General features: G+C 66.2%; 51 protein-coding genes (1 of these 51 cut by a window edge). 31 read left to right on the top strand and 20 right to left on the bottom strand.

Going from position 1 to position 56788, the window contains the following annotated elements; all coding sequences use genetic code 11:
- Together ilvN and ACYVHH_RS07725 are read right to left on the bottom strand one after the other, a co-directional pair.
- Positions 1-60, bottom strand: partial view of an acetolactate synthase small subunit gene (gene ilvN, locus ACYVHH_RS07730; protein WP_460564559.1) — the start only. It extends 432 nt beyond the left edge of the window; 60 of the gene's 492 nt are visible here — the first part of the coding sequence; it begins with the start codon at positions 58-60; its stop codon lies beyond the left edge, outside the window.
- A gap of 123 nt (positions 61-183) precedes the next feature.
- Positions 184-1959: an acetolactate synthase 3 catalytic subunit gene (locus ACYVHH_RS07725; protein WP_460564558.1), complete on the bottom strand. Its 1776-nt coding sequence runs from the start codon at positions 1957-1959 to the stop codon at positions 184-186.
- A 267-nt stretch (positions 1960-2226) separates the two neighbouring features.
- Here ACYVHH_RS07725 and ACYVHH_RS07720 point away from each other — a divergent pair, with 267 nt between their 5' ends.
- From ACYVHH_RS07720 to ACYVHH_RS07710, 3 genes are read left to right on the top strand one after another with little or no spacing between them, the layout of a single operon-like run.
- Positions 2227-2757 (top strand): RDD family protein, encoded by a 531-nt coding sequence (locus tag ACYVHH_RS07720; RefSeq protein WP_460564557.1) that lies wholly within the window; start codon positions 2227-2229, stop codon positions 2755-2757.
- Between the two features lies 1 nt (position 2758).
- Complete coding sequence (locus ACYVHH_RS07715; RefSeq protein ID WP_460564556.1) at positions 2759-3166, top strand: diacylglycerol kinase; 408 nt, start codon at positions 2759-2761, stop codon at positions 3164-3166.
- Complete coding sequence (locus tag ACYVHH_RS07710) at positions 3163-3759, top strand: LOG family protein (RefSeq protein WP_460564555.1); 597 nt, start codon at positions 3163-3165, stop codon at positions 3757-3759. The genes ACYVHH_RS07715 and ACYVHH_RS07710 overlap by 4 nt, the downstream gene beginning before the upstream one ends.
- Before the next feature lie 71 nt (positions 3760-3830).
- Here ACYVHH_RS07710 and ACYVHH_RS07705 read toward each other — a convergent pair whose 3' ends face one another.
- Positions 3831-4169 carry a P-II family nitrogen regulator gene (locus ACYVHH_RS07705; protein ID WP_460564554.1) on the bottom strand — a complete coding sequence of 113 codons (339 nt, stop codon included), beginning with the start codon at positions 4167-4169 and terminating at the stop codon, positions 3831-3833.
- A gap of 55 nt (positions 4170-4224) precedes the next feature.
- On the opposite strand from ACYVHH_RS07705, the gene ACYVHH_RS07700 reads away from it, so the two are divergent.
- The 3 genes from ACYVHH_RS07700 to ACYVHH_RS07690 are packed head-to-tail and all read left to right on the top strand — an operon-like array spanning position 4225 to position 8533.
- Positions 4225-4941: an ABC transporter ATP-binding protein gene (locus ACYVHH_RS07700; protein WP_460564553.1), complete on the top strand. Its 717-nt coding sequence runs from the start codon at positions 4225-4227 to the stop codon at positions 4939-4941.
- The gene (locus tag ACYVHH_RS07695; RefSeq protein WP_460564552.1) at positions 4938-7292 is read left to right on the top strand and encodes an ABC transporter permease; all 2355 of its coding nucleotides are present in this window, start codon (positions 4938-4940) and stop codon (positions 7290-7292) included. The genes ACYVHH_RS07700 and ACYVHH_RS07695 overlap by 4 nt, the downstream gene beginning before the upstream one ends.
- A gap of 2 nt (positions 7293-7294) precedes the next feature.
- Positions 7295-8533 carry an efflux RND transporter periplasmic adaptor subunit gene (locus ACYVHH_RS07690; RefSeq protein WP_460564551.1) on the top strand — a complete coding sequence of 413 codons (1239 nt, stop codon included), beginning with the start codon at positions 7295-7297 and terminating at the stop codon, positions 8531-8533.
- A 21-nt stretch (positions 8534-8554) separates the two neighbouring features.
- On the opposite strand, the gene ACYVHH_RS07685 is transcribed toward ACYVHH_RS07690, so the two are convergent.
- Positions 8555-10294 (bottom strand): NAD+ synthase, encoded by a 1740-nt coding sequence (locus ACYVHH_RS07685; protein ID WP_460565256.1) that lies wholly within the window; start codon positions 10292-10294, stop codon positions 8555-8557.
- Between the two features lie 4 nt (positions 10295-10298).
- On the opposite strand from ACYVHH_RS07685, the gene ACYVHH_RS07680 reads away from it, so the two are divergent.
- Positions 10299-11495, top strand: a complete 1197-nt coding sequence (locus ACYVHH_RS07680; protein ID WP_460565255.1) for a GNAT family N-acetyltransferase — start codon at positions 10299-10301, stop codon at positions 11493-11495.
- Between the two features lie 76 nt (positions 11496-11571).
- On the opposite strand, the gene ppa is transcribed toward ACYVHH_RS07680, so the two are convergent.
- Positions 11572-12111: an inorganic diphosphatase gene (ppa, locus tag ACYVHH_RS07675; RefSeq protein WP_460564550.1), complete on the bottom strand. Its 540-nt coding sequence runs from the start codon at positions 12109-12111 to the stop codon at positions 11572-11574.
- Positions 12112-12374: 263 nt separating this feature from the next.
- On the opposite strand from ppa, the gene ACYVHH_RS07670 reads away from it, so the two are divergent.
- From ACYVHH_RS07670 to ACYVHH_RS07615, 12 genes are all read left to right on the top strand, one after another.
- Positions 12375-14429 (top strand): sodium-translocating pyrophosphatase, encoded by a 2055-nt coding sequence (locus ACYVHH_RS07670; RefSeq protein ID WP_460564549.1) that lies wholly within the window; start codon positions 12375-12377, stop codon positions 14427-14429.
- 142 nt (positions 14430-14571) lie between these two features.
- On the top strand, positions 14572-15351 hold the full coding sequence (locus ACYVHH_RS07665) for a FadR/GntR family transcriptional regulator (protein WP_460564548.1): 780 nt from the start codon (positions 14572-14574) through the stop codon (positions 15349-15351).
- Between the two features lie 21 nt (positions 15352-15372).
- The gene (gene ltnD, locus ACYVHH_RS07660) at positions 15373-16293 is read left to right on the top strand and encodes an L-threonate dehydrogenase (RefSeq protein WP_460564547.1); all 921 of its coding nucleotides are present in this window, start codon (positions 15373-15375) and stop codon (positions 16291-16293) included.
- Complete coding sequence (gene otnK, locus ACYVHH_RS07655; RefSeq protein WP_460564546.1) at positions 16290-17543, top strand: 3-oxo-tetronate kinase; 1254 nt, start codon at positions 16290-16292, stop codon at positions 17541-17543. The genes ltnD and otnK overlap by 4 nt, the downstream gene beginning before the upstream one ends.
- Before the next feature lie 3 nt (positions 17544-17546).
- A complete protein-coding gene (locus ACYVHH_RS07650) occupies positions 17547-18209 on the top strand; it encodes a class II aldolase/adducin family protein (protein WP_460564545.1) in 663 nt (220 codons plus the stop codon).
- A gap of 24 nt (positions 18210-18233) precedes the next feature.
- Positions 18234-19022, top strand: a complete 789-nt coding sequence (otnI, locus tag ACYVHH_RS07645; RefSeq protein WP_460564544.1) for a 2-oxo-tetronate isomerase — start codon at positions 18234-18236, stop codon at positions 19020-19022.
- 2 nt (positions 19023-19024) lie between these two features.
- Complete coding sequence (denD, locus tag ACYVHH_RS07640; protein WP_460564543.1) at positions 19025-20041, top strand: D-erythronate dehydrogenase; 1017 nt, start codon at positions 19025-19027, stop codon at positions 20039-20041.
- A gap of 66 nt (positions 20042-20107) precedes the next feature.
- Entirely contained in the window at positions 20108-21091 is a 984-nt protein-coding gene (locus ACYVHH_RS07635) for a TRAP transporter substrate-binding protein (protein WP_460564542.1), read from the top strand.
- Between the two features lie 93 nt (positions 21092-21184).
- Complete coding sequence (locus tag ACYVHH_RS07630; protein ID WP_460564541.1) at positions 21185-21679, top strand: TRAP transporter small permease; 495 nt, start codon at positions 21185-21187, stop codon at positions 21677-21679.
- Positions 21676-22953: a TRAP transporter large permease gene (locus ACYVHH_RS07625; RefSeq protein WP_460564540.1), complete on the top strand. Its 1278-nt coding sequence runs from the start codon at positions 21676-21678 to the stop codon at positions 22951-22953. Before ACYVHH_RS07630 ends, ACYVHH_RS07625 begins: the two co-directional genes overlap by 4 nt.
- Positions 22954-22974: 21 nt before the next feature.
- Positions 22975-24408: an aldehyde dehydrogenase family protein gene (locus tag ACYVHH_RS07620; RefSeq protein ID WP_460564539.1), complete on the top strand. Its 1434-nt coding sequence runs from the start codon at positions 22975-22977 to the stop codon at positions 24406-24408.
- 20 nt (positions 24409-24428) lie between these two features.
- Entirely contained in the window at positions 24429-25190 is a 762-nt protein-coding gene (locus tag ACYVHH_RS07615) for an SDR family oxidoreductase (protein ID WP_460564538.1), read from the top strand.
- A 3-nt stretch (positions 25191-25193) separates the two neighbouring features.
- Here the strand turns inward: ACYVHH_RS07615 and ACYVHH_RS07610 are convergent, their stop codons facing one another.
- Positions 25194-25757, bottom strand: a complete 564-nt coding sequence (locus tag ACYVHH_RS07610; RefSeq protein WP_460564537.1) for a TlpA disulfide reductase family protein — start codon at positions 25755-25757, stop codon at positions 25194-25196.
- A 133-nt stretch (positions 25758-25890) separates the two neighbouring features.
- Here ACYVHH_RS07610 and moaA point away from each other — a divergent pair, with 133 nt between their 5' ends.
- The 4 genes from moaA to ACYVHH_RS07590 are packed head-to-tail and all read left to right on the top strand — an operon-like array spanning position 25891 to position 29608.
- A complete protein-coding gene (moaA, locus tag ACYVHH_RS07605) occupies positions 25891-27030 on the top strand; it encodes a GTP 3',8-cyclase MoaA (RefSeq protein WP_460564536.1) in 1140 nt (379 codons plus the stop codon).
- A gap of 4 nt (positions 27031-27034) precedes the next feature.
- Positions 27035-27673 (top strand): molybdenum cofactor guanylyltransferase MobA, encoded by a 639-nt coding sequence (gene mobA, locus ACYVHH_RS07600; RefSeq protein WP_460564535.1) that lies wholly within the window; start codon positions 27035-27037, stop codon positions 27671-27673.
- Positions 27674-27677: 4 nt separating this feature from the next.
- The gene (gene moeA, locus ACYVHH_RS07595; RefSeq protein WP_460564534.1) at positions 27678-28955 is read left to right on the top strand and encodes a molybdopterin molybdotransferase MoeA; all 1278 of its coding nucleotides are present in this window, start codon (positions 27678-27680) and stop codon (positions 28953-28955) included.
- Between the two features lie 32 nt (positions 28956-28987).
- On the top strand, positions 28988-29608 hold the full coding sequence (locus ACYVHH_RS07590; RefSeq protein ID WP_460564533.1) for a phosphoribosyltransferase: 621 nt from the start codon (positions 28988-28990) through the stop codon (positions 29606-29608).
- 361 nt (positions 29609-29969) lie between these two features.
- Here ACYVHH_RS07590 and ACYVHH_RS07585 read toward each other — a convergent pair whose 3' ends face one another.
- The 5 genes from ACYVHH_RS07585 to ACYVHH_RS07565 all read right to left on the bottom strand — a co-directional run bounded on the left by ACYVHH_RS07585 (position 29970) and on the right by ACYVHH_RS07565 (position 36737).
- Complete coding sequence (locus ACYVHH_RS07585; RefSeq protein ID WP_460564532.1) at positions 29970-33065, bottom strand: efflux RND transporter permease subunit; 3096 nt, start codon at positions 33063-33065, stop codon at positions 29970-29972.
- Positions 33066-33082: 17 nt separating this feature from the next.
- Entirely contained in the window at positions 33083-34360 is a 1278-nt protein-coding gene (locus tag ACYVHH_RS07580; protein ID WP_460564531.1) for an efflux RND transporter periplasmic adaptor subunit, read from the bottom strand.
- A 142-nt stretch (positions 34361-34502) separates the two neighbouring features.
- A complete protein-coding gene (gene rnhA / locus ACYVHH_RS07575) occupies positions 34503-34943 on the bottom strand; it encodes a ribonuclease HI (protein WP_460564530.1) in 441 nt (146 codons plus the stop codon).
- Positions 34940-35740 carry a class I SAM-dependent methyltransferase gene (locus tag ACYVHH_RS07570; protein WP_460565254.1) on the bottom strand — a complete coding sequence of 267 codons (801 nt, stop codon included), beginning with the start codon at positions 35738-35740 and terminating at the stop codon, positions 34940-34942. Before ACYVHH_RS07570 ends, rnhA begins: the two co-directional genes overlap by 4 nt.
- A gap of 52 nt (positions 35741-35792) precedes the next feature.
- A complete protein-coding gene (locus ACYVHH_RS07565; RefSeq protein WP_460564529.1) occupies positions 35793-36737 on the bottom strand; it encodes a hypothetical protein in 945 nt (314 codons plus the stop codon).
- Positions 36738-36888: 151 nt separating this feature from the next.
- Between ACYVHH_RS07565 and ACYVHH_RS07560 the strand changes: the two genes are divergently transcribed.
- Complete coding sequence (locus ACYVHH_RS07560; RefSeq protein ID WP_460564528.1) at positions 36889-37800, top strand: AEC family transporter; 912 nt, start codon at positions 36889-36891, stop codon at positions 37798-37800.
- Here the strand turns inward: ACYVHH_RS07560 and ACYVHH_RS07555 are convergent, their stop codons facing one another.
- Genes ACYVHH_RS07555 through queG form a run of 4 tightly spaced genes read right to left on the bottom strand, consistent with a single transcriptional unit; the run spans position 37801 to position 41366 of the window.
- Positions 37801-38466, bottom strand: coding sequence for a hypothetical protein (locus ACYVHH_RS07555; RefSeq protein ID WP_460564527.1), 666 nt, complete (start codon positions 38464-38466; stop codon positions 37801-37803).
- On the bottom strand, positions 38463-39452 hold the full coding sequence (locus ACYVHH_RS07550; RefSeq protein ID WP_460564526.1) for an MlaD family protein: 990 nt from the start codon (positions 39450-39452) through the stop codon (positions 38463-38465). The genes ACYVHH_RS07555 and ACYVHH_RS07550 overlap by 4 nt, the downstream gene beginning before the upstream one ends.
- Positions 39453-39483: 31 nt before the next feature.
- Complete coding sequence (locus ACYVHH_RS07545; RefSeq protein WP_460564525.1) at positions 39484-40287, bottom strand: MlaE family ABC transporter permease; 804 nt, start codon at positions 40285-40287, stop codon at positions 39484-39486.
- Positions 40284-41366 (bottom strand): tRNA epoxyqueuosine(34) reductase QueG, encoded by a 1083-nt coding sequence (gene queG, locus ACYVHH_RS07540; protein WP_460565253.1) that lies wholly within the window; start codon positions 41364-41366, stop codon positions 40284-40286. Before queG ends, ACYVHH_RS07545 begins: the two co-directional genes overlap by 4 nt.
- On the opposite strand from queG, the gene tsaE reads away from it, so the two are divergent.
- Positions 41349-41894, top strand: a complete 546-nt coding sequence (gene tsaE / locus ACYVHH_RS07535) for a tRNA (adenosine(37)-N6)-threonylcarbamoyltransferase complex ATPase subunit type 1 TsaE (protein WP_460564524.1) — start codon at positions 41349-41351, stop codon at positions 41892-41894. The two genes, queG and tsaE, sit on opposite strands and share 18 nt — an antisense overlap.
- Positions 41891-43288 carry an N-acetylmuramoyl-L-alanine amidase gene (locus ACYVHH_RS07530; RefSeq protein ID WP_460564523.1) on the top strand — a complete coding sequence of 466 codons (1398 nt, stop codon included), beginning with the start codon at positions 41891-41893 and terminating at the stop codon, positions 43286-43288. The genes tsaE and ACYVHH_RS07530 overlap by 4 nt, the downstream gene beginning before the upstream one ends.
- 6 nt (positions 43289-43294) lie before the next feature.
- Here ACYVHH_RS07530 and ACYVHH_RS07525 read toward each other — a convergent pair whose 3' ends face one another.
- Positions 43295-43795 (bottom strand): aromatic-ring-hydroxylating dioxygenase subunit beta, encoded by a 501-nt coding sequence (locus ACYVHH_RS07525; protein WP_460564522.1) that lies wholly within the window; start codon positions 43793-43795, stop codon positions 43295-43297.
- A gap of 19 nt (positions 43796-43814) precedes the next feature.
- Entirely contained in the window at positions 43815-45209 is a 1395-nt protein-coding gene (locus ACYVHH_RS07520; protein ID WP_460564521.1) for an SRPBCC family protein, read from the bottom strand.
- Positions 45210-45563: 354 nt separating this feature from the next.
- On the opposite strand from ACYVHH_RS07520, the gene mutL reads away from it, so the two are divergent.
- Together mutL and gdhA are read left to right on the top strand one after the other, a co-directional pair.
- On the top strand, positions 45564-47510 hold the full coding sequence (gene mutL, locus ACYVHH_RS07515) for a DNA mismatch repair endonuclease MutL (protein ID WP_460564520.1): 1947 nt from the start codon (positions 45564-45566) through the stop codon (positions 47508-47510).
- A gap of 122 nt (positions 47511-47632) precedes the next feature.
- Positions 47633-48976 (top strand): NADP-specific glutamate dehydrogenase, encoded by a 1344-nt coding sequence (gene gdhA / locus ACYVHH_RS07510; RefSeq protein WP_460564519.1) that lies wholly within the window; start codon positions 47633-47635, stop codon positions 48974-48976.
- A gap of 9 nt (positions 48977-48985) precedes the next feature.
- On the opposite strand, the gene ACYVHH_RS07505 is transcribed toward gdhA, so the two are convergent.
- Positions 48986-49390 (bottom strand): HIT family protein, encoded by a 405-nt coding sequence (locus ACYVHH_RS07505; RefSeq protein WP_460564518.1) that lies wholly within the window; start codon positions 49388-49390, stop codon positions 48986-48988.
- A gap of 87 nt (positions 49391-49477) precedes the next feature.
- Here ACYVHH_RS07505 and ACYVHH_RS07500 point away from each other — a divergent pair, with 87 nt between their 5' ends.
- Genes ACYVHH_RS07500 through ACYVHH_RS07490 form a run of 3 tightly spaced genes read left to right on the top strand, consistent with a single transcriptional unit; the run spans position 49478 to position 53800 of the window.
- Positions 49478-50731 carry a Bcr/CflA family efflux MFS transporter gene (locus ACYVHH_RS07500; RefSeq protein ID WP_460564517.1) on the top strand — a complete coding sequence of 418 codons (1254 nt, stop codon included), beginning with the start codon at positions 49478-49480 and terminating at the stop codon, positions 50729-50731.
- Positions 50728-51720 carry a tRNA (adenosine(37)-N6)-dimethylallyltransferase MiaA gene (gene miaA, locus ACYVHH_RS07495; RefSeq protein WP_460564516.1) on the top strand — a complete coding sequence of 331 codons (993 nt, stop codon included), beginning with the start codon at positions 50728-50730 and terminating at the stop codon, positions 51718-51720. The genes ACYVHH_RS07500 and miaA overlap by 4 nt, the downstream gene beginning before the upstream one ends.
- A 55-nt stretch (positions 51721-51775) precedes the next feature.
- Complete coding sequence (locus tag ACYVHH_RS07490) at positions 51776-53800, top strand: CHASE domain-containing protein (protein ID WP_460564515.1); 2025 nt, start codon at positions 51776-51778, stop codon at positions 53798-53800.
- Between the two features lie 92 nt (positions 53801-53892).
- Here the strand turns inward: ACYVHH_RS07490 and ACYVHH_RS07485 are convergent, their stop codons facing one another.
- Positions 53893-54846, bottom strand: coding sequence for an NAD(P)H-dependent flavin oxidoreductase (locus ACYVHH_RS07485; RefSeq protein WP_460564514.1), 954 nt, complete (start codon positions 54844-54846; stop codon positions 53893-53895).
- A 9-nt stretch (positions 54847-54855) separates the two neighbouring features.
- The gene (locus ACYVHH_RS07480; protein ID WP_460564513.1) at positions 54856-56649 is read right to left on the bottom strand and encodes an acyl-CoA dehydrogenase; all 1794 of its coding nucleotides are present in this window, start codon (positions 56647-56649) and stop codon (positions 54856-54858) included.
- Between the last annotated feature and the right edge of the window lie 139 nt (positions 56650-56788).

Raw genomic sequence — 56788 nt, 5'->3', positions numbered from 1 at the left:
CACCACGCGGGACAAGGCGCCAGCCTCGTTCTCCAGCAAAACGGCGATGATGTGTTTCATGTGATTCCTCTTTTCTGAGCCCTCCCCCGCGCACGGTAATGCGCGGGCTTGGCTGCAAATAGATTCGTCTTGGGGGTGACCCGGCCGCCTGGAGGCAGCCTCGGGCCAGGAAGAGTGAACGGGTTACAGGTCCTCGGCGCCCAGCAGCATCTCGGTGATGCCCTTGCCGGCCTGCACCATCGGGAACACGTTCTCGGTGGGGTCGGTGCGGAAGTCCATGAACACGGTGCGGTCCTTGAGCTTGCGGGCCTCGCGCAGTGCCGGCTCGACGTCTTGTGGACGCTCGATCAGCATGCCGACGTGGCCATACGCCTCCGCCAGCTTCACGAAATTGGGCAACGCGTCCATGTAGCTGTGGCTGTAGCGGCCGGAGTATTCGATCTCCTGCCACTGGCGCACCATGCCCAGATAACGGTTGTTGAGCGAGAGGATCTTGATCGGCGTGTTGTACTGCAGGCAGGTGGAGAGTTCCTGGATGCACATCTGCACGGAACCTTCACCGGTGACGCAATACACCTCGCTCTCGGGCTTGGCGAGCTTGATGCCCATGGCGTAGGGAATGCCCACGCCCATGGTGCCCAGACCGCCCGAGTTGATCCAGCGGCGCGGCTCGTTGAACTTGTAGAACTGGGCCGCCCACATCTGGTGCTGGCCGACGTCGGACGTGATGTAGGCATCGGCGTCCTTGGTCATGTTCCACAGGGTCTCGATCACCATCTGCGGCTTGATGACCTCGGTGTTGTTGCGGTCGTACTTCAGGCAGTCGCGGCTGCGCCAGCCTTCGATGCTTTCCCACCAGGCGGACAGGGCCTGTGCGTCGGGCTTTTGCTGGCCTTCCTTGATCATGGAGATCAGCTCGGTCAGCACGTCCTTCACGTCGCCGACGATGGGCACGTCCACCTTCACCCGCTTGGAGATGCTGGATGGGTCGATGTCGATGTGGATGATCTTGCGCTCGTTCTGCGCGAAGTGCTTGGGGTTGCCGATGACACGGTCATCAAAGCGCGCACCCACAGCCAGCAGCACGTCGCAGTTCTGCATGGCGTTGTTGGCTTCGATGGTGCCGTGCATGCCCAGCATGCCAAGGAACTTGCGGTCGGTGGCCGGGTAGGCGCCCAGGCCCATCAGGGTGTTGGTGACCGGGTAGCCCAGCATGTCCACCAGGGTTCGCAGTTCCTGCACGGCGTTGCCCAGCAGCACACCGCCACCGGTGTAGATGTAGGGCCGCTTGGCCGACATCAGCAGTTGCAGCGCCTTGCGGATCTGCCCGCCGTGGCCCTTGCGCACCGGGTTGTACGAGCGCATGGACACCGATTCGGGGTAGCCGGTGTAGGGAATCTTCTTGAAGGAAACGTCCTTCGGGATGTCCACCACCACGGGGCCAGGGCGGCCGCTGCGGGCGATGTGGAAGGCCTTCTTCATCGTCTCGGCCAGATCGCGCACGTCCTTGACGAGGAAGTTGTGCTTGACGATGGGCCGCGTGATGCCGACGGTGTCGCATTCCTGGAAGGCGTCCAGGCCGATGGCGGCCGTGGGCACCTGGCCGGAGATGATCACCATCGGGATGCTGTCCATGTACGCCGTGGCGATGCCGGTGACGGCATTGGTCAGGCCAGGGCCGGAGGTGACCAGGGCCACACCGACCTCGCCCGTGGCGCGGGCAAAGCCGTCAGCAGCGTGCACTGCAGCCTGTTCGTGGCGCACCAGCACGTGCTGAATGGTGTTTTGACGGTAGAGAGCGTCGTAAATGTAGAGAACTGCGCCGCCGGGATAGCCCCAGATGTGCTTGACGCCTTCGGCCTGGAGGGCGCGCACCATGATGTCGGCGCCCATGAGTTCTTCTGTGACGGGGTGTTGGCCAGCAGCGGCCGCGGCCATTTCGGCCTTGTTGATTTCCATGATGAACCTTTCGAGAATTTCTCTAACGAAAAACCTTGGGTGCCCCTTGACTCACCCTCGTGAGGCAGTCTTGGGACTTGAGGCCAAAGCCATGGCGAAGCCTGTTCGCGCAACCTTGACCCGTTTGCCATTGATGTTTTGCAATCTTTCATTATCGCACTGCAACATCGTTTGGCCATGACAGCTGCCGCTTTTTTTCTGGCAAGCTGCGGGAAAGTGCCGAAATGCGACAATCGCCGGCACTTCAGCCCTGTACTCTCTGGTTCCATGTCTGCACCGGCCGCCACCGCCCTCCCCGACTCCACCCGGCTTACCGCCCCATCCCTGCCCCGCCGCATGGCTTGCTGGCTGTACGAGGGCATGCTGATGTTCGGCGTCGTGTTCATTGCTGGCTACCTGTTCAGCACGCTCACCCAGACCCGCCACGCCCTGGACAACCGCCACGAGCTGCAGGCGTTTCTGTTCGTGGTGTTCGGCATCTACTTCACCTGGTTCTGGTCCAAGGGCCAGACACTGGCCATGAAAACCTGGCACATCCGCGTGGTTGACACCAGCGGCCGCGCCATTTCGCAGAAGCGGGCCCTGCTGCGTTACGTGCTGAGCTGGGTCTGGTTCCTGCCGCCCCTGGCAGCGGGAGCGATCTGGTCACTGCCCGCCATCGAGGTGGCAGTGCTGGCGCTGGGCTGGATCGCCATCTGGGCCATCCTGTCGCGGTTCCATCCGCAACGCCAGTTCTGGCATGACGCGTGGGCTGGCACCCGGCTCGTGTCGTCCCTGCCCAACAAAGCCGAGCGGTGATATGGAAGCGACCCGAGAAGACCCCCAGGCGCAAAAACGCCGCCATGGCCTGGCCCGCCTGGCCCATGCCCTGCGTTATTCGCTGGCAGGTCTGCGCGCTGGCTGGCAGGAACCCGCCTTCCGCCAGGAAGCCCTGGCGGCCATGGTGATGGCCCCGCTGGCCTTCTACGTCGGGCGGAACTGGCTGGAAACGGCGGCACTGGTGTTTGTTGTGGTGTTCGTGATGGTGGTGGAACTGTTGAACACGGGCATCGAGACAGCCATCGACCGGATCGGACCCGAATGGCACCACCTGTCCAAACGCGCCAAGGACATGGGCAGCGCGGCGGTATTGCTGAGTCTTCTGCTGTGCGGCGGTGTGTGGCTGGCGGCGATTTGGTCCCGCCTGGCCCATGCCACAATGACATGATGACGACCAACACGCCCGCTTTCTCGATCTGCGTCTACTGTGGGTCGCGCCCCGGCGCCGACCCGGAGTTTGCCCACGCCGCCCATGCCGTCGGACGGTGGATAGGCTCGCACGGCGGGCAACTGGTTTATGGCGGCGGCAACAATGGCCTGATGGGCATGGTGGCCGACGCAACACTCCAGGCAGGCGGGCGCGTGGTGGGCATCATCCCCGAGGCACTGGTGGTGAAAGAATTCGCCAAGCGCGACTGCACGGAATTGCACGTGGTGCAGACCATGCACGAACGCAAGCGCATGATGGCAGAGCGCGCCGATGTGTTTCTGGCCCTGCCGGGTGGCATCGGTACCTTCGAGGAGCTGTTCGAGGTGTGGACCTGGCGCCAGCTGGGTTACCACGACAAGCCCATCGGCCTGCTCAACGTGAACGGCTACTACGATGCTCTGGAAGGCTTCCTGCAGTCTTCGGTGAAGGCCGGCTTCATGAGCGAATGGCAGATGGGGCTGGTACGCTCCTCCAGCGACATTGCAACGCTGCTGCCGGCACTGGTACAGGCCGCAGGCTTTGCACCCGCAGCCAGGCTAGAGACGATCTGAGTCGCTGCCCCGGGCCGTCCCAAGGCGACGAACGCCCCCTCGGGGGGCAGCGAAGCGCGGGGGTTCGATGGTCAGATCGCGGCTTCGTCCTGTTCACCGGTGCGGATGCGCACCACGCGCTCGACCGGGGTAACGAAGATCTTGCCGTCGCCGATCTTGCCCGTGCGCGCGGCGCGGATGATGGCATCGACGCAACGGTCCACGTCGGCAGAGTTGACCACCACCTCGATGCGGACCTTGGGCAGGAAATCCACCACGTATTCGGCACCACGGTAAAGCTCGGTGTGGCCCTTCTGGCGGCCAAACCCCTTGACTTCGGTCACGGTCAGCCCCGTCACGCCCTGCTCTGCCAAGGCCTCACGAACCTCTTCGAGCTTGAACGGTTTGATGACGGCGGTGATCTGCTTCATGCGCTGGGCTCCGGTGGGGTGTCTAGGTACGGGCGAAACTTTATCATGCATCACCATGACCGAGCAGCATGCACCTGTATTCCACGCCCAAGGGCTGACCAAGACCTACAAGCTGGGCGAGGTGGAGGTCCACGCGCTGCGCGGCGTCGACCTGGACCTGTACGCGGGCGAGTTCGTGGTGCTGCTGGGCGCGTCGGGCAGCGGCAAGTCCACGCTGCTCAACATCCTGGGCGGGCTGGATTCGCCAACGCTTGGGCAGGTGGTGTGCCAGGGGCACGAGCTGACTGGCGCGGATGACGCTGCACTGACCCACTTCCGCCGCGAGTCGGTGGGCTTTGTCTTCCAGTTCTACAACCTCATCCCCAGCCTGACAGCGCTGGAAAACGTGCAACTGGTGACCGAGATTGCCGCAGACCCCATGCCCGCCGAGCGGGCGCTGGAACTGGTGGGTCTGGGCGAACGCATGCACCACTTCCCTGCCCAGCTGTCAGGCGGTGAGCAGCAGCGCGTGGCGATTGCCCGGGCCATTGCCAAGCGCCCGGCGGTGCTGCTGTGCGACGAACCCACGGGCGCGCTGGATTCGCGCACCGGTGTACTGGTGCTGGAAGCCCTGGAGCGCATTCATCACGAGATCGGCGCCCTGACGGTGGTCATCACCCACAACGCGGTGATCGCGGAGATGGCCGACCGGGTGATACACCTGAGCGACGGCACCATCAGCCGTGAGGAACGCAACGCCAGCCCCCGGGCTGCAAAGGAGCTGCACTGGTGAGAGCCCTGCACCGCAAGCTGTGGCGGGACTTCTGGCAGCTGCGGGGCCAGTCGCTGGCCATTGCGCTGGTGGTGGTGGGCGGGATTGCCACGATGGTGATGGCCATGAGCAACCACCAGGCGCTGTCGGACACACGGGCCCGGTTTTACGAACGCCACCGCTTCGCGGAGGTGTTCGCGCACATTGAAAGAGCCCCCTGGGACGTGCTGCAGGAGTTGTCTGCCCTGCCCGGTGTCAGGCAGGCACAGGGGCGCGTGGTGGTGGGTGTGCACCTGGACATGCCGGATTTCGACGAGGCGGTGACAGCGCAGGTGGTTTCCCTTCCCGAGGGCGAGGACGGACTGAACCAGCTCTACCTGCGCGAGGGCACGCTGCCAAGCCAGCCATCGGAAGTGGTGGTGGGCGAGGCCTTCGCAGAGGCCCACCACCTGCACCCCGGGAGCCGTATCACGGCGATCGTCAACGGCCGCCGCCAGGAACTGCTGGTAAGCGGTGTGGGCCTGTCGCCCGAGTTCATCTACCAGATCCGCCCGGGCGACGTGTTCCCGGACTTTGCCCGTTTCACCATCCTGTGGATGCCGCGCGAGGCCTTGGCCAGTGCTTTCGACCTGGCGGGTGCTTTCAACGACGTGGTGATGACGCTGCACCCCGGAACTGCCACAGCCGAGGTGACCGGTGAGGTAGACCGGCTGCTGCGCCCATACGGCGGCACTGGCGCCTATGGGCGGGATCTGCAGATGTCAGACCGCTTCCTGAGCGAGGAACTCAAGCAGCTGCAGACCATGACCCGGCTGTTCAGCACCATCTTCCTGGGCGTATCGGCCTTCTTGCTGAACGTGGTGATTGGCCGCCTGATCGGCACGCAGCGCGAGCAGATTGCCGTATTGAAGGCCTTTGGCTACACCAGCTGGGAGGTAGGCCTGCATTACGCCCAACTGGTGCTGCTGATGGTGAGCGTGGGCGTGCTGCCGGGCGTGGCCATGGGCGCGTGGATGGGACATGGCATGGCCAGGATGTACATGACCTTCTACCGCTTCCCCTACCTGGAGTGGTCGGTGAGCCCTGCGATATGGGCGCTGGCGGCGGCCTTTGCCCTGGCGGCTGCAGCACTGGGCACCGTGGGGGGCCTGCGCCGGGTGTTCAACCTGGCGCCTGCCGAGGCCATGCGGCCCGAAGCTCCGCCTGTGTTCCACCGCACGCTGAGCGAACGTCTGGGCTTGGGACACTGGTTCGACCCCGCGGCGATGATGGTGGTGCGCAACCTGGAGCGGCGCCCGGTGCGGTCGCTGTTGTCCATTGTCGGCATCGGGCTGGCCGGAGGCATCCTGGTGATGTCACGGCTGCAATCGAGTGCGATAGACGAAATGGTGTCGGTGCAGTTCGGCTTGGCACAGCGCGACGACCTGAGCGTGGGTTTTGCCCACCCCACCCACTGGCGCGCGGTGGACGAGCTGGCCGCCCTGCCCGGAGTGCTGGCGGTGGAGGGTTACCGCGAAAGCCCAGTGAAGCTGCGCAACGGCCACCGTGAATACACCACGGCGCTGCAAGGGCTGGGCGCGCCAGGGGAGTTGAAACGCGTGCTCGACGCCGAGCTGCACGCCAACCCTCCACCGCCCGAGGGCCTGATGTTGACCGACTACCTGGCCACGATGCTGCACGTGAAGCCAGGTGACAGGCTGGAAGTGGAGTTCCTGGACGGCAGAAGGGAAAGGCTGGACCTGCCCGTGGCGTCAACCGTGAAGGAATTCCTGGGCGTGGGGACTTATGCGCGGAGGGAATGGCTGAACCGCCTGCGCCAGGAAGACGATGTGGTGTCGGGCGCATGGCTGAAGGTGGACCCGGCGAAGAAGGCCGACGTGCTGCTGGCGCTGCGCGAGCGGCCTCGCGTGTCGGGCGTGACAGACCGCGCCGCAGCCATACGCAGCTTTTACGACACCATGGCCGAAAGCATTCTGACCTTTACGCTGATCATCACCTTCATGGCGGGCAGCATCGCAGTGGGCGTGGTCTACAACGCCGCGCGCATCACCCTGGCCGAGCGCGCGCGTGACCTGGCCAGCCTGCGCATATTGGGCTACACCCGCGGCGAGGTGCGCAACCTGCTGCTGGGCGAACTGGCCACGCTGAGCCTGCTGGCACTGCTGCCCGGCTTTGCCCTGGGCTACGGCATGAGCGCGCTGCTGGTGGCGTCGTTCCAGTCTGACCTGTACCGGATTCCGCTGGTGGTCCACCCCGTGGCCTTTGCGTTCGCCGGTGCGGTGATGCTGGTGGCGTCTGGCCTGTCGGCCTGGCTGGTAGCTAGGCGGCTGCGCCGGCTGGACCTGGTGGCCGTGCTAAAAACCCGGGAGTGAACATGAACAACCCTACCCAACGCACACGCAACTGGCGCGCCCGCGCTCTGCGAACCGGCATTGCGGCCAGTGTGGGCGCCTTGCTGCTGGCGCTGGCCCTGTGGCCCGCGACGGTACGGGTGGACAGCACCGTGGCCAAGACGGGCTCCGTGCGCGAGACCTTCGAGGCCGAAGGCCGTACGCGGGTGCGCGACCGTTATGTGATCACCGCCCCGCTGGCGGGCACGATCCGGCGCATCGATTTGTCTGCCGGTGACGCCGTGAAGGCAGGCCAGCCCCTGGTGACGCTGGATCCCGTGGCCACCCCCACCCTGGACGCGCGCACCCGCACCCAGGCCCAGGCCCAGCTGGCAGCAGCCGAAGCGCACCTGGCCACCGCAGAAGCGGAGGAAGGTGCCGCCCGAGAGGCCGCCAGCCTGGCACGCAGCGAACTGCAACGGCAGGAAGCACTGGCGGCCCAGGGCATGGTTTCGCAGCAGGCACTGCAGCAGGCCCGCACCTTGCAGGAACGGGCCGAATGGCAGGCACGCAGCGCGCGGTTCCAGGTGGCTACGGCCAGGCACCAGGTGAGCGCCGCCAAGGCCGCCCTGCAACCCGGCGGGCCCCAAGGTGCCGCGCCGGGTACCACAGTCGTTCGATCCCCCGTGAATGGCGTGGTGCTGCGGCGGCACGCCCAGAGCGCGCGGCCCGTGCAAGCTGGCGAACCGTTGCTGGACATTGGCGACCCTGCAGCGCTGGAGGTGGAGGTGGACGTGCTGTCCAGCGATGCCGTGCGGCTGAGCAAGGGAGCCGCCGTGGAGTTGCTGCGCTGGGGCGGAGGCCCCGTGCTGCAGGGCACCGTGGCGGGCGTTGAACCTGGCGCGTTCACCAAGACTTCTGCGCTGGGCGTGGAAGAGCAGCGCGTGTGGGTGACGGTGGAGCTGCTCAGCCCGCGCGAACAATGGAGCGCGCTGGGTGAGGCATACCGCGTGCACGCACGCTTCGTGCTGCGCAGCGTGGACAACGCCGTCACGGTTCCCGGCGGCGCGCTGTTCCGCCCCACCGGCGGTGGCCAAGGAGGCAGCGAAGACCGCTGGGCCGTGTTCCGCGTCGAGGGCGGCAAGGCACGCCTGCGCGAGGTCAGGCTGGGCTTGCAGGGCGAAGGGCGCGTGCAGATTGTCGAAGGGCTGAGCGCAGGCGACGAAGTGGTGCTGCACCCGCCCCGCGAACTGAGCGACGGTCAGCGCGTCAAGGCCCCCTGAACCGGCGCCTGCCGCGCACCATCAGGCGCGGTAGCGGTTGGTGTTGGGGTAGCGCCAGTCCTTGCCGAAGCTTCGGTGCGTCACGCGGATACCCACGGGCGACTGCCGCCGCTTGTATTCGTTGATGCGGATGAGGCGCACCACCTGCTCCACCGCTGCCTGGGGGTAGCCCGCCTCGATGATCTGCGCGGGCGACTGGTCGTTTTCCATGTAACGCTCGACGATGGCATCCAGGATCTCGTAGGGCGGCAGGCTGTCCTGGTCCTTCTGATCAGGGCGCAGCTCGGCACTGGGCGGGCGGGTGATGATGCGGTCAGGGATGGGGTCGGCGCCCGTGCCGTAAGGGTCGTTCGCGTTGCGCCAGCGCGCCAGGCGGAACACCATGGTCTTGACCACGTCCTTGATGACGGCAAAGCCCCCGGCCATGTCGCCGTAGAGCGTGCAGTAGCCCGTGGCCATCTCGCTCTTGTTGCCGGTGGTGAGCACGATGCTGCCGAACTTGTTGGACAAGGCCATGAGCAGCGTGCCACGGATGCGCGCCTGGATGTTCTCCTCGGTCGTGTCCACGGCACGCTCTTCGAATAACGGGCCGAGCGACCCCAGGAAGGCCTCGAACTCGGGGCGGATGGAGACTTCGTCGTAACGCACGCCCAGGCGGCTGGCCATGTCGCGCGCATCAATCCAGGAAATGTCTGCGGTGTAGGGCGAAGGCATCATCACCGCGCGCACGCGGTCCTTGCCTAGCGCGTCCACGGCGATGGCCAGCACCAGCGCCGAATCGATGCCGCCAGACAGACCGATGATGGCGCCAGGGAAACCGTTTTTGCCGATGTAGTCACGCACGCCCAGCACCAGCGCGTGCCAGAGGTCGGCTTCCAGGCTTTGCTCCGGTGCCACCGGCCCGCGTAGCAGCGGCACGGCGGGCGCGGGTGCCACGGGCACGGGTGCGGCCGTGAAGATGGCCGAATCGCCTGCGGGCACTTCCAGCGCCACGGCGAACAGGGTGGATTCGAAACTGGGCGCCCGGGCCGCGAGCGAACCGTCCGCGCCCAGAGCGAAGCTGCGCCCTTCAAACACGATCTCGTCCTGCCCACCCACCAGGTGGGCATAGACCAGGGGCAGACCAGTGGCAGCCACACGCTGCTGCATGGCACGCTCACGCTCGTCGCCCTTGCCCGCGTGGAAAGGTGACGCATTGATGACGGCCAGCAACTGGGCACCCGCGTTGCGCGCCTCCTCGGCGGGCCGCTCGTACCAGGCGTCTTCGCAGATGAGCAAACCGACGCGCAAGGTGCCGCCGGACGCCAGGGGCACGTCGAACACGCAGCTTTGATCGCCGGGCACGAAGTAGCGGCGCTCGTCAAACACCTGGTAGTTGGGCAGTTCGCGCTTGGCGTAGGTGTGCAGCACCTGCCCTTCGCAGATGACGGAGGCAGCGTTGTGGCAGGGTGCGCGCCCCACGCTGCGGGAATGCGAGCGGCCATCAGGCACAGCCGCAGGATGCCCCACGACGATGTGCAGGCCGTTCAACCCCGCCGTCTCGCGGGCCACCGTTTTCACGGCATCATCGCAGGCATCGACAAAGGCGGGGCGCAGAAACAGGTCTTCGGCCGCGTAACCGCAGATGGCCAGTTCGGGTGTGAGCAGGATGCTGGCGCCCTGCGCATGGGCCTGGCGGGCGGCATCGATGATGAGGCGGGCGTTGCCGGCCAGATCGCCGACCACGAAATTGAGCTGCGCTACGCAGAGCTTGAGCGTCATGGACATGGATAACGGTTGCAGTGTGGGGAATTATGTCACCCGGGTCATCACGGACCCCTCGCTTCTGAAAGCCGAGGCGTGGGATGGGCTGTTGGCGCGGCATCCCGGGGGCGCCGCGAGCGGCCCCTTCATGCGCCACGCCTACCTGGCAGCCCTGCACACCAGCGGCAGCGCCGTGCCCGCCACCGGCTGGGCGCCGCAGTGGATCACCCTGTGGCAGGGTGGCGAGCTGCACGCCGCCGCGCCGCTGTACGTAAAAAACCACTCTTACGGCGAATACGTGTTCGACTGGGCCTGGGCCAACGCCTACGCGCAGCACGGGCTGGACTATTACCCCAAGGCCGTGGTGGCCGTGCCGTTCACACCCGTGCCCGGCCCCAGGCTGCTGGCCTTGGACAGCGCAGCGCGTGAAGCGCTGGTGCAGGCGGTCCTGGCCCACTGTCAGGAGCAGGGCTTGTCGTCGCTGCACGTGCTGTTTGCGGAACCGGCCGACCGGCATGCCTGTGCAAACGCGAGCCTGATGGACCGCCAGACCGTGCAGTTCCACTGGACGCAGCGGACTGACAAACCTTATGAGGATTTCGATGGTTTTCTCGCCTCGCTGACGCAGGAGAAGCGAAAGAAGATACGCCAGGAGCGGCGACGTGTGACAGAGGCGGGCGTGACCTTCGAGCACCGGCGCGGACGCAATATCTCAGCCTCCGACTGGGATTTCTTCTACCGCTGCTACGCGCGCACCTACCTGGAGCACGGCAACCCGCCCTACCTGCGCCCGGCGTTCTTCCAGGCCATGGCCGAACAGTTGCCGGAACACTGGCTGCTCTTCCTGGCCCGCCGCGCCGACGGCACGCCCATGGCTTGCAGCCTGGTGGCGCTGAGCGACGAATCCGCCCACCCCGAAGCTGCCTATGGCCGCTATTGGGGAGCACTTGAGCGGGTGGACTGCCTGCACTTCGAGGCCTGCTACTACCAGCCCCTTCAGTGGTGCATAGCCCACGGTGTGCAGCGCTTTGAAGGCGGCGCGCAAGGCGAGCACAAGATGGCTCGCGCCCTGCTGCCGGTGGTCACGCACAGCGCCCACTGGCTGGCCCACCCCGCATTCGCCGATGCCGTGGAACGCTTTCTGCAACGCGAAGGCGACGGCATGGCGAGCTACCTGGAACACCTGGAAAGCCGAAGCCCCTTGCGAACCCCAGCGTGAACCGGGCCCGGCAAGGGGCTTCAAAAGCGGCCAGGCACCGGCACGCAACCGGTGCAGCCGCCGAACGAACCGAAGGTCAGGCCTTCTGATCGGCTTCGTAGGCGGCGATGCCGTCCAGGATTTCCTTGTGGGCGGCGTCCTTGCCGTCCCAACCCAGCACCTTGACCCACTTGCCGGGGTCCAGATCCTTGTAGTGCTCGAAGAAGTGTTCGATGGCCTTGAGGCGCACCGGGTTCAGATCTTCCAGCTTCTGCCACTGGGAATACAGGGGCAGGATCTTCTCGGTGGGCACGGCCAGCACCTTGCCGTCCACGCCGCCTTCGTCTTCCATCTTCAGGATGCCGAGGGCACGGCAGGGCACCACCACGCCGGGGGGCAGCGGCACCGGGGTGATCACCAGCACGTCCACCGGGTCACCGTCACCGGCGATGGTCTTGGGCACATAACCGTAGTTGGTCGGGTAGTGCATGGCGGTGTTCATGAAGCGGTCCACGAAGATGCAGCCAGAGGCCTTGTCCACTTCGTACTTGATGGGGTCGCCGTTCATCGAGATTTCGATGATGACGTTGAACGCTTCAGGCACCTTGCTGCCGGGGGTGACGTGGTCGAGAGACATGTTGACTCGTTGAAAGGAGTTGAAGAAACAGTAAGGATTGGGCCCGATTTTACTGATTCGACGCTGACGCCCCGCCCGGCCCGGGATGGCTGCTGCGCCGCAACAGTGCCAAAACCGGTAATTTGCGATAAATTGCGAGTGTTGGCCAATCGCCCTGCCCGTTCTGACACACAACCTGGGCAATGTGCGAGGAAGCAACGCAGCGGAAGCCAGTGGCTCGCGTGCGTTGGCTTCCTCCAAGTCGAAACGAGCAGGAGAAATCTATGGTTGGACAATCTGCGCTGATCTTTGCGCTGGTGTGCGGACTCGTGGCTGTCGTTTACGGATTCTGGTCGCGCACGTGGATTCTTTCCCAGGACGCGGGCAACGCCCGCATGCAGGAAATCGCCGGGGCCATCCAGGCTGGCGCGGCCGCCTACCTGGCCAAACAGTACCGGACCATCGCCATCGTGGGCGTGGTGCTGGCCTTGCTGATCGGTGTATTCCTAGACGTGGCCACGGCCGTTGGCTTCGTGCTGGGGGCGGTGCTCTCGGGCGCCTGCGGCTTCATTGGCATGAACATTTCGGTGCGCGCCAACGTGCGCACCGCCCAGGCCGCCACGCGCGGCATCGGCCCGGCGCTGGACGTGGCCTTCCGCGGCGGCGCCATCACCGGCATGCTGGTGGTGGGGCTGGGGCTGCTGGGTGTGGCGGGCTTCTTCTGGTTCCTGGTGGGCAACGGCAACCTCAACCCGTCGTCCAACCTCGCCAAACTGCTCAACCCGCTGATCGGCTTTGCCTTCGGATCGTCGCTGATCTCGATCTTTGCGCGGCTGGGTGGCGGCATTTTCACCAAGGGCGCCGATGTGGGCGCGGACTTGGTGGGCAAGGTGGAAGCCGGCATTCCCGAGGACGACCCGCGCAACCCGGCCGTGATTGCCGACAACGTGGGTGACAACGTGGGCGACTGCGCCGGCATGGCCGCCGACCTGTTCGAGACCTATGCGGTGACGCTGATCGCCACCATGGTGCTGGGCGCACTGATGGTGGCCGCCGCGCCCATGCAGGCAGTGCTCTACCCGCTGGCGCTGGGCGGCGTGTCCATCCTGGCGTCGATCATCGGCTGCTTCTTCGTGAAGGCCACGCCGGGCATGAAGAACGTGATGCCCGCGCTGTACAAGGGCCTGATCGTGGCGGGCGTGTTGTCGGGCATTGCCTTCTACGGCGTGACTGTCTGGCTGATGCCTGACAACGCCATTGCGGCCAGCGGCAGCCAGTGGCGCCTGTGGGCTGCCGGGTTGGTGGGCCTGGGCCTGACCGCCGCGCTGGTGTGGATCACCGAGTACTACACGGGCACCCAGTACAAGCCCGTGCAACACGTTGCGCAAGCGTCCACCACGGGACACGCCACCAACATCATCGCGGGCATAGGCGTGAGCATGAAGTCCACCGCCTGGCCGGTGCTGTTCGTGTGTGTGGCCATCATCGTGAGCTACGCACTGGCTGGGCTGTACGGCGTGGCCGTGGCCGCCACCGCCATGTTGAGCATGGCCGGCATTGTGGTGGCGCTGGACGCCTACGGCCCCATCACCGACAACGCTGGCGGCATTGCCGAAATGGCTGAACTGCCCGCCAGCGTGCGCGACATCACCGACCCGCTGGACGCCGTAGGCAACACCACCAAGGCGGTGACCAAAGGCTACGCCATCGGCTCGGCGGGGCTGGCCGCGCTGGTGCTGTTTGCCGACTACACCCACAAGCTCGAAACCTACGGCATGCAGGTGAGCTTCGACCTGAGCGAGCCCATGGTCATCGTCGGCCTGTTCATTGGCGGCCTGATTCCCTACCTGTTCGGCGCCATGGCCATGGAGGCGGTGGGCCGTGCGGCGGGCGCTGTGGTGGAAGAAGTGCGCCGCCAGTTCCGCGAGATCCCAGGCATCATGGAAGGCACGGCCAAGCCCGAGTACGGCAAGGCCGTGAGCATGCTGACCGGCGCTGCCATCAAGGAGATGATGTTGCCCAGCCTGCTGCCCGTGGTGGTGCCCATTCTGGTGGGTCTGCTGCTGGGGCCAAAGGCGCTGGGTGGCGTGTTGATGGGCACCATCGTGACCGGCCTGTTCGTGGCCATTTCCATGTGCACGGGCGGCGGCGCCTGGGACAACGCCAAGAAGTACATCGAAGACGGCCACCACGGCGGCAAGGGTTCCGACGCGCACAAGGCCGCCGTGACCGGCGACACCGTGGGCGACCCGTACAAGGACACCGCCGGCCCCGCCGTCAACCCGTTGATCAAGATCATCAACATCGTGGCGCTGCTGATCGTGCCGCTGCTGGCCTGACCTTCAACGCACTTCAATCCAAGCCCGCTTTCAAGCGGGCTTTTTTGCGTCTGAGGACCACCTTTCGGGAAAACCCCGAGACATTTGTTTTTTCATAATTTGTATGATGACCTGACAAATACTCGAAGACGCAGCACCTGCCATGTCCGACAAACTGACGCCCACCGAACGCCTGAGCGACAAGCTGGCCGCCCTGCTGCGCCAGCACATCGAATCCGGCGAATGGGCGCCGGGCGACAAGCTGCCCACCGAACAGCAATTGACAGAGCAGTTCCAGGTGTCGCGCACGGTGGTGCGGGAGGCGGTGAGCCGCCTCAAATCCATGGGCCTGCTGACCTCGCGCCAGGGCGCTGGCATGTTCGTGGCGCCGCGCATCCAGGCTCGCGCGCTGGCCTTCGACCCCACGGTGCTTACATCGCTGGATGCCGTACTGCAGGTGGTGGAGGTGCGCCGCACGCTGGAGGGTGAAGTCGCCGCTCTGGCGGCACAACGCATCACACCTGCCAAGGCCCGCGCGATTGAAGACGCCTTGGCCGCCATTGAAGAGGCCGTGCAGCGCGGCGAGGACGGCGTGGAACAAGACCTGCGCTTTCACCGTGCCATTGCCCGCGCCACCGACAACCCTCAATTCGAAAGGCTGCTGGACTTCCTGGAGCAGTACCAGCGCGACGCGATCAAGGTCACGCGTGCCAACGAGGCCATGCACAGCGAATTCATGAAGCAGGTACGCACCGAACACGCCGCCATTGCCCGTGCGGTGGTAAGCGGCCGCCCCGACCTGGCCCGCAAGGCCGCCACCCGGCACATGGTGCACGCCGCACGCCGCATCGAACAGGCCGACGCACCCGTGAAACAGGCGCTGGACAAACTGTTCGCCAAGAAGGCCAACCCCGCCAGGGCTGCCGCCAAGTCCGTTCACTGACTCCCAAGACACGCAATCCACATGCAACCCACCACGAACAAGACGCTTGGCGTCATCGGCCTCGGCTCCATGGGCATGGGGGCCGCCCTGTCGGCGCTGCGTACCGGCGTTGCCACCTGGGGCTGCGACCCCCGTGCCGAGGCTCGAGACAGCTTTGCCCAGGCAGGCGGCCACGCGGTGGCCACGCCTGTTGAACTGGCGGCCCAATCCGATGTGGTGCTGATCCTTGTGGTGAACGCCACGCAAACCGAAGAGGTGCTGTTCGGCGCACACGGTCTGGCCCAATCCATGAAGCCGGGCAGCGTGGTTGTGGCGTCCGCCACGGTGGACCCGAGCCTGCCGCCGCAGTGGGAAAGCCGTCTGGCAGACAAAAGCATCCATTTCATTGACGGCCCGGTTTCTGGCGGTGCAAAAAAAGCGGCTGAAGGCCAGATGACGGTGATGGCCTCTGGCCGCCCCGAAGCCTTTGAAGCGGCAGCGCCGCTGCTGGAAGCCTTTGCGGGCAAGGTGTACCGCCTGGGCGACCGCGCAGGCGTAGGCTCCACCGTGAAGATGGTGAACCAGCACCTGGCGGGTGTGCACATTGCAGCCGCCTGCGAGGCCATGGCGCTGGGCATGCGCGCGGGGGCCGACCCGCAGCAGCTCTACGAGGTGATCTGCAACTCGGCAGGCATGAGCTGGATGTTCCAGAACCGCGTGCCACACATTCTTGACGGCGACTACACCCCGCTGTCGGCCGTGAACATCTTCGTGAAAGATCTGGGCATCGTGCTGGACGCGGCGCGCAAGCTGGCCTTTCCACTGCCGCTGGCGTCGTCGGCCCACCAGCTCTACCTGGCCACTGCCGCCATGGGGCTGGGCGGTGAAGACGATTCGGCCGTGGTGAAGTACTACGCCAGCCTGGCCGGTCTGAGCCTGCCCGGGCAGGAGACAGCGGCATGATTCTGGGCGTGATTGCAGACGACTTCACCGGTGCCACCGACGTGGCCAGCATGCTGGTGCGCGCCGGTATGCGCACGGTGCAGGTGATGGGCGTGCCCGACGGCCCACCTCCCGAAGCCGACGCCGTGGTGGTGGCATTGAAGTCACGCACCGCGCCCGTGGATGAGGCAGTGGACGACTCCCTGGCTGCGCTGCGCTGGCTGCAAGGCGGCGGCGCACGGCAGTTCTACTTCAAGTACTGCTCCACCTTCGACTCCACGCCAACAGGCAACATCGGCCCCGTGGCCGAGGCCCTGCTGGATGCCTTGGGCAGCGACTTCTCCATCGCCTGCCCAGCCTTCCCCGAGAACGGCCGCACGGTCTTTCGCGGCCACCTGTTCGTGGGCGACGAGCTGCTGAGCGATTCCGGCATGCGCCACCACCCGCTGACGCCCATGACCGACGCCAACCTGGTGCGGGTGCTGCAGGCACAGTGCCAAGGACGTGTGGGCCTGGCCCGGCACGACGTGGTGAGCCAAGGCACGGCTGCCTTGCGCCAACGCCTGGCCGAGCTGCGTGCCAGCGGCATGCGCTTTGCCATGGTGGACGCCATCGACAACGACGCGCTGCGCACCATGGCCGCCGCGTGCGCCGACATGCCACTCATCACCGCAGGCTCTGGCGTGGCGCTTGGGCTGCCCGCCGTGTATGAAGCGCAAGGCTGGCTCAAGCCGGACGCCGAAGCGGCCCGCTTGCCCAGTGTCGGCGGGCGTGCTGCGGTGCTGTCGGGCTCCTGCTCCAGCGCCACCAACGCGCAAGTGGCGCATTGGATTGCCCAGGGGCGCCCGGCCATGCGCATCGACGCGCGCGCCCTGGCTGCAGGCGAAGACCTGGCCACGCAAGCCGCCCACTGGGCCGGTGCACAGGGCGACACCCCCGTGCTCATCTACGCCACTGCGCAGCCCGACGAGGTCAAGGCCATACAGGCCGAGCTGGGCGTGCAGCGCGCAGGTCACCTGGTAGAACAGTGCCTGGCCCGCGTGGCCGCCAGCCTGGTGGATGCCGGGGTGCGGCGCCTGGTGGTGGCTGGGGGAGAAACATCAGGCGCCGTGGTGCAGGCGCTGGGCGTGCAGCAATTGCGCATCGGCGCCGCGATCGACCCGGGCGTGCCCTGGACCCAGGCCGAAGGCCGACCGCTGCTGCTCGCGTTGAAGTCGGGCAACTTCGGCACGGTGGACTTCTTCAGCAAAGCGCTGGCGCTGGTGGACTGAGCCATGGACACCTTGCGCCAGGAAATATGCCGCGTGGGCCGTTCGCTCTTCGAGCGCGGTTACGTGCACGCCACGGCGGGCAACATCAGCGTGCGCGTGCCTGCCGAACACGGTGGCGGCTACCTCATCACCCCCACGGACGCCTGCCTGGGCTTTCTGCAGGCGGACGAACTGGCCTGGGTGGACGACGCAGGCGTGCAACGTTCGGGCCGCCCGGCCAGCAAGACGCTGGCGCTGCACCGGCGCATCTACGAAGCCGACCCGGCGGCGGGCTGCGTCATCCACACCCATTCCACGCACCTGGTGGCGCTGACGCTGCAGGAGCCCCACCACGCGGGCGACCTGCTGCCGCCCATCACGCCGTACTTCGTGATGAAGGTGGGACACGTGCCGCGCATTGCCTACCACCGCCCCGGCGACCCGCGCGTGGGCGACGAGGTGGCACAGCGCATTGCCCAGGCCCGTGAAGGCGGCCTGACGTTGCGGGCCGTGATGCTGGAACGCCTGGGCCCGAATGTCTGGCACGGCACACCGGCGCAGGCCATGGCCGCGCTGGAGGAACTGGAAGAAACCGCCCGGCTGTGGCTGATGAGCCAACCCCGCCCCACACCGCTGACGCCCGAGCAGATCCAGGAGCTGCGCGAGGCTTTCAACGCTTCCTGGTAACGACGCACACAGAACCTGAACGACATGCCCCGATTCGCCGCCAACCTGTCGATGATGTACAACGAGGTGTCCTTTCTCGACCGCTTTGCCGCCGCCGCGCGCGACGGTTTCGAAGCGGTGGAATACCTCTTCCCCTACGAACATACGCCAGAAGAGATTGCCACCCGGCTGCGTGACAACGGCCTGGTGCAGGCCCTGTTCAACCTGCCGCCGGGCAACTGGGCACAGGGTGAGCGCGGCATGGCCTGCCACCCGGGCCGCGAGGCCGAGTTCGCCGCCACGGTGCAAGCCGCCCTGCCCTATGCGCTGGCCACGGGCTGCCGCAAGCTGCACGCCATGGCAGGGCTGATGCCTGCTGGTGTCTCGGCGCAAGCCGCGCGCGCCACCTACGTGGCCAACCTGCGTGCCGCCGCACGCACGCTGGCGCCGCACGGCATCAGCCTGCTCATCGAGCCCATCAACACCCGCGACATGCCGGGCTACTTCCTCAACTTCCAGCAGCAGGCGCACGATATTGCCACCGAGGTGGGCGAAGCCAACCTGAAGGTGCAGATGGACTTCTACCACTGCCAGATCATGGAAGGCGACCTGGCGCGGCGCCTGCAGAAACACTTCGCGGGTGTGGGGCACGTGCAGATCGCGGGCGTGCCCGACCGCCACGAACCCGACCAGGGCGAAGTCAACCACCCCTACCTTTTCGAGCAGCTAGACAACCTGGGCTACGACGGCTACATCGGCTGCGAATACCGCCCTGCGGGTCAAACCTCGGCTGGGCTGGGCTGGGTGCGCCCCTACCTGACGCGAAAGGCCTGAACATGAACATCGTCATCACCGGCGGCGCGGGTTTCTTGGGCGTTCGCCTGGCGCGCACTCTGTTGCAGCAGGGGTCTTTGAGCCTAGGGGGCGCTGCCACCCAGACCATCCAACAACTGACATTGGTGGACCGCGTGGCGCCACCTGCCGACCTGCGGGCCGACCCCAGGTTGCACGTGGTGGAAGGCGACCTGGTAGACCTGCTGGAAGCCGGCGCACAGCAGGTGGTACCGCAGGACACGGCCGCCGTGGTGCACCTGGCATCGGCCGTCAGCGGCGAGTGCGAAGCCGACTTCGACCTGGGGCTGCGCAGCAACCTGCGCGCGGGCATGCTGCTGCTGGAGCGCTGCCGTGCGCTGGGCACCCAGCCGCTGCTGGTGTTTTCCAGCTCGCTGGCAGTGTTTGGCAGCACGGCGGAACAGCCCCTGCCCGAGGTGGTGACCGACACCACCCTGCCCACGCCGCAGAACAGCTACGGCATACAGAAGTTCGTGCTGGAGCAGCTCGTGGCCGACTACACCCGCAAGGGCTTCCTGCGCGGGCGCAACGTGCGGTTGATGACCGTCAGCGTGCGCCCGGGCCGCCCCAATGGCGCGGCGTCCAGCTTCCTCAGCGGCATGATCCGCGAGCCACTCGCGGGCGAGCGCTCCACCTGCCCCGTGCCCCCCGACACGCTGGTGGCCCTGTCTTCCCCGGCCCGCACGGTGGAAGGCCTGGTGCGCGCACTGCAGGCCAGCGACCAGGCCTGGGGACCGCGCACGGCACTCAACCTGCCCGCGCTCACCACCACCCCCGCCCAGATGGCCGCCGCGCTCGAAAAGGTGGCTGGCCCCGCCGCCGCCAGCCTGATCGACTGGCGGCCAGACCCGGCCATCGCCCGCATCATCACCAGCTGGCCCGCCCGCATGAACAGCGCGCGCGCGCGCGCCCTCGGCCTGACCGCCGACGCCGATTTCGAGGCCATAGTCCGCGACTATGTGCGCGAAAACCCCGATGCCGTGAAAGCGGCTTTGTCCTGAGAATCAACTTGTATGACAACTTTGGGAAGCCATTCCGGCCACCCAACCATTGAAGGAGACCATCGCATGAAGATCACCCGTCGACTCACCGCCATCGGCCTGGCCTGTGGCATGGCATTGGGTTTCGCCGGTCTGGCACACGCCCAGACCAACATGAAGATCAACATCTCCGTGGCAAAGGACTCGCACCAGGGTGTGGCCATCGACACCTTCGCGCAGGAGGTGGAAAAGCGCACCAATGGCCGCTACAAGATCCAGACCTTCTACTCCGGTTCGCTCGGCGGTGAGCGCGAGTCCATCGAAGCGGTGCAGCTGGGCACGCAGGAGCTGACGTTCACGTCCACCGGCCCCGTTCCCAACTTCGTGCCCGAGGCGCGCATCCTCGACATCCCCTTCCTGTTCCGCAACAAGGCCCATGCCCACGCTGTTCTTGACGGCCCGATCGGCCAGGAAATGCTGGCCAAGTTCGACGCCAAGGGCTTCAAGGCCCTGGCCTGGGGCGAGAACGGCGTGCGCCACATGACCAACAACAAGCGTGCCGTGGTGGCGCCCGACGACCTCAAGGGCCTGAAGATGCGCACCATGGAAAACCCGGTGCACGTGGCCGCCTACAAGGGCCTGGGCATCGTCACCACCCCCATGGCCTTCCCGGAGGTTTTCACCGCGCTGCAACAGGGCACGGTGGACGGCCAGGAAAACCCGCTGTCGGTGATCATGGCGTCCAAGTTCGAGCAGGTGCAAAAACACCTCTCCCTCACTGGCCACGTCTACTCGCCTGCCATCTTCCTGATGAACAAGGCCGCCTTCGACAAGCTCAGCGCCGACGACAAGAAGCACTTCCTGGATGCTGCCAAGGTGGCCGTCAAGGCCAACCGCGACCGCGTGGAAGCTGACGACGTCCGTGGCGTGAAGGAGCTGAGCAGCAAAGGCATGCAAGTGGTCGAGAACGTGGACAAGGCCAAGTTCATGGAGCAGCTCAAGCCGGTGTATGCCGAATTCGAGAAGCAGTTCGGCAAGGCCAACATCGACCGCATCCGCGACTACAAGTGACCCCCCGGCCGGCACCGCCGGCCTTGCGACGGACGCTCCGGCTGCCACTGGGCGTCCGTCAACCCGCTTCAACCCCTGCATGGGCTGACAAGCATGAAACAAGCCTTCCTGAAGTTCGAGCGCTTCGCCACGAACGTGGCCATGGGCGGAGCCTGCGCCATGATGGCCATCGCCGCCAGCCTCGGGCTCTACCAGATCATCACCCGCTTCATCATCCAGGAGCCCGCCGAGTGGACCGAGGTCCTCATCCGCGTCAGCCTCATCTGGATGGTGTTCCTGGGCATTCCTGCAGCTTTCCGCCAGGGCGCGATGGTCAGCGTTGACGTGCTCTACCGCTGGAGCCCCAAGCCGCTCAAACGGGTACTGGACCACGTGGTCTGCATCGCCGCCTTGCTGCTCATCGGTGTCATCGTCTGGTGGGGCTGGGATTACGCCCAGCGCGGCAGTGTGCAAAGCATGATCGGCCTGGAAAACGTGTCGATGTTCTGGGCCTACCTGGCCATGCCGGTCGGCGGACTCTTCAGCATCTTCGGCATCGTCGGCAACCTGCTTGATCCGCAACGTCACGAACTGGAGTCCGCTCAATGAGCCTCGTCATGCTGATCACCATGGTGGTGTGCTTCGCGCTCACCATCTCTGTGGCCGTCTCGATCGGTCTGGCCGCAGTGCTGGGCGTCCAGATCTCGGGCGTCAACATGCTCATCTCGGTCAAGGAAATCTATTCCTCGATCAACAAGTTCCCGCTGGCCGCCATTCCCTTCTTCATCCTGGCCGGCAACATCATGGAAACCGGCGGCATCTCGCGCCGCCTGGTCGACTTTGCCAAGAGCATCGTCGGCGGCGTGCAGGGCGGCCTGCCCATGACCTGCGTGCTCACCTGCATGATCTTCGCGGCGGTGTCGGGGTCGTCGGTGGCCACCACCTTCGCCATCGGCGCCATCCTCATTCCTGCGCTGATCAAGCACGGCTACCCCAAGCCCTACGCCGCCTCGCTGCAGGCCACCAGCGCCGAGCTGGGCGTGGTGATTCCCCCGTCGATCCCGATGATCCTTTACGGCGTGAGCGCCGAAGTCTCCATCGGTGAACTGTTCATCGCCGGGTTCGGGCCCGGGGTGCTGATCGGCGGCTCACTGATGCTGTTCGTCTGGGCCTACTGCAAGTACAAGGGCTGGGGCAAGAACGACGGCGACGGCCGCCTGCCTTTTGGCAGCGCCACCCTGAAGGCGGGATGGGCCCTGATGATGCCGGTCATCATCCTGGGCGGCATCTACGGCGGCGTGTTCACACCCACCGAAGCCTCTGCCGTGGCCGTGTTCTACGCCTTGCTGGTCGGCATGCTCATCTACCGCGAAATCCGCATCCAGGACCTCTATGTGATCCTGCGCAAGTCCGTGATGTCGAGCGCGGTGATCATGTTCATCATCGCCAATGCCGGCCTGTTCGCCTTCCTGCTCACCCGCGCCGGGGTGCCCGAAGCCATCGGCCACTGGCTGCAGGAAGTGCTGCAGTCCCCGGCCTGGTTCCTGCTGGGCGTCAACGCCGCGCTGTTCATCATCGGCATGTTCATCGAGACCAGCGCCGCCATCATCGTGCTGGCCCCGATCCTGGCCCCGGTGGCGATGCATTTCGGTGTGGACCCGGTGCACTTCGGCCTGATCATGGTGGTCAACCTGGCGATGGGCATGATCACACCGCCCTTCGGCGTGAACCTGTTCGCCGCCTGCACGGTGGCCCGCATTTCACTGGACAGGATGGTGCGCGACCTGATCCCCTTCGTGCTGGTGGTTCTCGTCTGCCTGTTGCTGATCACCTACGTGCCAGCGGTCTCGCTGACGCTCAGAGACCTGGTCTACCCCCGCTGACCCGCAGATGGAGCGCCTGCCATGCCACTGAACTTCATCGCCAACACCTCCGTCGCGTCGATCACTGGCCGCACGCTGCCCGTGATCGATCCGTCAGACGGGCAGCCCTTCGACAGCATTCCCCGCAGCAATGGCGAGGACATCGACACGGCCGTGCGTGCCGCGCGGCACGGCTTTGACGCCAAGTGGTCCCGCACCACCGCCGCCGAGCGGGGGCGGCTGCTCATCAAGCTGTCGCAAGCCGTGGCCGACCACGCCGACGAACTGGCGGCGCTGGAGCAACGGGACTGCGGCAAGCCCACCCGGCAGGCCCGCGCCGATGCCCAGGCCCTGGTGCGCTACTTCGAGTTCTACGCTGGCGCCTGCGACAAGCTGCACGGCGAAACCCTGCCCTACCAGGACGGCTACAGCGTGCTCACCTGGCGCGAACCCCATGGCGTGACCGGGCACGTCATTCCCTGGAACTACCCCATGCAGATCTTCGGGCGCAGCGTGGGCGGCGCCCTGGCCGCAGGCAACGCCTGCGTGGTGAAGCCCTCCGAAGACGCCTGCCTCTCGCTCATCCGCGTGGCGCAGCTGGCCCGGGACGTGGGCTTTCCCGATGGCGTGATCAACATCGTCACCGGCTATGGCCACGAGGTGGGCGACGCACTGGCCCGGCACCCGGGGATCGATCACATCAGCTTCACCGGCAGCCCCACGGTGGGCACCTTGATACAGCAAGCGGCCGCGCAGAGGCATTGCCCCGTCACGCTGGAGCTGGGCGGCAAGAGCCCTCAGATCGTCTTCGCCGACGCCGACCTGGACGCGGCCATTCCCGTGATCATCAACGCCATCGTGCAGAACTCGGGCCAGACGTGCTCGGCCGGCTCGCGCCTGCTGGTGGAGAGCAGCCTGTACGAGCCGCTGTTGGAGCGCCTGGGCAAGGCCTTTGAAGGGCTGCGCGCGGGCCCTGCGGCCATGGACCTGGACCTGGGCCCGCTGATCCGCCCGAGCCAGCAGCAGCGCGTGCGTGACTTTCTGGACAGCGCACGCGCGGCCGGCATCGACACGGTGGCCCAAGGCCAGGTGGTGGCCGAGGCCCCCGAGACGGGCTACTACCAGGCCCCGGTGCTGTTGCGCGACGTGCCCATCACCCACCGGCTGGCCCAGGAAGAAGTCTTCGGTCCGGTCCTGTCGGCCATGAGCTTCGAGGACGAGGAGCACGCGGCGGCCCTGGCCAACGCCACCCAGTTCGGCCTGGTCGCGGGCGTGTGGACCCGCGACGGCGGGCGCCAGTTCCGCATGGCCCGCACCGTGCGCAGCGGGCAGGTTTTCATCAACAACTATGGCGCAGGCGGCGGGGTGGAGCTTCCGTTCGGCGGCGTCAAGTCCAGCGGCTATGGCCGCGAGAAGGGCTTCGAAGCCCTGCACGGTTTCACCACCCTCAAGACCGTTGCCTTCCGGCACGGCTGAACCAACACAGGAACAACCCCATGCGACTCCAAGGCAAATCCACCATCGTCACCGGTTCGGGCGGCGGCATCGGCGAAGGCATCGCACGCCGTCTGGCGCAGGAAGGCGCCAGCGTGATCGTCAACGACATCAACCCCGCCATGGGTGAAAAGGTCGCGGCCGACATCCGTGCCGAGGGCGGCCAGGCCGCGTTCTTCGGTGCCGACGTCACCTCGTCCGCCGACATGAAAGCGCTCATCGACTTCGCCGTGCAGCGCCACGGCAAGCTCGACGTGATGGTCAACAACGCGGGCTGGACGCACCGCAACCAGCCCGCACTGGACGTCCCGGAAGACGAGTTCGACAAGTGCTATGCCGTCAACGTCAAGAGCATCTACCTGTCCACCATCCACGCGGTTCCGCACCTGCGTGCCAACGGCGGCGGCGCCTTCATCAACATCGCGTCCACAGCGGGCGTGCGGCCCCGGCCGGGCCTTACCTGGTACAACGGCTCCAAGGGTGCGGTCATCACCACCAGCAAGTCCCTAGCGGCCGAACTGGGACCGGACAACATCCGCGTCAACTGCATCAACCCGGTGATGAACCCGTTCACCGGACTGGGCACATCTTTTGCCGGTGGCGAGCTGACGGAAGAACGCCTGGCGCGGTTCCGCTCCACCATTCCGCTGGGGCGCTTTTCCACCGCGCTGGACGTGGCCAACGCGGTGCTGTTCCTGGCCAGCGACGAGGCTGCCTTCGTCAGCGGCGTGTGCCTGGAAGTGGACGGCGCGCGCTGCGTCTGAGGCTCAGAGATAGCGGGCCAGTTCCTCGACGTCTTCGGGGAACATCTGGCCCTTTTCGGCCACGGCCAGCTTGCCATCGCGACCGCGCAGCAGCGTGATGGGCAGGCCCCGCGGCTTGGGAAAGCGCTGGCGCCACTGCGGGCTGGCCCAGGCCGCCGGGAATGTGTACCCCTTGGCCTTGAGGTAGGCCGCAGCGTCCTCGGGCTTGCGGTCGATCGACAACGCCACCATGGCCAGCCCCTGCTCGCGGTGCTCGCGCCAGAAGCGGTCCATCACCGGGCTTTGCTGGGCGCAGAACGGACAGGTGCTGGCCCACCAGTACACCAACAGCGTTTTGCCCTGGGCCGCAGCCGGGTCAAACACGCCGCCGCCGATCAGCTCAATGCGCGGGACCTCAAGCGCCGACCCCAGCGGGGGCAGCGGCGGCGCCTTGGCCTCTTCGGCGGCAGCGGACACCGGCTGCGCCCAGGAGGACAACGACAAGCCGGTCAAAGCGCAGCCGCCAGCCGCACCCAGCCACTGCCGGCGTGTCCAGGGCAAGTTCTCGAATCGGTCAGCAGCTTTCAAGGGGCTCTCCTGCGCTTTTTCCGTATATAAGAATGGGATTTTTCCACACCTTCGCCGAATGTGCACAGGCCGAGTCGGGCCTTGGCACCGAAACGACCACACCCCCTGCGCCGCGTGGTGTAATCTTTTTCGTATGTCTGAACGAGTGATTCCCCTGGTCGACCAGCGCCTGCGCTCCCTGGCGGCGCGTGTCCCGGCGCAACCCATTGCCGCCAGCGGCCTGCTGAGTGACGGCCTGGGCCGCCCTTTGCGCGACCTGCGCATCAGCGTGACCGACCGCTGCAACTTCCGCTGCAGCTACTGCATGCCCAAGGAGATCTTCGACAAGGACTACCAGTACCTGCCCCACAGTTCGCTGCTCACCTTCGAGGAAATCACCCGGCTCACCAAGCTGTTCGTGGGCCACGGTGTGCACAAGGTACGCCTGACCGGCGGCGAGCCGTTGCTGCGCAAGAACCTGGAAATCCTCATCGAGCAACTGGCCGCACTGCGCACCGTGGACGGCCAGCCGCTGGACCTCACCCTCACCACCAACGGCAGCCTTCTGGCACGCAAGGCGGCGTCGCTCAAGGCAGCTGGCCTGCAGCGCGTGACAGTGAGCCTGGACGGGCTGGACGACTGCGTCTTCCGCCGCATGAACGACGTGGACTTTCCCGTGGCCGATGTGCTTGAAGGCATTGCCGTGGCCCAGTCCGTGGGCCTGGGGCCGATCAAGGTGAACATGGTGGTCAAGCGCGGCACCAACCAGGACCAGATCCTGCCCATGGCCCGGCACTTCCGGGGCACCGGCATCGTGCTGCGCTTCATCGAGTACATGGACGTGGGCGCCACCAACGGCTGGTGCATGGACGATGTGATGCCCAGTGCCGAGGTGGTCAAGCTCATTCAGAGTGAATTGCCGCTGGTACAGCTGGACCCCACCGCGCCGGGCGAAACGGCCGAGCGCTGGGGCTACGCCGGGCCCGATGGCAAACACGACCCGTCACTGGGCGAAATCGGTGTCATCAGCAGCGTCACCCAGGCGTTCTGCCGTGACTGCAACCGCGCGCGCCTGTCCACCGAAGGCAAGGTCTACCTTTGTCTGTTCGCTCATGAGGGGCACGACCTGCGCGAACTGCTGCGTGGCGGCGCCAGCGACGCCGACCTCACGTCAGCCATCGGCGCCATCTGGCAGGGGCGGCAGGACCGTTACTCCGAACTGCGCGCCAGCCTGCCCCCAGAAACGTCGGGGCCGGGCAAACGCCGCATTGAAATGAGCTACATCGGAGGCTGACGCCATGACCGTGGAACCCAATAGCGTGACCGGCCTGGTGCTGGCCGGTGGACGAGGCAGCCGCATGGGCGGTGTGGACAAGGGCCTGCAGACACTCAACGGCACGCCGCTTGCCCTGAACGCGCTGCTGCGCCTGCAAATGCAGGAAGGTCAGCGGCTGGGCGGCTGCATGATCAACGCCAACCGGCACCTGGGCGCCTACGAAGCCTTTGGTGTACCTGTATGGCCAGACTCGCTTGATGGCTACGCAGGTCCGCTCGCCGGCTTCCTGACCGGCTTGGAGCGCTGCGAAACCCCTTACCTGCTCACCGTGCCGTGCGACGCGCCCCTCTTCCCGCTGGACCTGCTGGAACGGCTGGCTCAGGCGCTGGAACGTGAGAACGCCGACATAGCGATGGCCGCTGGCCCGGACGGTGAATCGGCCCCAGAAGGCAACGCCACCCGCCCGCAGCCCGTGTTCTGCCTGATGCATGTGAACCTGCTGGAAAGCCTGGTGCGCTTCACACAGGATGGCGGCCGCAAGATCGACGCCTGGACGGCGCAGCACCGCACCGTGGTCGTGTCCTTCGACCAGCCGGGCGACGACCCGCGCGCCTTTTGCAACACCAACACCCTGGCCGAGCTGCGCGCCCTGGAAAACTGAACGCATGAAAACCCTGGACCAGATCGCCGCTGCCCTGCAGGGCTACGACCCCAAGGCCCTGAGCGCGTCCGCCGTGAATGATTTCCTGGACCAGCTGGTGGAGCCCGTGGCGGCCACCGAAAGCCTGGGCGTGTTCGCCGCGCTGGACCGCGTGCTGGCCGAGGACGTGATCTCTCCCATCAGCGTGCCGCCGCACGACAACTCCGCCATGGACGGCTTCGCGCTGACCGGGGCACAGCTGGCCAGCAACGAACCCACCACGCTCAAGGTGGTGGGCACCGCCTATGCTGGCGCCGCGTGGCAGGGGCAGGTAGGCCCTGGCGAGTGCTTGAAGATCATGACCGGTGCTGTGATGCCTGCGGGCCTGGACACCGTGGTGCCTGTGGAGTTCGTGCAGGTGGACGGTGACACGGTGCAAGTGCCGCCCGGCGTGGTGAGCACGGGCGACAACCGCCGCCTGCTGGGCGAAGACCTGATGCAGGGCCAGCCTGCGCTGCGCCGTGGCGACCGCCTGGGCCCTGCCGCGCTGGGCCTGATCGCCAGCCTGGGCTTGCCCAACGTGCGCGTGTTCCGCCGCCTGAAGGTGGCCTACTTCTCCACGGGTGACGAAATCCTCACCCTGGGCGAGCCGCTTCGCGAAGGCGCCGTTTACGACAGCAACCGCTACACCGTCTTCGGCCTGCTCACGCGTCTGGGCGTGGACGTGCTGGACATGGGCGTGGTCAAGGACGACCCCGCCAGCCTGGAAGCCGCCTTCCGCCACGCAGCAGCGCAGGCAGATGCCATCATCACCAGCGGTGGCGTGAGCATGGGCGAGGCCGATCACACCAAGGCCATGATGAAGCAGCTGGGTGACGTGGCCTTCTGGCGCATTGCCATGCGGCCCGGCCGCCCCATGGCCGTGGGCCGCATTGCAGAGAGTGGCCGTAACGCGGTGCTGTTCGGCCTGCCGGGCAACCCCGTGGCGGTGATGGTGACCTTCCTGGCTTTTGTGCGCCCCGCCCTGCTGAGGATGATGGGCGCGAGTCACGCCAACACCCCGCTGCTGCGCGCGCACAGCCTGGAGCCCCTGCGCAAGAAGCCCGGGCGCACCGAATACCAGCGCGGCATCGTCTCCACCGGGCCGGACGGCCAACTGCAGGTGCGCACCACCGGCAACCAGGGCTCGGGCGTGCTGCGCTCCATGGTCGAAGCCAACGGCCTCATCGTGCTGCACCACGGCCAGGGCAACGTGGCCGTGGGTGACGAAGTGGACGTGATGATGTTCGACGGCGTGATCTGACATCGTGCCTGCGGGCGCGAAGGAGGTGGCTCATGTTCCGCGACCGCGAGGACGCTGCCCGTCAACTGGCGGCAAAGCTGGGCCACCTGCGTGGTCTGAATCCTCTGGTGCTGGCCATTCCACGCGGTGCCGTGCCCATGGGTAAGGTCCTGGCCGACGTATTGGGCGGTGAGCTTGACGTGGTACTGGTGCGCAAACTGGGCGCGCCGGGTCAGCCCGAACTGGCGGTGGGCTCGGTGGACGAGTCAGGCTGGACTTACGTGGCACCACACGCTGCCTCATTGGGGGCCGATGAAGCGTGGCTAGACGGCGAGAAACGCGAGCAATTGGCCACGATCCAGCGCCGCCGGGCACGCTACACACCAATCCGCTCGCCCATTTCGCCAGCGGGACGTGTGGTTGTGGTGGTGGACGATGGTCTGGCCACGGGGGCCACGATGATCGCGGCGCTGCACGCGGCGCGCCACCAGAATCCGGCTCGATTGGTCTGCGCCGTGCCCGTGGCTGCGCCCGATTCGCTGCAGCAGGTGCGGCCATTGGCTGACGAGGTGGTGTGCCTGCAGACGCCTGAACGCTTCCAGGCGGTGGGGCAGTTTTACCGGCACTTTCCGCAGGTGGAAGACGACGAGGTTGAGCGGCTGCTCAGGGGGTGACGGGCCTTGGCGTGTGTGGGTGGCCAAGGCGCGCCAGCCCCTGGGCGCACACACCTTGGCTGAAACACTGTTGGCACACCACCGGTGGCGCTCCACCATTCTTGGTTGGCTGCGGCAGGCCTGGCCCTGTGGGGGCGATTTCTGTGGCGGCTGTGGCCGCCTGTCTGGGGCCGGGCGCGCTTTAGCGCGCTTCGTGAACTGACTTGCGGCGGCTGTTTGAGCGGAGCGCTGCAAGCGCGCAGCGAGTTCCGCCGCACCGGCCCTAGACAGGCGGGCGCAGCGAAGTCGGCGCCTAGGCGCCGACCGTCACAGTATGAGCCCCCGCAGGGCCAGGCCTGCCGCAGCAAGCGAGGTCCAACCCTCACTTGGCAGGCACAACCTCCGAATCAGGCGCAGCATGGGCATCCGCCACCACAGCCTTGATAGCCCCCGGCACCCGCTTACGTGCCAGCAACGTATACATCGTCGGCACCACAAAGATGGTCAACAGCGTGCCCACCGTCATGCCGCCCACGATCACCCAGCCAATCTGCTGGCGGCTCTCTGCCCCGGCACCAGTGGCCAAGGCCAGCGGCACGGCACCCAGCACCATCGCGCCGGTCGTCATCAGAATCGGGCGCAAGCGCAGCTCAGCCGAACGCTTCACGGCCTCCACCAGGTCCAACCCCTGTTGGCGCAACTGGTTCGCGAACTCCACGATCAGAATGCCATGCTTTGTGATCAGCCCCACCAGCGTGATCAACCCGATCTGACTGAACACATTCAGCGTCCCGCCCGTCAACTTCAGGGCCAGCAAGGCCCCCAGCATGGACAGCGGCACACTGAGCATGATGATGAACGGGTCGATGAAACTCTCGAACTGCGCCGCCAGCACCAGGTAGATGAACAGCAGCGCCAGCACAAAGACGATCACCATCGAACCCGAGGCATTGCGGAACTCGCGGCTCTGGCCGTTCAGGTCGGTGGTGTAGCCTGGCGGCAGAATTTCGCGCGCAATGCCGTCCATGATCTGCAACGCCTGCCCCAGGGCCAGTTCCGGCGCCAGGTTGGCCGTGATCGACGCACTGCGGCGCTGCCCGAAGTGGTTCAATTCGCGCGGCACCACCACCTCACGCGTCTTCACCAATGAAGCCAGCGGAATCATCGCGTTGTTGCGCCCGCGCACGAATAGCCTGTCGATGTCGTCCGGCGTGTTGCGCTGCGAAACCTCCGTCTGCACCACCACGTCGTACTGCTCGCCATCCTTCTTGTAGCGGGTGACAATGCGCCCGCCCAGCATGGTTTCCACCGTGCGCGCGATGGCATCGATGCTCACGCCCATGTCGGTGGCACGCTCGCGGTCCACGTCCAGGCGGATTTCCGGCTTGTTCAGACGCAGGTCGGTGTCCACCTGCACGAAGCCGGGGTGCTGTGCCAGCCTGTCCTGGAACTGCCGCACCACGCGCGAAAGGTTCTCGTAGCTGTCCGTGGTGGCAATGACGTAGTTGATCGGCCGCTCACGGAAGCCCTGCCCCAGCGACGGCGGGGTGATCGGGAAGGCGCTGATGCCCGGCAGCGCCGCGATGCGAGGGGCCACCTCGCGGGCGATCTCCTGCGTGGTTCGCTCGCGCTCCTCCCACGGCACGGCCCGGAAGAACACATTCCCCTGTGCCACCGACGGGTTGCCAATGTTGGCGAAGATGCGGTCGAATTCGGGGTAGGCCTGTCCGATGCGTTCAATGGCCTCGGCATAACGCCGGGTGTACTCCAGGGTGGCGCCGTCCGGGCCGTTGATGACCGTCAGGATCACCCCCCTGTCCTCGATGGGCGCAAGTTCCTGCTTGGTCGTCTGCAGCAACCACCAGCTGCCGCCCGCGCTGCCCAGCATCACCAGCACCACCACCCAGCGCACGCGCAAGGCCAAGCCCAGCACCCCGTGGTAGGCGCGGGTGACGCCGTCCAGCGCCGCCTCGATGCCGCGGTCGAACCGGTTGGGGTGTTCCTTGTGACGCAGCAGCTTGGAACACATCATGGGCGACAGGGTGAGTGCCACAAACCCCGACACCAGCACCGCGCCAGCCAGCGCCAGCGCGAACTCGGCGAACAGGCGGCCCGTGCGGCCTGGCGTGAAGGCCAGCGGCGCGTACACCGCTGCCAGCGTCAGAGTCATGGCCACCACAGCAAAGCCGATCTCCCGGGCACCTTTGATGGCGGCCGCAAACGGCGGCAAGCCCTCTTCGATGTGCCGGAAGATGTTTTCCAGCACCACGATGGCATCGTCCACCACCAGGCCGATGGCCAACACCAGCGCCAGCAAAGTGAGCGTGTTGATGGAGAAGCCGAACAGCTTCATCAGTGCGAAGGAACCGATCAGGCTGACGGGAATGGTCACCAGTGGAACGATGGACGCCCGCAACGTGCGCAGGAAGACGAAGATGACCAGCGCCACCAGCACCACCGCCTCGGCGATGGTGGAGTAGACCGCCTTGATGGAGCGGTCAATGAACACCGAGTTGTCGTTGGCGATGTCCACGTTCACCCCGGCGGGAAGGTCCTGCCGCACCTTGCCGAGCAGTTCACGCACCGACGCCGCGAGGTCCAGCGGATTGGCAGTGGCCTGGCGGATCACGCCCAGCGAGACAGAATCGCGCCCGTTGAGCCGCACCGACGAACGCTCGTCCTGCGGCCCCTGCACCACACGCGCCACGTCGCCAATGCGCACTGGCAGGCCATTGACCGTGCGGATGGTGACGTTGGCGAACTGCGCGGGGGTTTGCAGGTCGGTGGCTGCCGTCACGTTGAATTCGCGCTGGCGGCTTTCGATGCGGCCTGCGGGCACCTCCAGGTTGGAGCGGCGCAACGCGTCCTCGACGTCCTGCACAGTCAGGCTGTAGGCAGCCAGGCGGTCGGGGTCCAGCCACAGGCGCATGGAGTACTTGCGCTCCCCGTAGACGCGCACGTCGGCCACGCCGGTGGCCGTCTGCAACACCGGCTTGGCAATGCGGTTGGCCATGTCCGACAGCTGCAGGGAGGTGTGTGTGTCAGAACTCAAAGCCAGCCAGATCACCGGGAAGGCGTCCGCCTCTACCTTGGCAATCACGGGCTCGTCGATGGTCTGCGGCAGGCGCCCGCGCACGCGGCTCACCTTGTCGCGCACCTCCGCAGCGGCGGCATCCGGGTCGCGCTCCAGCTTGAAGCGCACCGTGATCTGGCTTTGTTCCTGACGGCTGATGGAGGTGATGACATCCACACCCTCGATGCCCGCCAGGGAATCCTCCAGTGTCTTGGTAACCTGGGATTCCACCACCTCGCTGGACGCCCCCGGGAAACGTGTGCTGACCGTGACGTTGGGCTCGTCGATCTTGGGGTACTCGCGCACGGTGAGGCCGTTGAACGAAACCAGCCCCACCAGCAGGATGAGCAGCGACAGCACGGAGGCGAACACCGGCCGCCGGATGGCAATTTCAGGGAGTTGCATGGCTCATGCCCTCCTGTTCAACCGGCGTTGGCAGCAGGTGCGGCGGGCTTGGCGGGCGCGCCGCCGCTGCCCTGTCCATCACCGTTGGCGCCGGGCTGGCTGCCACCAGCGCCGCCGCCATTCGCGCCCCCATTGCGTGGTGTGGCCGGGCGGCTCATGTCCACCACCCGCACCGCCGTGCCATCGCGTTGCAGACGTTGCTGGCCCGCCACCACCACGGTGTCGCCTTCCTTCAGCCCGTCAAGCACCTGCACCATGGCCCCACGGCGCAGCCCCAGTTGCACTTCGGTGCGGCGCGATACGTTCTTGGCACCGTCGCCCTCCCCCTCCTTTTCCAGGCGGAAGACGACCTGCTTACCGCCCTGCGGCACCACGGCCTCCTCGGGCACCATCAAGGCGCCTTCGGTCACCGACATCACCACCGTGACCCGGGCAAACAGGCCTGGCCGCAAGGGCGTGCCAGGTGCAGCGGGCAAGGCAGCGCGCACAAGCAGGGCGCGGCCGTCAGCATCCACCAGCGGGTCCACGGCGCGCACCTTGGCCGTGAAGCTCTGCCCGGGCAAAGCGTCCATCTGGACCTGCACCGGCTGTCCTGCGGACAGGCGCGCCTGGTAGCGTTCCGGCAAGCGGAAGTCCACGTACAGCAGCGATGTGTCTTCCAGCTTCACGAGGTCCGCGCCGTCCTTGACGTAGTCGCCCAGGTTCACGCTGCGGATGCCGACCGTACCGTTGAAAGGTGCCACGATGCGCATGCGTGCCAGCCGTGCCTCAGCAAGCTGCACCTGGGCCTCGGCCACTTGCAGGCTGGCCTGGCTTTCGTCCAGCACCCGCCTGGCCACGAAGTTCTGCGACACCAGTTCCTCGTTGCGTTTGAGGTTGGCACGCGCAATGGACAGCTGTGCCTGCGCCTGGCTGAGTTCCGCCCGCTGCAAGGTGTCGTCCAGCTGGATGAGCAGCTGGCCCTGACGCACCTCCGCACCATCGGCAAAGGCAATGCGCACCACACGGCCGCTGATTTCGGGCCGCAAGGTCACGCTCTGGTGGGACCGGAGGGAGCCCACGGCCTGGGCGTCGTCCACCAGGCGCATCGTCTTCACCTGGGTGACTTCCACGCTGGGGGTTCCACCCGGCCCGCCGGGGCGCGCTCCAGGAGCGGATGCCCCCTGCCCTGCGGGAGCCCCAGCCGTGGCACCAGTCTGCGAGGACGATGGCTGCCGCTGCAACCACCACGCCGCCCCCGACGCCAGGGCAATACCCGACGCTGCCACGACCCAGTAAACCGCTTTCTTTGCCATGTGCTTGTACTTCTGAAGAATAACGACGACCCGATGCCTGGCGCTAGACAGGCCAATCGCGTCACTCTAGCAGTGTTGCACGGCAAGTGTTACCCCGCGTGCCAAAGCCGCCATGTTTACATGGCGTTTACACAAAACCGGCTCAGCGCCGGGCGGGCACACCCTTGTTGGCCAGCGCGTCGGCGCGCTCGTTGCCCGGGTCCCCGGCGTGGCCGCGCACCCAGTGCCATTCGATCTGGTGGCCGCTCTTGCTCACCAGGTCGTCCAGACGCTGCCACAGGTCCACATTCTTCACCGGCTGCTTGGACGCCGTGACCCAGCCCTTGGCCTTCCAGCCGCGCAGCCACTCGGTGATGCCCTTGCGCACGTACTGACTGTCCAGGTAGAGCGACACCCTGCATGGCCGGCGCAGGGCTGCAAGGGCCTCGATCACCGCCGTGAGTTCCATGCGGTTGTTGGTGGTTTCGGTTTCACCGCCGAACAGTTCCTTCTCGGCAGAACCCGATCGCAGCAAGGCCCCCCAGCCACCGGGGCCGGGGTTGCCTTTGCATGCACCGTCTGTATAGATGATGACGTGGTTCACCCACTGTGCTCCTGTGGATATGACTTCATGGAGGGCCGCTGCGCCACGGCAACCGGGGCCGAGGCAGCCCGACGCGGCTTCCAGGCCGGCCCCAGCAGATGCATGCCACGCACCCGCTTGGCGGCCACGACGAAGTACACCGCGCCCAGGATGGGCCAGGAACGCGAGCCCACGGCATCCATCCAGGCGTAGCGATGCAGCCACTTGTTGGTGCGCACAGCGGGGCGGTAACAGCCGAACCGGGTGTCCTCGGCCTCGAAGCTGAGCAGGCGCAGCCAGTCCCGCAGACGCCAGTGCCCGATGAAATCACCTGCCTCCGGCAGAAACAACCGGCTCAGGTCACCGCGCAAGCCCAGGCGGGCGCACCAGTGCGCGCGCCGCTGCCGCAACCCCCAGAGGCTGGCCGGGTTGAACCCGGAAATCACCACACGGCCCTCTGGCACCAGCACGCGCTCCACCTCGCGCAACACGGCATGCGGATCGGCGCTGAGCTCTAGTGTGTGGGGCAGCAGCACAAGGTCCAAGCTGGCGGCGGGAAACGGCAGGGCTGCCGCATGGGTCACCAGGGCAACGGACCGCCCCCCGGGGCCCGGCACGCCTTCACCACCGGGCAGGTCCCCGGTCTGCGGCAGTGCCAGCCAGCGGTTGGGCATGCGGTTGGCGGCCAGTGCGTCGAGTTCGGGCAAGCCGAGCTGCAAGGCATTGAAGCCGAAGATGTCACCCACCGCCTCGTCGAAGCGTTCCCGCTCCCATTGCAGCAGGTACCGGCCAGGAGGTGTGTCGAACCACGCGGACAGGGCACGTCCCTGGTCCACGGCATCCGCCTGGAACGCATCCCCGGCCGAAGGCTCAGGCGTCGACGGATTCATCCACCGCAGGCGGTTGTGCCATGACCGTCGCCCGGATCATTTCGCGCATGGCCTTCTTCTCGGGGAAGCTCAGGGTGCGTGCAAGCTCACGCCGCACACGCAGCAGCAGGTGCCGGTCGGTCTCGGGCGGCACACCCTGGCTGTTCTGCATTTCCTCGAACAGGTCCAGCCGGGCGTGGGGCGTTTCCTCGGCCCACCAGTCCTGGATCACCCGCTCCACCTGGGCGCGCCAGTCATCGTCTGGCGGCGCCGTCGAATGCGGCTCGTCTCCCGCAAAGTCTTCGTCCTGGCGAAGGGGTTCGCTGAAGCGCTCAGCGGCGAAAGCGGCACCGGGGGTGGTCAGCGCGCGCCAGCCCACCTCGTTGATCGCCACGCGGCGGTCGGCCTGCATCAGCAGCCGCGCCCAGCTCGGGTCGTCGCCCTGCAGCCGGGCAAAGTCCTGCGACGCCTCGTCGGTCACCAGAACAACCTTCAGGCCGCGCCACTGCGCCTCGTCGATGTAGGGGATCAGCCGCTCGTCGTCACTCGCCACCAGCACCATGCCGCAGGCGCCACGCTGTGCCAGCTGCGCCAGCTCCAGCCCGAGCGAACGCACCAGGCCCAGACCGCCATCCAGGGCATGGGGCGGCACCACGCGGGGCACCACGTCGTCAAGCAACTCGGCTGGCTGCCGGTCGGTGAACAGGCAGACACGCGCCAGCGGCGATTCCGCACCAGCCAGCCGCGAAAGATGCGCCATCACAGGCACGAGCGCGTTACGCTGCAAGGACTGGCTGGCCTGCCCACTCTGTTGCCCGGCCAGCCAGGACAGGTAACGCTCGTCCACCAAGGCCACGGCCTGGCCGGACGAATGCATGGACGGCATCGGGCTGTAGGAAGAGAAACGCGCAGACGGGCGCTTGTTGAGGTGAAACTTCGTCTTCATCGGTATATAGGCCCGCAGGGGCAAACAACAGGCGCGCCGGCGGGTGAGCGATAGACGCGCCGGACGGCCATATAAAAAAGATAAGGCGCCAGATTTTGGCACGGAAACCGGCGCAAGGTTCCCGGCAAATTGCCTTTGTTATGCTCGGCCGGTGAACTTTGCCCAGCTCCTGCTCCCCGACTTTTCCCTCATTGTGTGCGGCTACCTGCTTTGCCGCTACACCGCACTGGACCGCCGGATCTGGGAGCCGCTGGAAAGCCTGGTCTATTTCTTCCTGTTCCCGGTGCTGCTGTTTCATTCCATCGTGCGCACGCCGCTGGACTGGCATTCCGCCACGCACATGATGGCCGCTGGCCTGACGCTGGGCGTAGCGGGCATAGCGCTGGCCTACTCGCTGCCGCACTGGCCGTGGATCGGGCAACGGCTGGACAAACGTCTGCACGCCGCCAGTGCGCAGATCGGGTTTCGCTTCAACTCCTTCATCGTGCTGGCCCTGGTGGGCAAGGTGGCCGGTGACGAGGGCATGCCGCTGGTTGCTGTGCTCATTGGCGTCTGCGTGCCTCTGTTCAACGTGGGCGCGGTCTTCCCGATGGTGCGCCATGCCAATCGCGGCCTCTGGCGCGAGCTGTTGCGCAACCCGCTGATCATCGCCACCGTCAGCGGCCTGTGCGCCAACCTGCTGGGTCTGGGCATTCCGGACTGGCTGGCCCCCACCACGAACCGCATCGGGCAGGCGGCGCTGGCGCTGGGCCTGATGGCAGCCGGTGCAGGCATGCAGCTGGGCCGGATGGCCCAGGCCAAGACCCTGGCCACGCTGGTGCTGGGCTTGAAGCACCTGCTGCTGCCACTGGTGGCATTGGGCGTGGCGCGGTTGTGGCAGCTTGACCCCACGCAGACCCTGGTACTGCTGATGTTCTCTGCTGTGCCCACCGCGTCCAGCTGCTATGTGCTCGCGGCACGCATGGGGTACGACGGCCCCTATGTTGCCGGCCTGGTGACGGTTTCCACCGCGTTGGGGGTGGTCAGCCTGCCCTTTGCCCTGGGCGTGCTGGCAAGCTGGTAATCAGGGCGCCAGCAAGGCCGCCCGGCGCCGTGCCTGATCCGCCTGCGCCTGGTCGCCCGCCTGCTCGGCAACGCGCGCCTGCACCTCCAGCCACGCCAGGAGCGAGCGGCGCCAACCCTGGGCCGAAGCGGTGTCCACCGCCAACCGCACCATGTCAGGGTCGGCACGGCCGGCGCGCAGCCACACGCTGGCGGCAACGAGCCGGGCCACCGGGTCCCCCACGGCACGCAGCACGTTGCCGCCCGCCACACCCGTCTGCAGCAAGGCATTGGCCACCGGCCGGTGCGCCACGGGCAGCAGAGCCACGTCCGCTGCCTGAGGCTGGGCCTGCAGGTAACGCGCGTAGGCCTGTTCTGCCGGTGCCGCGTCCTGCGCCAGTGCGTCAAAGCCCGCGCAGGGCTCCATCACCAACCCCGCCTGGCGCAAGGCGCAACGGCTCAGCTCCACGCGGGCCACCAGGTCAGGTCTGGCTGTGCGCGCCGTCTCCTGCCGCGCCCGGCGCCACTCGGCTTCGGCCACACGCTGGTTGCCTTCCAGCTCCGCCACGGTGGCGCGCTCCACCGCGCCATGAGCGTTCATCTGCCAGTCGGGGGCTGGCGGGCCCCCCGCACAGCCTGCCAGCGCCACCGCGCACAGGGTGAAGACCAAACGCATCTGGGTTTTCATGGCAGCTTCAACTCCGTCTCGCGTGCAAAGGGCCACTTGCGGTTGATCTCGTTGACCAACCCCTCGACCTTGCGCAGGCTGGACTCCACCTCGGCGCGCAGCACGTCCAGGTCAACGGTGGCGGCACGCGTGTTCTGGGCAATGCCCTGTGCCTCCACCAGCACGGCATCCACCTTCTTCAGGCTCTGGCGGGCATCGGCCAGCAGGCCGTGCACTTCGCGCACGGTGGCTTGTGCATCCGTCACCAGACCTTCGTCGCCAAAGACACGCCGGTCGGCGTTGCCGATCAGGGTTTCGGCACTGGCGGTGGCTGTCTCCAGCCTGCGCAGCAAGGCATGGGTCTGTTCGATGGTCTGCATCACCTTTTGCCGATCGGCGTCGCTGCCCATGACCACGCCCAGCGCGCCACGCGGCCCTTGCAGCTCCTGCGTCACGGCCTGCAGGTTGCGCAGGCTGGTGCCGAGGGCCGAGTTCTCGGCGGTCATGTTGCTGAGGTTGTCCAGCAGATCGCGCACCGTGCTGACCAGGCGCGGTATCTCGGCCATGGCATCGCCCTTGAGCACATTGCGCTCGGCGCCGTCGGGCAGCTGCGGATCGGAGAGGATGCCGCTGTATGCACGGATGCGCGTGGCACCCACCAAGCTGCGCTCCATGGTGAAGATGCTGGATTCGCGCAGCCAGTGAGCATCCTTTTCGGGGACGTCGACCAAGATGCGGGCGTTGCCGTCCTGCCCCAGTTCGATGCGGCGCACGCGCCCGATGGGAAAGCCGGAAAACGTCACGTCCATGCCCACGGTCACGCCTTCGGAGTCGTCCGCCACCAGCACCACGGTGCGGGTGGGTTCGAAAACGCCACGCGCATACAACAGGTAACCGGCAGACGCCAGCACGAGCACGGCCATCAGGACCAGCAGCAAAGCCGCCTTGAATTCCACGTGACTCACTTTGGAGGCACGGATGGCGCGTCGAACATCGGGGTCTTGCATGCCTGTCGTCCCTGTGCTTGATCTTCAGTCTTCAATAGTAGTTGCCCATGAGCGAAACGAGCTCAATCAGCAGCAACGTGAGGAACATGCGCACCAGCATCTGCAGTTCGGAATGGGTGCGCTCACGCGCGGCCGGTGAATCGTACAGGCTGGAAGCCAGTGGGATCAGCGCCACAGTGAGTGCAAAGAACAAGGTCTTGAACGCGAAGATCAGCGTCACCGCGGGGTTGAACACATGCCCCACCACGCGCGTATAACCGCTCAATGCCCAGGGGGTGAAGCCGTAGATGGACAGGTAGGTCAACACCAACGCGACGATGCAGCTCACGGCGGCCAGCATGAACACCGAGAACATTCCCGCCAGCGCGCGCGGCAGCACCAGCCAGTGCATGGGGTCCTTGCCCTGGGCCTGGAGCTCTTCCAGCTCGCCGCTTTCGCGCATGTTGAGCACTTCTGCCCCCTGCGGAATGGTGCAGCGCAGGGCCACGAAAAGCGCCGCCCCCAGCGGGATCAGTTCCAGCACCAGCACGCGCACCACCATTTCCACGGCGTATTGCGACAAGCCATAGCTCAATGCCGTGACCACGACGATACGGATGAGCACCAGCCCCAGCAAGGACGACAGCACCGTGAACCACAGCAACACCGGGGCCGTGGCACGGTAGATCTGCTCGGCCAGGGCGGGCCAGCGCTGGCGCCCGTAGCTGGACGGGCTGACCGCCATGACGAGGATGATGGCACCCAGATGAACGATGCGCCACCAGTTGCCCACCCAGCGCAGCAGGGCCCGGCCCAGCTCACCGAGGGTGGAGGACAGGTACAGGTCTGGCTTCATGCGTCCCATGTTAACCCCCAGGCAACGTGTTCGGCTACCAGTTCACTGGGGTCGTTCTGACGCGTGAGCAATGCCGCGCGCAGCGCTTCCCGTTCATCTGCGTTTGCCGCCTGGCGCAGCGCATTGCCCAGCGCCACGGCAATGTTGCGCAGCCAGCGCTCATGCCCGATGCGGCGGATGGGGCTGCCCTCGGTGCGGCGCAGGAATGTCGCTTCGTCCCACGCGAACAGTTCGGGCAGCCACTTGCCCACAAGCTCACCGCGTTCGTCGAAGTCGGGCAAGGCGCTGCGCTGCGCGAACTTGTTCCACGGGCAGGCCAGCTGGCAGTCGTCACAACCATAGATGCGGTTGCCCATCAAGGGGCGAAGCTCCACGGGAATGGACCCGGCGTGCTCGATGGTGAGGTAAGAAATGCAACGGCGTGCATCCACCTGGTAGGGCGCAACGATGGCCCCCGTGGGGCAAAGGTCGATGCACGAGCGGCACTGGCCGCAATGCGCCGTGACCGCTGGCGTGGGCGGCAAGGCCAAGTCGACGAAGACTTCTCCCAGGAAGAAGGTGGAGCCTCCCTCGCGGTTGAGCAGCAGCGTGTGCTTGCCACGCCAACCCAGGCCGCTGCGCGCGGCAAGCTCCACCTCCAGCACGGGCGCCGAATCGGTGAACACCCGGTGCCCGAAAGGCCCAAGCGACTCCTGCATGCGATCGGCCAGTTTCTGCAACCGCTGGCGCAACACCTTGTGGTAGTCTCGGCCGCGTGCATAGACCGACACGACCGCCTCGCCGGGCACCGTGATGCGCGCCTGCTCGCGTGACAGCCAATCGGCAGGAGCCTCGCGCGGCAGGTAGTCCATGCGCGCGGTGATCACGCTGACGGTGCCTGGCACCAGTTCCGCTGGCCGGGCACGCTTGAGTCCATGGCTGGACATGTAGTGCATGTCGCCGTGGAAACCTTGCGACAGCCAGGCGAGCAGGCCCGGCTCCGCGTCGGACAGATCGACACCGGCCACGCCGATTTGGGAAAATCCCAGCGCCTGGCCCCATGCCTGGATTTGCGAAACGAATTGAGCAGCATCGACCATCAGCACCACATTGTAGGAAGCCACCCCGCCCCTGCCACCCTGGCGGAGCGCGAATGGCTGTGCGCCACCGAAGCAGACACCCAGGCCCTGGCACAAAGACTGGCAGCAAGCTCGGCGCTCGCGCACGCCACGCTCACGCTGCATGGCGACCTGGGCGCCGGCAAGACCACGCTGGTACGCCACCTGTTGCGCGCGCTGGGCATACAGGGCCGCATCAAGAGCCCCACCTACGCCGTGGTGGAGCCGCACCAGGCCCCCGCCGCCCCCGGTTGGCCGCAGGGTCTGGTCATCTCGCACTTTGACTTCTACCGCTTCAACGACCCGCGCGAATGGGAAGACGCCGGATTCCGCGAACTTTTTGCCGACCCCGGGCTCAAGCTCGTGGAATGGCCCGAGAAAGCCGGGAACCTGCTGCCCCCCCCCGATCTGAGCCTGACACTGACGATGATGGACGACGAACAGCGACGCATCCGCCTCACCGCCCTGACCCCTGCCGGCCTTCGCCTGCTGGAGGATTGCATCCGATGAAGCGCCGGGACTGGCTCGCGTCCGTGGCTCCGGCGGGCGTGCTGATGTTGTGGCTCGGCCCGCATCAGATCGCACGCGGCGCCAGCATCGTGGCTGTGCGTATCTGGCCTGCCAAGGACTACACGCGCGTCACCATCGAATCCGATGGTGCCCTCAAGGCACGGCAGTTCTTCGTCTCCGACCCGCCGCGTCTGGCCGTGGACATCGAAGGCATCGACCTGATCCCAGGGCTTCGTGAACTGGTCAGCCAGGTCAAGTCGGACGACCCCAACATCTCCGGCATCCGCGTGGGCCAGAACGCGCCCAACGTGGTGCGCCTGGTCGTGGACCTCAAACAGGCCATCACACCCCAGGTATTCAGCCTGGAACCCGTGGCCGCCTACCAGCACCGGCTGGTGCTTGACCTGTACCCGGCGCAGGCCCCCGACCCCTTGCAGGAGCTGATCGCCAAGCGGCTTTCGGAGCTGGACCAGACACCGCCCGTGGCCGCCAAGCCGCACGACCCGCTGGGCGACCTGATCGCCGAACGCATGAACGGCGAGTCCTCAGCACCGCCAATGACCACAGCGCAGCCAAGCCCCGGCAGTACGCCGCCTGCGCAGGAGCCCACCCCATCGCGGCCGGCCATCGCCGCCAAGCAACGCCCCCAGATGCAGGCCCCGGCGCAGACGGACCGGCTCATCGTCGTGGCGCTTGACCCGGGGCATGGCGGCGAGGACCCGGGTGCCATCGGCCCCAGCGGCGTGAAAGAAAAGGACGTGGTGCTGCGCATTGCCGAGCTGCTGCGCGACCGCATCAACGAGACCAAGGTCAACGGCAACACCATGCGCGCCTTCCTGACGCGCGACGGCGACTACTTCGTACCGTTGCATGTGCGGGTGGACAAGGCCCGCCGCGTGCAGGCTGACCTGTTCGTCAGCATCCACGCCGACGCCTTCTTCACCCCGCGCCCGCAGGGGGGCAGCGTGTTTGTGCTCAGCGAGCGCGGGGCCTCCAGTGCCGCTGCGCGCTGGCTGGCGAACAAGGAAAACGCTGCCGACGTGGTGGGCGGCCTGAACGTGCGCACACAGGACGCCACGGTGCACCGCACCCTGCTCGACATGAGCACCACGGCCCAGATCAACGACAGCCTGAAGCTGGGCAGCGCGATGCTCGGCGAAATGAGCCGCGTGGGCAAGCTGCACAAGCCCCGCGTGGAACAGGCGGGCTTCGCTGTGCTGCGGGCACCGGACATCCCCAGCGTCCTGGTGGAAACGGCCTTCATCAGCAACCCGGACGAAGAGCAGCGCTTGCGCACCCCGCGCTTCCAGAGCGAGATGGCCGACGCCCTGCTCAAGGGCATCGTCAGCTATTTCGCGAAAAACCCGCCGCTGGCCCGCAGCCGGCAGGTCTGACGCCTTTCAGACCGGGTAGATCAGCGAGTTGAGGATCAACTCGCTGTCGTACACGCAATGGCGGCTGCGCAGCTTGAGGACGCCGCCTTCGCGCACCAGCTCGTCGATGTAGCGACCCACGTTGAACACCTCGCTCACGTTGCCCGGCTTGGTGCGGAACACCGCGTAGTTGGCCTGGGCGCGCACCACTTCCACACCGTCTTCGCTGGCCACTTCCAGCACCCGGGCGGGGCTGACGACGTGTCGCATGTGATACGGCCCGTGGTAGATGGTCTGCGTGATGCCGTGGACGCGGTCCTTCATCATGCCCTGGCTCTCGAAGTTCATGAGCGCCAGCGGCAGGCCCCGGTCGAAGTTCTCGCGCGCCTGCACCTTGTAGCGGCCATCGGCCACAAAGAATTCCGGCCAGTCGCCGTAGCGCTTTTCGTCCACGGCGGCGGTGTAAGCAGCGTTGAGCTGGTCGATCTCGTGGTGCAGGCAGAGGGTTTGCAGCAGTTCCTGGTTCATCTTGTTGTTCTTTCGCGGCTCACAGGGCCATGGCTTTCTTCCAGTAGTCGTACATGGAGCGGATCAGCGTTTCGGTCACCATGTGCTCGGTGGGTGGCTGGCCCACGCCGGGGTCCTTGCCGCCCAGTTCGCACAGGGTGTGCCCCTGACCCAGGCCGTCGCTGTTCCACTGCGCGAAGCCATCCTGGCTGAACTCGATCACCTCGCCGTCGTCGGCGCTCACAAACCCTGCCGGGCCGAACAGGTTGGCCTGGCGCAGGCGGCGCTGGGTCATCTCGGGGGTGTCGTCGGCAAAGCCGAAGTGCGTCCACACAAAGTCGAAACTGCCGTTGCCGCGCGGCTGGATGTGCCGGGTGGACAGAGAGTTGACCTGCTGCTGCACGATGAGGCTGGGGAACAGCGTGATCATGGTCACGGTGGGCGTGATGGTCTGCCCCGGCTGCGTGGGGTCGGGCACGGTCCACCAGGGCTCGGGCACCACGTCCAGCAGGCGCATGTCGTTGAGCTTCATGTCGGCCTTGAAGCTGGTCACGCCTTCGGTCACGTCGGTCACAGCACCGGAGCCTTTGGCCGGGCCCTGGCCCCCGTCGTTGCGGCGCGAGATCATCACCGCGTGGCGCCCGTGCTCGTCCATCACCATGCGGCTTTTCTGGTCGGCGCGCCACAGCCCGAAGGTGACGAACCAGGTGTGCAGCAGGCCAGGGTGGTAGGGGTCTTTGATGTTCTCCATCATCAGCTTCCAGTTGCCCGGAATGCGCTGGCGGTTGTAGCCCAGCAGCGTGAGTTGGCGTGGGCCGTTGGGGCCCTGGAAGATGCGGTCCAGCCAGGGCATGATGTTGGGGCCCAGGTAGTCGCGCAGCGGCTCTGCTTCACTGCTGAAGGTGGCGAACACCAGGCCGTGCAGCACTTCCACGCGCAGTTTGGTCAAGCCGTTGTGCTGCAGGCTGAAGTCTGGCGGCATGCCGCCGTTGACGCATTCACCCTGCTCGGTGACCACTTTCACCCCGTCTTTGAACGGCAGGCCCGCCAGGTCGCCATTGAGCTTGTAGGTCCACTGGTGGTAAGGGCAGACGAAGCTGCGCGCGTTGCCGTGCGGCTCTTGGCAGAAGCGCACGCCCCGGTGGGCGCAGCGGTTCTCCACCACGCGGATACCGTGGTCTGTGGCACGGTCCTTTGGCATGACCCGGTCGCGCACCATGATGACTTGACGTTCGCCCACCCAGCTCAGCTTGTAGTCGCCCGGCTTGGGGATTTCGGCTTCCAGGCCAACGTAGCACCAGTGCGGCCCGTAGAAAAGGCGGTCGAGTTCGCGCTGGTAGACGGCGGGGTCGGTGTAGGCCCAGAAAGGTACGCGGCTGGAGCCTTCCTGTGCTGGCCAGCGGGAGTTCGTTTGCGGTTCGATGAATGCGTTCATGGGGAGTCCCAGGCGATGATTTGCGCAAATAATATGTTTACTTATTAATTCATTGCACTAGGGTTTACGCTCATCTGCGCCGGGGGCGCTTGGTGTAGCCGGGTGAGGCTAACCAGCGCGCGTCGTGAACTGACTCGCGGCGGCTGTCTGAACAGAGTGAGCAAAGCGAACGAAGTGAATTCCGCCGCGTGGCCACGGTATCGAGCATCGCAGGGGAGCCGGTGCTTTGCACCGGCCGCCTCGTTGAAGCGCCAGCGTCTGGGCGCAGACGCCTTGGCCACCGACACACCATGAGTGACGTGCACCGAACCCCCACGCCCTTTGGGCAACCGTCCCGCCTCCTACAATCGCCGAGTGAACCACGCCACCCCGATCCGCCCTCACCTGCAGCCCCGCCGCCCCATCCAGGAACTGCCCGACGAACTGATCAGCCAGATCGCCGCTGGCGAAGTGGTCGAACGCCCGGCCTCGGTGGTGCGGGAACTGGTGGACAACGCGCTCGATGCGGGCGCCACGCAAGTGACCGTGCGACTGCTGGCGGGCGGCGTCCGCCTCATTTCTGTGGAGGACGACGGCTGCGGCATCCCCCGCGAGGAACTGGTCACGGCCCTCAAGCGCCACGCTACCAGCAAAATCCGCAACCTGGCCGAACTGGAAGCGGTGGACACCATGGGCTTCAGAGGCGAAGCACTGGCCGCCATCCACTCCATTGCCGACGTGAGCCTGCTGTCGCGCAGTGTTGACGCGCCCGACAGCCACGCCTGGATGCTGCACGGGCGCACCGGCGAAATCACCCCTGCCGCGCGCACGCCCGGCACCACCGTGGAAGTGCGCGAACTGTTCTACGCCACTCCCGCCCGGCGCAAGTTCCTCAAGACCGACGCGACCGAACTGGCGCATTGCCTGGAAGCGGTGCGCCGCCACGCCCTGGCTCGCCCCGAAGTGGGCTTTGCCGTGTGGCATGAAGGCAAACTGGTTGAACAGTGGCGTGCCCAGCCGGTGTCTGGCGACAACGCCCTCGTCGCCCTGGGCCAGCGCCTGGCCGATGTGCTGGGCGACGACTTTCTGGCCGAAAGCCTGCCGGTGCAATGGGAAGGCCAGGGCATGCGCGTCTGGGGCCACGCCGGCCTGCCAGACGCCGCACGCGCCCGCGCCGACCGGCAGTTCGCCTACGTCAACGGCCGCTACGTCCGCGACAAGGTCATCACCCACGCCGCGCGCAGCGCCTACGAAGACGTGCTCCATGGCCAGCGCCAGCCCGTGTATGCACTGTTCGTCGAAATCGACCCGGCCCGCGTGGACGTGAACGTCCACCCCACCAAGATCGAGGTGCGCTTCCGCGACAGCCGCGAGGTGCACCAGGCGGTCAGGCACGCCCTGGAAAACGCACTGGCCGCTCCACGCGCCGCCAACCTGGGCCTGCCCCAGCCCGCAGCTCAGGCAGACCCGCCCCAGGCCTGGATGCCGCCCCAGACCCAGCTGGGGCTGGACGTCAGCACCCCCGCCTCGGCCAAGCCTGCCTGGGGCGCCCCGTGGCAGCATCAGGATGCCCGCCCGCTGGGTCAGCAGGTCAACGACCTGGCGGCCCTGTGGCGCCCGCACGCCACGCAAACCATGGGCGCGGAAACGGCGCCCGCGCTGCAGTCAGACACCCAGCAGCAGCCTGCTGCCCAGCCACCTTCACTGCCCGCCGGTGACGCTGCCTCCGCCTGGCCCCTGGGCCGCGCCATTGCCCAGTTGCACGGCGTGTACGTGCTGGCTGAAAACGCCCACGGCCTGGTGCTGGTGGACATGCACGCCGCGCACGAACGCATCGTCTACGAACGCCTGAAAACCCAGTTCGACACGGCAGGCGACGGCCCGCTGCAAAGCCAGCCACTGCTGATACCCGCCACCTTCGCGGCCACCCCCGCCGAGGTGGCCACCGCCGAGGCGCAGCACGACACCCTGCACCGCCTGGGGCTGGACATCAGCCCCTTTTCGCCCCAAACGCTGGCGGTGCGGGCCGTGCCTGCCGCCCTGGCACAGGGCAACGTGGTGGAACTGGCCCGCAGCGTGCTGGCAGAACTGGCCCAGCACGACGCCGCCACCGTGGTGCAGCGCGCCCGCAACGAACTGCTGGCCACCATGGCCTGCCACGGCGCCGTGCGGGCCAACCGCCGCCTCACGCTGGAAGAGATGAACGCCTTGCTGCGCCAGATGGAAGACACCGAGCGCAGCGACCAATGCAACCATGGGCGCCCCACCTGGAGGCAGCTCACCCTGCGTGAACTCGACGCCCTTTTCCTGCGAGGCCGATGAACTCAAATTGGTGCGCAAAGCACCAAAACAGAACATCATCTTCATAAGCGCACAAACTATGTGCATTCGTTCGGGCAAAATGCGTATTCCGCATAACTTTCGCACCAGAATGGATCGCACCGATGAAATACGCCTCCCTTCACGCCTTTCTTGAACATGTGGCCCTGCGCAACCCCGGTCAACCGGAGTTTCTGCAGGCGGTCACGGAAGTCATGGAAAGCCTGTGGCCCTTCATTGAGCAGCACCCCAAGTACGCCGAGCAAGGCCTGCTGGACAGGCTTGTGGAGCCCGAGCGCGTGGTGATGTTCCGCGTTTCCTGGGTCAACGACCACGGCGACGTGCAGGTCAACCGCGGCTACCGCATCCAGCACAGCTCGGCCATCGGCCCCTACAAGGGCGGCATGCGTTTCCATCCGTCGGTCAACCTGTCCATCCTCAAGTTCCTGGCTTTTGAGCAAACCTTCAAGAACGCCCTCACCACGCTGCCCATGGGTGGCGGCAAGGGTGGTTCCGACTTCGACCCCAAGGGCAAGAGCCCGGGCGAGGTAATGCGCTTCTGCCAGGCGCTGGTGACGGAGCTGTTCCGCCACGTGGGCGCCGACACCGACGTGCCCGCTGGTGACATCGGCGTGGGCGGGCGCGAGGTGGGCTTCATGGCGGGCATGATGAAGAAGCTCAGCAACCAGGCCGACTGCGTGTTCACCGGCAAGGGCCTGAGCTTCGGCGGTTCGCTGATCCGCCCCGAGGCGACCGGCTACGGCACCGTCTACTTCGCGGAAGAAATGCTCAAGCGCCAGGGCATGAGCTTTGACGGCATGCGGGTCAGCGTCTCCGGCTCGGGCAACGTGGCCCAGTACGCCATCGAAAAGGCCATGGCGCTGGGCGCCAAGATCGTCACGGTGTCTGACTCCAGCGGCACGGTGATCGACCAGGACGGCTTCACCCCCGAAAAGCTGGCCATGCTGATGGAGGTGAAGAACCACCTCTATGGCCGCGTGAGCGACTACGCCGAACGTGTGGGTGCCCGGTTCGAGCCGGGTGCTCGCCCCTGGGCTGTGCCGGTGGACGTGGCCCTGCCCTGCGCCACGCAGAACGAACTGAACGCCGACGACGCCGCGGTGCTCGTCAAGAACGGCGTGAAGTGTGTGGCGGAAGGCGCCAACATGCCGACCACCATGGACGCCATCAAGGTGTTCGAGAACGCTGGCGTGCTCTACGCGCCGGGCAAGGCCAGCAACGCCGGCGGCGTTGCCACCTCGGGCCTGGAAATGAGCCAGAACGCCATGCGCCTGAGCTGGCCGCGCGACGAAGTGGACGCGCGCCTGCACGGCATCATGGTCGGCATCCACGACGCGTGCGTGCACCACGGTGCCCGGGCTGATGGTTCCGTGAGCTACGTCGACGGCGCCAACATCGCTGGCTTCGCCAAGGTGGCCGACGCCATGCTCGCGCAGGGCGTGATCTGACCGCCGGTCTCAGACTTTGATTCTGGCCGCGTAAGCCTGCAGCACATCCAACGGCGGGTCCTTGCGCGGCCAGACCAGACCGGCGCCGTCGCCCTCGTAACGCGGCAGCACATGCACGTGCACATGGGGCACGGTCTGCCACCCGGCCGGGCGGTTCGTCTGCAACAGCGTCATGCCCTCGGGGTTGAACGTGCGCTGCACCGCCCTTGCCACGCGGCTGGCCACCGCAAACAGGTGCGCCACCACGGCTTCGTCCAGTTCCATCAAGGTCTCCACCTGCTGCCGGGTGGCCACCAGCACGTGCCCAGGGTTGACCTGTCCAGCATCCATGAAGGCCAGGACCAGATCGTCCTCGTAGACGATGGCGGCTGGAATCTCGCGGCGGGCAATGCGCGTGAACACGCTGGGAATCATCGGCAAGTCTCCTGTTTTGTGATCTGAACCCGCCGATTGTGCACAGTTGCACCAGTCTGCCAACCGGCTTCTGTTACCCTCGAACGAATGACCGATACGCCTCGCCCCCCCATGTCCGCAGGGCTCATCGTGGTGGTGCTGTCCTTGCTGCTGGGCATTCAACCCATAGCCACCGACCTGTACCTGCCCGCCCTGCCCGCCCTCACCGAAGGTTTCGGCGCTTCCATGCACCAGGCGCAGCTGACGCTGACCGCCCTGCTGCTGGCCTTTGGCCTGTCGCAACTGGCCTGGGGGCCGCTGTCGGACCGCTTCGGCCGCCGTCCCATTCTGCTCTGGGGCATGGCGGCGTTCGTCCTGGCTTCGGTGGGCAGCGTGTTCGCCACGGGCATGGAGCAACTCATCGTCTGGCGCACGGTACAGGGTGTCGCCATGGGTTCGGCGGTGATGTGCGCGCGGGCCATCGTGCGCGACCTGTACGGCCCGGCCGAAGGCGCTCGTGTCATGTCCAAGGGGCTGACGGGCCTCGGCGTCTTTGCCTGCATCTGCGCGCCGCTGGGCGGGCTGCTGTCCGACCTGGTCAACTGGCGCGCCACCCTGGGGGCTCTGGCGGTTTTCGGCGCGGTGACACTGGCACTTCTCGCCTCCCGCTTCCAGGAAACGCTCAAGACCCCCAACCCGCGCGCCCTGGAGCCGCGTGAAATGCTGCGCATCTGGGCGCAGATCCTGCGCCACCCGGTGTTCTGGACCTTCACGCTCCTGGCTACTACCTCCTACGCAGGCCTGTTCACCTTCCTGGCAACGTCTTCGTTCGTGTTCATCAAGGTGCTGGGCCTGAGCAAGACGCACTACGGCTTGCTGATGTCATCCATGTCCGGCGTCTACATCCTGGGCACCCTGCTGTGCCGCCGTCTGTTGCCACGCCTGGGCATCAGGCGCACGGTTGCGATCGCGGGCGCGTTCACGCTCACGGGGGGCACCGTCATGGGTGTGCTGGGCCTGGCGGGCCTGCACAACAGCTGGGCCATCATGCTGCCCTACTACCTCTTCATTCTGGCGCACGGCGTACACCAGCCTTGCGGCCAGAGCGGCGCCGTCGCGGCCTTCCCGCAGGCGGCAGGCGCAGCTTCGGCGCAAAGCGGCTTCATCATGATGGTGGCGGCCTTCCTGATGGGCCGCTGGATCGGCGGCAACCTGTCCGCCAGTGCAGACGCCACCGTGCTGCCCATGACCAATGGCATGTGGTTCTGGAGCGTGATGATCGCGCTGGTGGCCTGGACGCTGGTGCAGCGCTATGGTGAAGTGCGCCAGCCGCCCCAGCGCAACCCCGCTCCGGCAACATGAGCGCCCAGCTGAACTGGCTGGCCCTGGCTGGCCCCACCGCCTCTGGCAAGACCGCACTGGCGCTGGCCATTGCCCAGCGCTGGTCTTGCGAGATCATCAGTGTCGATTCCGCCCTGGTCTACAGGGGCATGGACATCGGCACGGCCAAGCCCAGCCGCGAAGAGCTTGCCCTGGTGCCGCACCACCTGATTGACATCCGCGACCCGGCGCAGGCCTACAGTGCGGCGGAATTCGTGCGCGACGCCACGCGGCTGGTGCACGAGATTCGCGGCAGAGGCCGGCTGCCCCTGCTGGTTGGGGGCACCATGCTGTACTTCAAAGCGCTGTTCGAGGGCCTGGACGACATGCCCGCCGCCCAGCCGGAGTTGCGCGCCCTGATAGAGGCCGAGGCGCGCGAGCGCGGCTGGCCAGCCATGCACGCCGAACTCGCCCGGCTGGACCCGCCCACGGCCGCCAGGCTCGCACCCAACGATTCCCAGCGCATTGGCCGCGCGCTGGAAGTGTTTCGCGCCACCGGCCGCGGCATCTCATCTTTCCAGACCCGCAAGGCCCAGGCGGCCGACGCACCTTTGCAGATCGATGGACTGGAAGGCGAACTGTGGTCGCTTGAACCGCATGACCGTTCCTGGCTCCACGAGCGGATCGCCCAGCGCTTCGATGCCATGCTGGCCGCCGGCTTCCTCGAAGAGGTCCGCGACCTGCGTCAGCGGCACCACCTGCACGCGGACCTCCCCTCCATGCGCTGCGTCGGCTACCGCCAGGCCTGGGACGCGCTCGAAACCGCAGGCAAATGGGACGGCACCCACCTCAGTGATGCGGAACTGGCCGAATGCCGCGACCGGGGCATCTTTGCCACACGCCAGCTCGCCAAACGCCAGCTCACCTGGCTGCGCAGCATGCCCAGGCGCCAGACCTTGAGCTGCGACATCCCAGGCATGACTCAGCTTGCGCTGCAGCGGCTTGAGCAAAAACTGGCCCCCACAAGCTGACAGACACATCCCAGGCGAGTTACCAGGATTGCCGGTTTGCCCGTAACATCCGGCCATGACCGCACCTGGCCAACCTCAGCAACAAGCCTTTAGCGCACCTTCGGCGCTGGCCTCGCGCTGGCTCCGTTGGTTGCCGCTGGTCATTCTTGTGGTGGGTGCCGTCATCACCTGGCAACAGCACCGCGCCCTGCAGGAAAGGGTTGCCGTGCTCGAAAAAGCCCGGATCGATATCCGCGCCAACGAGGTTGCCCTGGGCCTGGAACGCCGGCTGCTGAGCAACAGTGATCTGCTGCGAGGCGTGGCCGGCCTGTTTGCCGCCAGCGAAGTCGTGGACCGCGGCGAATTCAAGCAGTACATCGACAGCCTTCAGCTCGACGTGCATTACCCCGGCATACAGGGCATAGGGTTCAGCCAGTGGCTGACCGCAGGGCAGCTGCCCCAGCACAGGCAGATGGTTCGCGAACAAGGCTTTCCGGCCTATGACGTGCGCCCGGCTGGGGAACGTGAACATTACAGTGCCATCGTCTACCTGGAACCGTTCGACTGGCGCAACCAGCGCGCCTTCGGCTTCGACATGTTCACCGAACCGACCCGGCAGCAAGCCATGCGCCGGGCCGTCGAGACCGGCCAGGCCATGATGAGCGGCAAGGTCACGCTGGTGCAGGAAACCGACCAGGACACCCAGGCCGGTTTTCTCATCTACCTGCCCATCTACGCCAAGAACGCCACGCTCGCCTCCACCCAGGACCGCTGGAAGCAACTGACCGGCTGGGCCTACTCTCCGGTGCGTGCACGCGATCTCGTGCAGGCATTCCTGCAGCAGGAGTTTCCCGCGCTGAACGAGCACATGGCACTGCGGCTCTACGCCGACAACGAGCCTTCGGAAGCCGCCTTGCTGTACGACGGCCGGCAGGCATCCCACAAAGCGCATTCCCTGGGCATGACAACCACCCGCACCATCGAACTGCACGGCACGCAGTGGCTGCTTGAGCTGGAGTTGCTGGACGGCTTTCCGCTGGCGGACACGTCGGCGGGCAGCCTTGGTGTGCTCTGGGGTGGCTCGGCGCTGACACTGGCCCTGACGGCACTGGCCCAGGTCGTTCTGCGCAGCCACAGAAGAATCGACCGGGCCTTGCGCAGCAGCGTCGAAGCCAATCAGAAACTGGCGGCCAGCCAGACGGCACTGCGCCTGGCGGGGACCGTCATGGAGGCCAGCCCACTTGGGATATTCGTCACCGATGCGCAGCAACGCGTCGTATCCGTCAACCCCGCCTTCACCCGCATCACGGGCCTGCCCGCCAAGGACGTGATAGGCAAGATGCCCGGCTGGCTGGCGCCTGGGCAGCACTCGACCGACCTGCTCCGGCTCTGGGACGACGTGAAAAACCAGGGTAGCTGGGAGGGCGAACTCAACAGCCGCCGACTGGACGGCAGCGCCTACCCGCTGCGCCTGGCCGTCACGCGGGTGGTGGGGGAAGGCGGCCAGACGGAAAACTGCATCGGCCTGTTCCAGGACATCACCGAACAGCGCAAGGCCGAAGAAAACATCCGCCAGCTGGCCCACCACGATTACCTGACCGGTCTGCCCAACCGGGCACTTCTGGTTGAACGCGCCACCCAGGAGCTGATGGCCGCTGGCCGTTACGGACACCGCCCGGTCATTCTGTTCATCGATCTGGACCGTTTCAAACCCATCAATGACGCCCATGGCCACGAAACCGGCGACGAGGTCCTCATTGAAGTGGCGCGACGCCTTAGCGGCCTGCTGCGCGAAACCGATCTGGTGTGCCGCCAGGGAGGCGATGAGTTCGTGGTGCTGCTGCCCGACCACCACACCGAGGATGGCCTGCTGCGCCTGGCGCACAAGCTGCTCGAAGCCATAGAGACGCCGTACGAGGTCAAGGGCCGGCTGCTGGAACTCAGCGCCAGCATTGGCATTGCCATATTCCCAGACCACGGCGACACCGTGGACAAACTCATTCAGAACGCGGATGCCGCCATGTACCAGGCCAAGGCAAACCCGGCCCAGAAGATCTGGATGGCCGGCGCGGCACCGGCCCCGGAAAGCCTGGTGGCCTGAACGCCACCACGCCCCCGGCAGGGAGTCATGGCCCCCACGCTTCTCTGCCCCTCGAGTGGGCGTTCGCCGCCTTGGGGCGGCCCGGCGGCGGCTCAGCCCAGCAAACGGCTTCTGGCCTCGGCATACTCCCGCTTGAGCCGTGCCACGAGGTCGGCGGCAGGCACCACGGCATTCACGGCGCCAATACCCTGGCCGCAACCCCAGATGTCTTTCCAGGCCTTGGACGTGCCGCTGCCAAAGTTCATCTTGCTCGGATCGCTTTCGGGCAGGTTGTCCGGGTCCAACCCAGAGGCGCGGATCGACGCCTTCAAATAGTTGCCGTGCACACCTGTGAACAGGTTGCTGTAGACGATCTCGTCAGAGTTGCCTTCCACGATGGCCTGCTTGTAGGCATCCACGGCGCGCGCCTCATCGGTTGCAATGAAGGCCGAGCCGATGTAGGCGAAGTCTGCCCCCATGGCCTGGGCGGCCAGCACCGCTCCGCCCGTGGCAATAGAACCTGACAAGGCCACCGGCCCGTCGAACCACTGGCGAATCTCCTGGATGAGTGCGAACGGGCTCTTGGTGCCCGCGTGCCCGCCCGCGCCAGCCGCCACGGCGATCAGGCCATCGGCACCCTTTTCAATGGCCTTGCGCGCAAAGAAGTTGTTGATGATGTCGTGCAGCACCACACCACCCCAGCTGTGCACGGCCTGGTTCACATCCTCACGCGCGCCCAGGCTGGTGATGACGATGGGCACCTTGTACTTGGCACACAGGGCCATGTCGTGCTCCAGCCGGTCGTTGCTCTTGTGCACGATCTGGTTGATGGCAAAGGGCGCAGCGGGTTGGTCGGGGTGGGCACGGTTGTGCGCGTCCAGCGCTTCCGTGATCTCGGCCAGCCATTCATCCAGCTGCTCGGCAGGGCGCGCGTTGAGCGCGGGCATGGAGCCCACGATGCCCGCCTTGCACTGGGCGATCACGAGTTTGGGGTTGCTGATGATGAACAGCGGCGAGCCGATCACGGGGAAAGGCACGCGTTGCAGAACGGGAGGCAGTTTCGACATGGCGTCCCCTCAGAAAGCTTCCAGCGCCATGTCGGTGACGCCCACGTGGCCCGCGACGATGCTGTCGCGCAAGCCCGGCACGCGTGTCAGGATGTGGTCGGCGTAGAAACGCGCCGTGGTGACCTTGGCCTGCATGAAGGCGGCGTCGTTGCCCGCCGCCAGCTCGCGCTCGGCCACCAGCAGTGCGCGGCCCAGCTGCCAGCCTGCCATCAGGTTGCCCGCCAGCATCAGGTAGGGCACGCTGCCTGCAAAGGCGGCGTTGGGGTTGCCCTTGGTGCTGCTGGCAATGAACTCCACCGCGTCCACAAAGGCTTCGCGCGCGGCCTGCAGGCGCTGTGCCATGGCCTGTGCGTGTGCGCTGCCGCTGGCACGCAGCTCGGCCTCGGTGCCCGCAATCTGCTGGGCCAGCGCTTTGGCCATCTGGCCGCCGTCGCGCGCGGTCTTGCGCCCCACCAGGTCGTTGGCCTGGATGGCGGTGGTGCCTTCGTAGATGGTAAGGATCTTGGCGTCGCGGTAGTACTGGGCGGCGCCGGTTTCTTCGATGAAGCCCATGCCACCGTGCACCTGCACGCCCAGGCTGGTGACTTCCAGGCTCATCTCGGTACTGTAGCCCTTGACCAGCGGCACCATGAATTCGTAGAAGGCCTGGTTCTGCTTGCGCGCCTCGGCGTCGGGGTGGTGGTGGGCGGCGTCGTAGGCGGCAGCGGCCACGCTGGCCATGGCGCGGCAGCCCTCGGTCAGGGCGCGCATGGTCATGAGCATGCGCTTCACATCGGGGTGGTGGATGATGGGCGCGGCGCTGTTGAGCGAGCCATCGACCGGGCGGCTTTGCACGCGGTCGCGCGCGTACTGCACGGCCTTCTGGTAGGCGCGTTCGGCCACCGAGATGCCTTGCACGCCCACGGCGTAGCGCGCGGCGTTCATCATGATGAACATGTATTCGAGGCCGCGGTTCTCTTCACCGACCAGGTAACCGATGGCGCCGCCGTGGTCGCCGTATTGCAGCACGGCCGTGGGGCTGGCCTTGATGCCCATCTTGTGTTCGATGCTGACGCAGTGCACGTCGTTGCGCGCACCCAGGCTGCCGTCGGCGTTGACCATGAACTTGGGCACGATGAACAGGCTGATGCCCTTGACGCCTTCGGGTGCGCCTTGCACGCGCGCCAGCACCAGGTGCACGATGTTCTCAGCCATGTCGTGCTCACCGTAGGTGATGAAGATCTTGGTACCGAAGATCTTGTAGCTGCCGTCGGGCTGGGGTTCGGCGCGGGTGCGCACCAGGGCCAGGTCGGAGCCCGCCTGGGGCTCGGTCAGGTTCATGGTGCCGGTCCACTCGCCCGAGATCATCTTGGGGATGTAGGCGCCCTGCTGCTCGGGCGTGCCTGCGGTCAGCAGTGCCTCGATGGCGCCGTCCGTCAGCAACGGGCACAGCGCGAAGCTCAGGTTGGCGGAGTTCACCATCTCGATGGCGCCAGCGCCAATGGCCTTGGGCAAGCCCTGCCCGCCGAAATCGGCCGGGTGCTGCAGGCCCTGCCAGCCACCCTCGGCAAACTGCTGGAACGCCTGCTTGAAACCGGGCGTGGTGGTGACCTTGCCGTCGTGGAAAGATGACGGGTACTTGTCACCTTCCCAGTTCAGCGGCGCAACCACGTCCTGGTTGAGCTTGGCGCACTCTTCCAGCACGGCCTGTGCGGTATCCAGGCCGGCGTCGGCAAAAGCGGGAATCTGTGCAGCGAGCCGGTCGAGGTCAACCAGGTGCTGCAGGTTGAACAGCATGTCCTTGAGGGGGGCGGTGTAACTCATGTTCTTGTCTCCAATGTCAAAAAAAAGGGCATCACCGAGGATGCCCTTTGAGGTACGAGGTGCTCAGAGCGCCTTCACCAGCTCAGGCACAGCCGTGAACAGGTCGGCCTCCAGCCCGTAGTCGGCCACCGAGAAGATC

It is taken from the genome of Hydrogenophaga aquatica (assembly GCF_054780915.1).
This window is presented reverse-complemented; position numbering and strand designations above follow the sequence as displayed.

Coding starts and splice junctions, on each gene's coding strand:
- ACYVHH_RS07725 (WP_460564558.1), bottom strand. CDS start 1,959: ATGGAAATCAACAAGGCCGAAATGGCCGCGGCCGCTGCTGGCCAACAC.
- ACYVHH_RS07720 (WP_460564557.1), top strand. CDS start 2,227: ATGTCTGCACCGGCCGCCACCGCCCTCCCCGACTCCACCCGGCTTACC.
- ACYVHH_RS07715 (WP_460564556.1), top strand. CDS start 2,759: ATGGAAGCGACCCGAGAAGACCCCCAGGCGCAAAAACGCCGCCATGGC.
- ACYVHH_RS07710 (WP_460564555.1), top strand. CDS start 3,163: ATGATGACGACCAACACGCCCGCTTTCTCGATCTGCGTCTACTGTGGG.
- ACYVHH_RS07705 (WP_460564554.1), bottom strand. CDS start 4,169: ATGAAGCAGATCACCGCCGTCATCAAACCGTTCAAGCTCGAAGAGGTT.
- ACYVHH_RS07700 (WP_460564553.1), top strand. CDS start 4,225: ATGACCGAGCAGCATGCACCTGTATTCCACGCCCAAGGGCTGACCAAG.
- ACYVHH_RS07690 (WP_460564551.1), top strand. CDS start 7,295: ATGAACAACCCTACCCAACGCACACGCAACTGGCGCGCCCGCGCTCTG.
- ACYVHH_RS07685 (WP_460565256.1), bottom strand. CDS start 10,294: ATGACGCTCAAGCTCTGCGTAGCGCAGCTCAATTTCGTGGTCGGCGAT.
- ACYVHH_RS07680 (WP_460565255.1), top strand. CDS start 10,299: ATGGATAACGGTTGCAGTGTGGGGAATTATGTCACCCGGGTCATCACG.
- ppa (WP_460564550.1), bottom strand. CDS start 12,111: ATGTCTCTCGACCACGTCACCCCCGGCAGCAAGGTGCCTGAAGCGTTC.
- ACYVHH_RS07670 (WP_460564549.1), top strand. CDS start 12,375: ATGGTTGGACAATCTGCGCTGATCTTTGCGCTGGTGTGCGGACTCGTG.
- ACYVHH_RS07665 (WP_460564548.1), top strand. CDS start 14,572: ATGTCCGACAAACTGACGCCCACCGAACGCCTGAGCGACAAGCTGGCC.
- ltnD (WP_460564547.1), top strand. CDS start 15,373: ATGCAACCCACCACGAACAAGACGCTTGGCGTCATCGGCCTCGGCTCC.
- otnK (WP_460564546.1), top strand. CDS start 16,290: ATGATTCTGGGCGTGATTGCAGACGACTTCACCGGTGCCACCGACGTG.
- ACYVHH_RS07650 (WP_460564545.1), top strand. CDS start 17,547: ATGGACACCTTGCGCCAGGAAATATGCCGCGTGGGCCGTTCGCTCTTC.
- otnI (WP_460564544.1), top strand. CDS start 18,234: ATGCCCCGATTCGCCGCCAACCTGTCGATGATGTACAACGAGGTGTCC.
- denD (WP_460564543.1), top strand. CDS start 19,025: ATGAACATCGTCATCACCGGCGGCGCGGGTTTCTTGGGCGTTCGCCTG.
- ACYVHH_RS07635 (WP_460564542.1), top strand. CDS start 20,108: ATGAAGATCACCCGTCGACTCACCGCCATCGGCCTGGCCTGTGGCATG.
- ACYVHH_RS07630 (WP_460564541.1), top strand. CDS start 21,185: ATGAAACAAGCCTTCCTGAAGTTCGAGCGCTTCGCCACGAACGTGGCC.
- ACYVHH_RS07625 (WP_460564540.1), top strand. CDS start 21,676: ATGAGCCTCGTCATGCTGATCACCATGGTGGTGTGCTTCGCGCTCACC.
- ACYVHH_RS07620 (WP_460564539.1), top strand. CDS start 22,975: ATGCCACTGAACTTCATCGCCAACACCTCCGTCGCGTCGATCACTGGC.
- ACYVHH_RS07615 (WP_460564538.1), top strand. CDS start 24,429: ATGCGACTCCAAGGCAAATCCACCATCGTCACCGGTTCGGGCGGCGGC.
- moaA (WP_460564536.1), top strand. CDS start 25,891: ATGTCTGAACGAGTGATTCCCCTGGTCGACCAGCGCCTGCGCTCCCTG.
- mobA (WP_460564535.1), top strand. CDS start 27,035: ATGACCGTGGAACCCAATAGCGTGACCGGCCTGGTGCTGGCCGGTGGA.
- moeA (WP_460564534.1), top strand. CDS start 27,678: ATGAAAACCCTGGACCAGATCGCCGCTGCCCTGCAGGGCTACGACCCC.
- ACYVHH_RS07590 (WP_460564533.1), top strand. CDS start 28,988: ATGTTCCGCGACCGCGAGGACGCTGCCCGTCAACTGGCGGCAAAGCTG.
- ACYVHH_RS07585 (WP_460564532.1), bottom strand. CDS start 33,065: ATGCAACTCCCTGAAATTGCCATCCGGCGGCCGGTGTTCGCCTCCGTG.
- ACYVHH_RS07580 (WP_460564531.1), bottom strand. CDS start 34,360: ATGGCAAAGAAAGCGGTTTACTGGGTCGTGGCAGCGTCGGGTATTGCC.
- ACYVHH_RS07565 (WP_460564529.1), bottom strand. CDS start 36,737: ATGAAGACGAAGTTTCACCTCAACAAGCGCCCGTCTGCGCGTTTCTCT.
- ACYVHH_RS07555 (WP_460564527.1), bottom strand. CDS start 38,466: ATGAAAACCCAGATGCGTTTGGTCTTCACCCTGTGCGCGGTGGCGCTG.
- ACYVHH_RS07550 (WP_460564526.1), bottom strand. CDS start 39,452: ATGCAAGACCCCGATGTTCGACGCGCCATCCGTGCCTCCAAAGTGAGT.
- ACYVHH_RS07545 (WP_460564525.1), bottom strand. CDS start 40,287: ATGAAGCCAGACCTGTACCTGTCCTCCACCCTCGGTGAGCTGGGCCGG.
- queG (WP_460565253.1), bottom strand. CDS start 41,366: ATGGTCGATGCTGCTCAATTCGTTTCGCAAATCCAGGCATGGGGCCAG.
- ACYVHH_RS07530 (WP_460564523.1), top strand. CDS start 41,891: ATGAAGCGCCGGGACTGGCTCGCGTCCGTGGCTCCGGCGGGCGTGCTG.
- ACYVHH_RS07525 (WP_460564522.1), bottom strand. CDS start 43,795: ATGAACCAGGAACTGCTGCAAACCCTCTGCCTGCACCACGAGATCGAC.
- ACYVHH_RS07520 (WP_460564521.1), bottom strand. CDS start 45,209: ATGAACGCATTCATCGAACCGCAAACGAACTCCCGCTGGCCAGCACAG.
- gdhA (WP_460564519.1), top strand. CDS start 47,633: ATGAAATACGCCTCCCTTCACGCCTTTCTTGAACATGTGGCCCTGCGC.
- ACYVHH_RS07505 (WP_460564518.1), bottom strand. CDS start 49,390: ATGATTCCCAGCGTGTTCACGCGCATTGCCCGCCGCGAGATTCCAGCC.
- ACYVHH_RS07500 (WP_460564517.1), top strand. CDS start 49,478: ATGACCGATACGCCTCGCCCCCCCATGTCCGCAGGGCTCATCGTGGTG.
- miaA (WP_460564516.1), top strand. CDS start 50,728: ATGAGCGCCCAGCTGAACTGGCTGGCCCTGGCTGGCCCCACCGCCTCT.
- ACYVHH_RS07490 (WP_460564515.1), top strand. CDS start 51,776: ATGACCGCACCTGGCCAACCTCAGCAACAAGCCTTTAGCGCACCTTCG.
- ACYVHH_RS07485 (WP_460564514.1), bottom strand. CDS start 54,846: ATGTCGAAACTGCCTCCCGTTCTGCAACGCGTGCCTTTCCCCGTGATC.
- ACYVHH_RS07480 (WP_460564513.1), bottom strand. CDS start 56,649: ATGAGTTACACCGCCCCCCTCAAGGACATGCTGTTCAACCTGCAGCAC.